The organism is Pseudomonas sp. CFBP13508 (assembly GCF_005233515.1).
Classification (GTDB): Bacteria; Pseudomonadota; Gammaproteobacteria; order Pseudomonadales; family Pseudomonadaceae; genus Aquipseudomonas; species Aquipseudomonas mercuritolerans.
Map to the genome: position 1 here is coordinate 1 of NZ_QFZZ01000010.1, position 57538 is coordinate 57538.

The window sequence follows — 57538 nt, forward strand, 5'->3', positions numbered from 1 at the left end:
CCCTCCCTCGATGATCAGTCGAGAACTATCGCTCCTGACGGAGCGTTAGTCGAGATACAAGGAGCTGCCGAAGGCTGCGATCTTTTAGCGGCTCAGATACATCCGCGTCGTCAGCAGATAAACCGGCAACCCCGAGACCACAATCAACAACGCCGCATAAGGCGCCGCCGCCGCAAACTCGACATTCGCCGTATGCGCCCAGACTTCGGTCGCCAATGTATTGAGTCCGGTTGGGCTGAGCAGCAACGTTGCCGTCAATTCCTTCATCGCATCAAGAAATACCAGCGCAAACGCTGCGCCCAGTGCCGGGAAAATGATCGGTAAGGTCACCCGGCAAAACGCGGTGAACGACGATGCGCCTAATGTCCGCGCCGCTTCTTCCAGCTGCGGTGCAGCCTTGTTCAGCGCAGTGCGGATCGGCGCCTGCGCCAATGGCAGGAACAGCAGCGCATAGGCGATCAGCAGCAAGCCCGACGTCTGATACAGCACTGGCACGTAATGCAGGGCGAAATACACCAGCGTCAACGCAATCACCAGCCCCGGCAGCGCGTGCAACAGATAAGGCAGGCGTTCGGCCCAGATTGCCAATCGGCCTTTATAGCGCACCACCAGCAACCCGACCGGCACCGCCAGCACCAGGCACAGCGCCGCACCGCCCAATGACAATGCCAGCGATGACAACAGCGCCTCGGTGATCGCCGCTACCGGGAGCGCCGCCGACGAACCGACCGCCAGCCAGTAGGCCAACATCCCCAACGGAATGCCGCTGCCGATAATCGCCAGCAACAGGCAATACAACTGACCTGCCGCCGCCCATGGCCCAAGCTTCACTTGCTCAGCCTGTCGCGCCGCGCCTTGGCCGGTGCGCACATGCCGGCCCTTGCCACGCACCCGCAGCTCCAGCCACAACAGCAGCAGACACAGCGCCAGCAACACCGCCGAAAGCATCGCGGCGTTGGCATTGCTGAATTCCAGTTCGAATTGCTGGTAGATCGCCGTGGTGAAGGTTTGCAGGCCGATGATCGACAGCGCGCCGAATTCCACCAGCATGTGCAGGGCAATCAGCAGCGAACCGGCCAGCAGCGATGGCCACAGCAGCGGCAGGGTGACGCGGAAAAATACGCCCCAGCGATTCTGTCCCAACGTGCGGGCGGATTCTTCGAGGGAGGGATCGAGATTGCGCAGGGTCGCCGCTACTGGCAGGAAGATCAGCGGATACTTCGACAGGCTCATCACCAGAATCGCCCCGCCTAGGCCTTCGAATTGCGCGCTGAGCGAGACCCAGGTGAAGCTGCTGACAAACGCCGGCACCGCAAACGGCAGGCACAGGATCACGCCCCACAGGCGCCGCCCTGGCAGATTGCTGCGCTCCAGCAGCCACGCCAGCGACAGACCTATCACGGCGCAGGTAACCGTCACGCCGACCATCAATGCCAAGGTGTTGCGCAGCAGGCCAAACACATACGGGCGCCACAACAGGTGCAGCGCCTCGGCCCATCCGGCCTGCCAGGCTTTCAGTCCGACATAGGCCAGTGGCAGCAGGCTCATGACCACCAGTAGCAACACCGGCAGCACCAGCCAGATCGACGGACGTTTGCGCCTTGGTACATAACCCCCGCGCGCGGCGGGGGCCGATAACGATGCTGCCATCAGTTCAGGCCAACTTCGCGTTCCAGTTCCAGCGCTTCTTCAGCGTTGCCCAGATCCGCCGGGGTGACGTTCGGCGCTTCCAGTTCGCTGAACGGCTTGAGGCCGCGATCCGATTCCATGCCTTTGTGCAGCGGGTATTCAGCGGTGGTCTGAGTGATCACGCGCTGACCTTCTTCGCTGGCCATGAAGGCGAGGAATTGCTGGGCTTCTTTTGGATGTTTGCTGGATTTCAGCACGGCAGCACTGGACACGGTGATCAGGCCGCCAGCGTCGCCGCCGGTGAAGTAATGCAGTTTGGAATCGAGCTTGCCTTTCTCGCGTTGCAGGGCGAACCAGTAGTAGTTGTTCACCAGCACGGTAGCGACTTCGCCGTTTTCCACAGCTTTGAGCGCGACCATGTTGTTGCTGTAGGTCTTGCCGAACGCGCGCAGGCCGGTCAGCCATTCTTCGGCAGCGTCACGCCCGTGCAGTTTGATGATTGCTACAGCTTGTTCCTGGAAGGCGCCACTGGTCGGGACGAAGCCGACCTTGCCCTGCCACTGCGGCTCGGAAAATTCCATTACCGATTTCGGCAGATCTTTTTCATCGATCAGTTTCGGATTGAACGCGACCACGCGGACGCGGGCGGTAACGCCAATCCAGGTACCGTTGGCGGCGACGTATTTTTCCGGCAAAACCGCTAGGGTGGCGTCATCGGCCTTGGCCAGCAGACCCTGTTCGCCGAGGTTGTTCAGCGGCGGCGACTCTTCGGTGTAGATCACATCGGCGGGCGAGCGGTCGCCTTCTTCGATGATCTGGCTCGCGAGCTGGTTGCTGCTGCCTTTGCGCACGTTGACGTGAATGCCGGTCTTGGCTTCAAAAGCCTTGGCAATCGCGTCGCCGACTTCCTTGTGCTGGCCGTTGTAGAGAGTCAGGGAAACCGCATCGGCAGCCTGGGTGAGGGGAGTGGCGAGTGCCAGGCCGAGGAGGGTGAAGGTCAGGCCTCGGCGCAGGGTATTTCGAAACGTCATTCGCAGGGTTCCTCACTGTCGCATTGCAAAAACTTGCAACAATGATAAACGATATTGTTTCTCAAGTGCGCCTTGTGCGGGGCAAGGTGATCGGGTAGGAGCTGCCGAAGGCTCGGGCCGCGTTCGACGATCTTTTGATCTGCCTCCTGCGAGTTACGGGGAAAAGCAAGATCAAGAGATCGCAGCCTCGTTGCACTCGTCAGCTCCTACACGCTCCTGCGGGACCTGCGGAAATTCAGGAAGCCAGAAACGCAAAAACCCGCTTTCGCGGGTTTTTGTGAAATCCAAGGCCTGAACCTTGAATTTGAATTGGTGCCCAGAAGAAGACTCGAACTTCCACGACCGTAAGGTCACCAGCACCTGAAGCTGGCGTGTCTACCAATTTCACCATCTGGGCAATCATCGCAAGCGTTGCCGCTGTTGATGTGGCGCACTATACGGAGGCCTTTTTGATCTGTAAACCCCTGATTTGGTTTTAATAAATCAGTGTGAACAAAAGCTTTCCCGCAAATGCAAAAAACCCGCTTTCGCGGGTTTTGTGTGAGTGTTGAAACTGATCTAGTCTCAAACTCGAAATTGGTGCCCAGGAGAAGACTCGAACTTCCACGACCGTAAGGTCACCAGCACCTGAAGCTGGCGTGTCTACCAATTTCACCACCTGGGCATCATCGAAAGCGCTTGTGCGTCGTCGATGGCGCGCACTATACGGAGCGTCTTTTTAACTGTAAACCCCTGCCGCAGAAAAAACTGAATTTTTTTACCAGCGGCGTTCAAAACGGTGTCGGAGCGTCGATACAAGGCCTTGCACAGCCTTATAGAAGCGGAAATTTCCCGTTTCCCGGCGCCTATGCCAAACTAACCCGTATATAGACAAGGTGAAAACTCTCTAATGGCCGATTGGCAGTCCCTCGATCCCGAGGCCGCTCGTGAAGCGGAAAAATACGAAAACCCTATTCCCAGCCGCGAACTGATCCTGGCGCACCTCGCCGATCGGGGTTCGCCTGCTGCCCGCGAGCAACTGGTCGAAGAGTTTGGTCTGACCACAGAAGACCAGATCGAGGCCCTGCGCCGCCGCTTGCGCGCCATGGAGCGCGACGCTCAACTGATCTACACCCGCCGGGGCACTTATGCGCCGGTGGACAAGCTCGACCTGATTCTCGGCCGCATCAGCGGTCACCGTGACGGTTTCGGCTTCCTGGTGCCGGACGACGGCAGCGACGACCTGTTCATGAGCCCGGCGCAAATGCGTCTGGTGTTCGACGGTGACCGCGCGCTGGCCCGGGTTTCCGGGCTCGACCGCCGTGGTCGCCGCGAAGGCGTGATCGTTGAAGTAGTGTCCCGCGCTCACGAAACCATCGTTGGCCGCTACTTCGAAGAGGGCGGTATCGGTTTCGTGGTTGCCGACAATCCGAAGATCCAGCAGGAAGTGCTGGTGACGCCGGGGCGCAACGCCAACGCGCAGATCGGTCAGTTCGTCGAAGTGAAAATCACCCACTGGCCAACGCCGCGCTTCCAGCCGCAAGGCGATGTGGTCGAAGTGGTCGGCAACTACATGGCGCCGGGCATGGAAATCGATGTTGCCCTGCGCACTTACGATATTCCGCACGTCTGGCCTGAAGCGGTTGTGAAAGAAGCCGCCAAGCTCAAGCCGGAAGTCGAAGAAAAAGACAAAGAGAAGCGCATCGATTTGCGCCATCTGCCGTTCGTCACCATCGACGGCGAAGACGCCCGCGACTTCGATGACGCGGTCTACTGCGAAGCCAAACCGGGCAAGCTGCGCCTGTTCTCCGGTGGCTGGAAGTTGTACGTGGCGATTGCCGACGTTTCCAGCTACGTGAAGATCGGCTCGGCGCTGGACAACGAAGCTCAGGTTCGCGGCAACTCGGTGTACTTCCCCGAGCGCGTGATCCCGATGCTGCCGGAGCAGCTGTCCAACGGCCTGTGCTCGCTGAACCCGCAAGTCGATCGTCTGGCTATGGTTTGCGAGATGACCATCTCCAAGTCCGGCGAAATGACCGACTACTGCTTCTATGAGGCGGTGATCCATTCCCACGCCCGTCTGACCTACAACAAGGTCAGCGCGATGCTGGAAACGCCGAAGGCGACCGAAGCGCGCAAATTGCGCGGCGAGTACACCGACGTCGTGCCGCACCTCAAGCAGCTCTACGCCTTGTACAAAGTATTGCTGGCTGCCCGTCACGTGCGTGGCGCGATCGATTTCGAAACCCAGGAAACCCGGATCATCTTCGGTTCCGAGCGCAAGATTGCCGAAATCCGTCCGACTGTCCGTAACGATGCGCACAAGCTGATCGAGGAATGCATGCTGGCGGCCAACGTGGCCACTGCCGAATTCCTCAAGAAGCACGAAATTCCTGCGCTGTATCGCGTTCACGCCGGTCCGCCGCCAGAGCGTCTGGAAAAACTGCGCGCGTTCCTTGGTGAGCTCGGTCTGTCCCTGCACAAAGGCAAAGACGGTCCGTCGCCGAAGGATTATCAGGCTTTGCTGGCGAGCATCAAGGATCGTCCGGATTTCCACCTGATCCAGACCGTGATGCTGCGCTCATTGAGCCAGGCGGTGTACAGCGCTGAAAACGACGGCCACTTCGGCCTGAATTACGAAGCCTATACCCACTTCACCTCGCCGATCCGTCGTTACCCGGACCTGCTCACGCACCGGGCAATTCGCAGCGTGATCCATTCGAAACAGGATACCCCGCACGTTCGTCGTGCCGGTGCGATGACCATTCCCAAGGCGCGCATCTATCCGTACGACGAAGCAGCGCTGGAGCAGCTCGGCGAGCAGTGCTCGATGAGCGAGCGCCGTGCCGACGAAGCGACCCGCGACGTGGTGAACTGGCTCAAGTGCGAGTTCATGAAGGATCGCGTCGGCGAGTCGTTCCCGGGCGTGATCACCGCCGTGACCGGTTTTGGTCTGTTCGTCGAACTGACCGATATCTATGTTGAAGGCCTGGTACACGTCACCGCGCTGCCGGGTGATTACTACCACTTCGATCCTGTGCATCACCGCCTGGCGGGCGAGCGCACCGGTCGCAGTTTCCGTCTCGGCGACACCGTTGAAGTACGCGTCATGCGCGTTGATCTTGACGAGCGCAAGATCGACTTCGAGATGGCCGAGAAAACCATCAGCGCGCCGATCGGTCGCAAGAAACGTGGCGCCGAAACCGCTGCGCCTGCTGCCAAGGCTGCGGAAGAAAAGGCTCCAGCGAAAACCGCCAGCCGTCGTCCGGCCAAGGAAAAGGTTGCCGAAGCCTATCGCCCGAGCGATGCCGTGGCGAAAAACGCTGAACTGCGCAAAAGCCGTGAATTGAAGAAGGCCTTGCTGGCCGATGCGAAAAACGGTGGTAAAGCGGCGTCCGGGGGAAAGACCGGACGGTCGGCGCCTGACAGGGCGACCGACGGCAAGCCAGCCAAGCCAAGCAAACACCGTAAGGGCCCGCCAAAAGCGGGTTCCGCTCCAGCCAAGAGTGGCGGGGCGCGTAAACCGAAGGCGAAGTCATGAGTCAGTTGGAAAAAATCTACGGCGTTCACGCGGTAGAAGCGTTGCTGCGTCACCATCCCAAGCGCGTCAAGCAGATCTGGCTGGCGGAAAGCCGCAACGATCCGCGCGTGCAGACGCTGGTCGAGCTGGCCAATGAAAACCGTGTTCAGGTCGGCCAGGCCGAGCGCCGCGAAATGGACGCCTGGGTTGAAGGCGTGCACCAGGGCGTGGTCGCGGAAGTCAGCCCGAGTCAGGTCTGGGGCGAGGCGATGCTTGATGAGTTGCTCGATCGCACCGAAGGCGCTCCGCTGCTGCTGGTGCTCGACGGCGTGACCGATCCGCACAACCTCGGCGCCTGCCTGCGTTCGGCCGATGCGGCCGGTGCGCTGGCGGTGATCGTGCCGAAGGACAAGTCGGCCACGCTGACGCCGGTGGTGCGTAAAGTTGCCTGCGGCGCGGCGGAAGTGATTCCGCTGGTGGCCGTGACCAACCTGGCTCGCACTCTGGAAAAACTTCAGCAGCGCGGTTTGTGGGTTGTCGGTACGGCCGGTGAAGCCGAGGTCAGCATTTATGACCAGGACCTCACCGGCCCGACCATTCTGATCATGGGCGCTGAAGGCAAAGGCATGCGCCGCCTGACCCGCGAGCACTGCGACTATCTGGTGAACCTGCCGATGGCCGGCAGTGTCAGCAGCCTCAACGTCTCGGTCGCCACAGGCGTGTGCCTGTTCGAAGCCCAGCGCCAGCGCGGCGCAAAAGCCAAGGCTGCCGCAAAAAAATAAGCTTTACTGCGAGGCCTGTAGGAGCTGTCGAGTGCAACGAGGCTGCGATCTTTTGATCTTGCTTTGAAAAAAATCACAGTCAAAAGATCGCAGCCTTCGGCAGCTCCTACACGGGTCGCCCGGTGGTTGTTCAAATAATCACCAATTGCCTTGCGCCCCCGCAGTCCCTTCTCTACAATTGCGCCCCTTGCTGTGACGGCAGGCACGCATGTGCCCCGTGCCAGCAAGTCCATAAGTGTCATTCACTCCTTGTCTGACCGTTTTTGAGCGGCAGGCTACAACCCGTAAGGAGCATTCATGCGTCATTACGAAATCATCTTTCTGGTCCACCCGGATCAGAGCGAGCAAGTCGGCGGCATGGTTGAGCGTTACACCAAGCTGATCGAAGAAGACGGCGGCAAAATCCACCGTCTGGAAGACTGGGGCCGTCGTCAACTGGCCTACGCAATCAACAATGTTCACAAGGCTCACTACGTGATGCTGAACGTTGAGTGCACTGGCAAGGCCCTGGCCGAGCTGGAAGACAACTTCCGCTACAACGATGCAGTGATCCGTAACCTGGTCATCCGTCGCGACGAAGCCGTTACCGGCCAGTCCGAGATGCTCAAGGCTGAAGAAAACCGCAGTGAGCGCCGTGAGCGTCGCGACCGTCCTGAGCACGAAGGCGCCGAAGGCACCGACAGTGATGACAGCGACAACAGCGATAACGCTGACGAGTAATCCACGGACCTTATTAAGGAGCCTATCAAATGGCACGTTTCTTCCGTCGTCGTAAATTCTGCCGCTTCACCGCTGAAGACGTGAAAGAGATCGACTACAAAGATCTCAACACTCTGAAAGCCTACGTATCCGAGACCGGCAAAATCGTTCCAAGCCGCATCACCGGTACCAAAGCTCGTTATCAGCGTCAGCTGGCCACCGCTATCAAGCGCGCCCGCTTCCTGGCCCTGCTGGCCTACACCGACAGCCACGGCCGCTGAGACCGGGCAGTCGACAAGTAGCAAAGGATTGAATGCATGCGCGCCTTAGCTGAGTTCATCATGCGAGGCCGAATGCAGGCCACTCTCGTGGTGGCCGGATGTGCAACATTGCCGTTGTTGTATTGGTTGGGTGCTGCCGCCGGGAGCCTTGTGCTGCTGCGGCGCGGATTGACGGACGCCCTGGGCGTTCTGTCACTGGGACTGCTGCCGGCCTTGATCTGGTGGCTGTATGCCGACGACCCACGGGCACTTCTCGTGCTGCTGGGGTCTTCGGGGCTTGCGTTGGTTTTGCGCGCAAGCGAATCCTGGGTCCGCACGCTGCTGGTCAGCGTAGTGATCGGAGTGGTGTTTTCAGTGGTGCTCGGGGTCGCGTTTGCGGCCCAGATCGAGATGCTCGCACAGGCCCTTATAAAGGTCATGCCGGCACTTCTCGGTGAGACCTACAAGCAATTGTCGGTCGATGAGCAAGCGCGTTTTGCGTCCCTGATTGCACCGGTCCTGACCGGACTGATTGCGGCCTTGTTGCAGATCGTCAGCGTGCTGAGCCTGATTGTCGGGCGGCATTGGCAGGCGTTGTTGTACAACCCGGGTGGTTTCGGTCGCGAGTTTCGCGCCATCCGCATCCCGCTGGGGCCGGCGATGTTACTGCTGGCGTTGATGCTTCTGGGCCCGAATCTCGGTGCACAGATGGCCATGTTGACGCCGTTGTGCAGTGTACCGCTGGTGTTCGCCGGGCTGGCCCTGATTCACGGGCTGGTCGGGCAGAAGCGACTGGCCGGTTTCTGGCTGGTGGGGTTGTACGTCACGCTGCTGTTGTTCATGCAGCTGATCTATCCGTTGCTCGTGGTTCTGGCCATTGTCGACAGCCTGATTGATTTTCGCGGTCGTCACGTGTCGAAAGACACCGACAGCGCGAACGGTGAAGGTTAAAAGTTAGAGGATTTTCACATGCAACTGATCCTTCTGGAAAAAATCGCCAACCTGGGCAACCTGGGCGACAAAGTAAACGTTAAGGCCGGTTACGGCCGTAACTACCTGCTGCCTTTCGGCAAGGCTACCGCTGCGACCGCTGCCAACCTGGCTGCGTTCGAAGAGCGTCGCGCCGAGCTGGAAAAAGCCGCCGCAGACCGTAAGGCATCGGCTGAAAGCCGTGCTGCCCAACTGGCCGAGCTGGAAGTGACCATCACTGCCACCGCTGGCGACGAAGGCAAGCTGTTCGGTTCGATCGGTACTCACGACATCGCTGACGCACTGACCGCCTCCGGCGTTGAAGTGCAGAAGAGCGAAGTTCGTCTGCCGAACGGCACCATCCGCAACGTGGGTGAATTCGACGTGGCTGTGCACCTGCACGCCGAAGTTGAAGCCACCGTACGCGTTGTCGTGGTAGCAGCTTAAGCAACACGGATCGGCTGGCGGCTTGTCCGTCAGGCGGTTAACATCGGGCACGATCCTGTTTACAGGTCGTGCCCTTTGTCTTTCTGAATTCCCTGCTTTTCACTAATACTCAAGTGGCCATGAACGATATCTCCGCTCCCGAGCAATACGATCTGCAAACCGCTGCCCTGAAGGTGCCGCCGCATTCCATCGAGGCTGAACAGGCTGTACTCGGTGGTCTGATGCTGGACAACAACGCCTGGGAACGCGTGCTCGATCAAGTCTCCGACGGCGATTTCTATCGACATGACCACCGTTTGATTTTCCGCGCGATCGCCAAACTGGCCGATCAGAACTCGCCGATCGACGTCGTGACCCTTGCCGAGCAATTGGACAAGGAAGGCCAGACGTCGCAAGTCGGCGGCCTTGGTTATCTCGGCGAACTGGCGAAAAATACCCCGTCCGTCGCCAACATCAAGGCCTATGCGCAGATCGTCCGCCAGCGCGCGACGTTGCGCCAACTGATCGGTATCAGCACCGAGATTGCCGACAGCGCCTTCAACCCCGAAGGCCGCACCGCGGAAGAAATCCTCGACGAAGCCGAACGGCAGATCTTCCAGATCGCCGAAGCGCGGCCCAAGACCGGCGGCCCGGTCGGCGTCAATGAGCTGCTGACCAAGGCCATCGATCGCATCGACACGTTGTTCAACACCGCCGACGCCATCACTGGCCTGTCCACTGGCTACACCGACCTCGATGAGAAGACCAGCGGCTTGCAGCCGTCCGACCTGATCATCGTTGCCGGCCGTCCGTCGATGGGTAAGACCACCTTCGCGATGAACCTGGTGGAAAACGCCGTGTTGCGCAGCGAAAAAGCGGTGCTCGTTTACTCGCTCGAGATGCCAGGCGAATCGCTGATCATGCGTATGCTCTCTTCGCTCGGCCGAATCGACCAGACCAAGGTGCGTTCCGGCCAACTCGAAGACGACGACTGGCCGCGCCTGACTTCGGCGGTCAATCTGCTCAACGACCGCAAACTGTTCATCGATGACACCGCTGGTATCAGCCCGTCGGAAATGCGCGCGCGGACCCGGCGTCTGGTGCGTGAGCACGGCGAGGTCGGCCTGATCATGATCGACTACCTGCAACTGATGCAGATTCCCGGTTCCAGCGGTGACAACCGCACCAACGAGATTTCCGAGATCTCGCGATCCCTGAAAGCCCTGGCCAAGGAATTCAACTGCCCGGTAGTTGCCCTGTCGCAGCTCAACCGTTCCCTGGAACAGCGCCCGAACAAACGCCCGGTGAACTCCGACTTGCGCGAATCCGGAGCGATCGAGCAGGACGCCGACGTGATCATGTTCGTTTATCGCGACGAGGTGTATCACCCGGAGACCGAGCACAAGGGCATCGCCGAAATCATCATCGGCAAGCAGCGTAACGGCCCGATCGGTTTCATTCGGCTGGCGTTCATCGGCAAATACACGCGCTTCGAAAACCTCGCGCCGGGCAGTTACAACTTCGACGACGACGAATGACAACTGGCCGGGTCATGCCGGCCAGTTGCCCCTCTGTTTCAGCGGTTATTCAGTTTCAACTGCTGCCGTTTCGGAATTTTGCATCGCATATTCGCTGAGTTCCTGCCGGCTCAGGGTTGTGATCAACTCCGCTTCCTTGATTGCCAACTCGGCTTGCAGCGACATCGATTGTGCCTTGTAGTCGACGAATGAAAGCTCACTGGCCGAATGCGCATCATCTAGCGTCGCCTGGCGCGTCTGGAAGGGATCGCGTTGTGTTTCAAACTGCGACCGGTACTTGTGCGTGATGAACTCCTGCCAGAACTCTCTGGCCACCAGTGCCTGAAACTCTTCCGGCGAATTATCCTGCGCGATCACCTTTTCATACGCGGCATTCAGTTGTGCCTCCGACACGTCCGCCAATCGGGCGAAGCCCATCCGTTCCGGCTGTCCCGGCAGTTGCAGACGATCCTTCAGGCGAAAGCGATAGAACAGCCGCACTTCGATTTCTTCGGGTACGCGAGGAGGCCCGAACACTCGTGCCTCCTCAGGTGTTCTGGACGCGGCGATGCGGGCTTCACGCTGGGCGATATCCGCTGAGGCAATCTTGTCGACCTCATGCAGACGGAACAGGGCCTTGGACAATGCCGACAGTTGTTTGCCTTGTGCCTCGTCACGGGCCTGGGAGCGGGCCTTGTGCGCGAGGGTCAGCACTTCCAGATTGGTGAACGTGAACGCCGCCCGGTCACAACATGCCGGGTCGCCCGCGCGGTCCAGTACTTCCCGGCGCAAATGTTCGGATTGAGCAGTGTTTTCCGTGATGCTGTCGATCAGGTTCCAGACCCTGCGTTGCAGGTCAGGGTGGCTGGCGGGCTCGCTCAGCAGGCGGTCAATCGTGTTGAACAGCCCATCGGAACCTTGCTCATCGCGCACGGTTTGCCATTGCTGTCGTCTTGTGGCGACTTCGGTGGCTGGCAACCCGACGGTCCAGCGCGTCATGGTGTCCAGCAGGAGGGCCCTGATGTTCGGCATGTTCATGCTCAGCCCTGTGTCGATCAGATTATTCCTGCCACTCATGAACATGCCGGCGGCTGCGAGGCGCCCGGCATATTCGACCAGACGGGCGCGGGACTGGTTGTTCAACTGGTTGAAGCGGATATTGGTTACATCGTTGACTTGGAACGGCACCGCGTCAAAGACGAAGTCCGGAATTTGCTCAATGCGGTTATTGCTGAGGTTGACGGTGTCCAGGGAGGGCTGTGCGCTGAGGCCGACAGGAAATTCCGAAATGCCTGTGCTAGCCAGATTGACCGAACGCATGTCGGGGATCCGACTGAAGTCCGGGACGATGCCAAGTTGCCGGTTGTTACTCAGCCATAGCGCTCGCAGGGTGGTGCGTTCCGACAGGATCCGTGCCGTATCGACGGTCAGGGATATTTCATTGTGCTGCAGGAACAGTTTGGTCAGCCCGTTCATTTGGCCAATGGCCGGGGGCAGTACGCGCAATTGGTTTTTGGAAAGATCCAGCCAGCGCGCGTGCCTGAAACGGGTAAGGAAGCCTTCGGGCGAAGCACTCAAGTGCATATCGCGGAGCTTGACCGAACCCACATGGCTGAAGTCCGCGTCGATATCCGGGAGGCTTGGCAGGTTCAGACCGCTGAGGTCCAGCTCCAGGCCTATACTGGTCCCGTCAAATGCCGTCTGCTGCGGTGTTTCCTGCCGCCAGCAGTTGATGATCCGGTCTCGCGCCGTGGTCCGGTCAGCTCGGTTTTCGGCATTGAGCATGAGTTGGTTGGCAGGAATATAACCTTGACGGTTACCTCCCCCGGAAAATACCCATGCGTCGAGCTGCTGGTTCAAAACCGCGAACTCGCGTTCGAGCTGACTCAGCCTCGTGCCCACGGTGCCAGGCTCGAGGCCCCACAGGTATTTGCGGCAGTCGTTGATGCTTTTGGCTGGATAGAGGCGGTGGTAGCGTTGCGCCCGCGATTTGTCATGGTCGAAGGCTGAAGGGTGGACCGGGGTCATCAACTCCGGATGTGCTGTGTTCAGGCGACGCCAGTAACCTTCGAATTTCCTCACATAGCTGGAGGGAATGCCGGGATTGCTTGTCAATAACGTGACATTGTTGATCCGCGCAACAGCGGCGAGTTGATCGGCGGGCGGGTTGAGGTGGGCCTCGGGAACGTCGGTTAAAAGGTTGCTGCCCAAATCGACGCCAGTCAAAGCGGTCTTGTTCAGCAGTCCGAGCGGCCAGCGGGAGATCTGCGCATGACTCAGGTTCAGCGTGGTCAAGCCTGACATGGCGCTGACGTCCGGCGTTATCTTCAATGGATTGTGCGACAGGTTCAGATGGGTCAATCGGTTCAGGCCAGCGATTGTCGCGACGGCTTGCGCATCCAGTTCAATCTGGTTGGAACCCAGATTCAACCAGGTGAGCGTTTGCATTTGACTGAGCATCGTCGGTGGCTTGTCGAGCGTTGAATTTCCAATGCTCAGGTGCTGCAGATGGCTAAAGCCGGACAGGAAAGTATTGGCGGCCGGCGACCACTCCACCCCGATCAGTGTCAGTTTGCGCACGTGTCCGAAGTCTGCGCTCAGGTCCGGCAGCATGGATTGTTTGTTGCGTATCCCGACCAGACCGAGGTAATCGAGCGTCAGTGTCGTTTGCGTCTGGTCAAGCCAGCATTGCCTGATCGCCGTCGCAGTCTCGAGTGCCCGTTTGCGTTGGCCGGCGTTGCTCAGCAGTGCACAGGATTGCTTGTAGGCATCAAGGCTCGTGTCCAACTGAGCAAACGCTTCGCTGCGCCGAGTCAGCACCGCGTCTGTATCGTCGCCCAGCCCCATGATGAATTTCTTCGCGCCGGCCACGTCCAGATGCGCATACAGATTTCGCGTCCGGTCAATGACGCCAATGCCTTCCTTGAGCCTGAAAGCGCCTTCCAGAGCGCCAGCGGCCCACTCGGCTTTCCTGGCCTCCGCCTGCAGCCAGAAGCGCTCGAACTTCTGCCAGTAATCGGCGGGGAACGCATTGTTCTCCAGCAGGATGTGACGGTTGATATGGACAATGGCTTCGAACTGGTCGTCCGCTGGGTTCAGATGCTCGGCGGGCACCTCTTGCAGCTTGTTATGGCGCAAGTCGATCTTTTTCAGAGCGGTCAGTCCCTTCAGGCCGGTCGGCCAGCCCTCGATGCCTGTGGCGCAAAGGTCCAGCTCTTGCAAGTTGGACATCGCGCTGAAATCGGGCAACTTGCCCAAAGGGTTTTTCGTCAGGACAAGGACCTCCAGGTTTGCCAGGCTGCCGAGTGCGGCGGCGCTGGCCTCATCAAGCTGGAGCTTGTTGGTGCGCAGATTCAGCTCGGTCAGGTTGTGCATTTGGCTGACGGCTGCCGGCAGTTTTTCCAGGCCCGAGCGGGTAATTTTCAAACTCTGCAGGCCGCTAAAGCCGCTCAAAAAGGTTTCTGCAGCAGGCGACCACGCCACCGAGTCCATTTCCAGAAAACGGACATGGTTGAAATCCGCTCTCAGGGCAGGCAACGGTGCGTGACTGAGGGGAAAACGCAATTGCGTCGTTTCTTGACTCCAGCAGCGTTTGATTCCGTTAGCGACGGTATTTGCCCAATTGGTGACAGGCCCTTGCGCTGAAGGAACGGTCAGATGCTTGTGTGTCGCTGTCCACGCCTGCAGGTCTTTTTCCAGGTTGCTGTACTCGGTCTCCTTCGTGGTCAGTCCGCCGTCGACGTCGTCACCCAGCGTTCGAAGGAAGGCTGCAACCTGTTGATCGTCGAACGATGGATAGAGTTTTCGTACCCGAGCCTCGGGTCGGCTCGAACGGTGGGTGAACGCGAAGAAGCGCTCTGCCAGACTTCGACGAGCGGACGGATTCCGCTCTGCCCGCCGCATCCCGCCGGCGCCCCCGGTGCTGACACCGACCCAGCCCTCGCTTGGGTCCAGCACAATCGCTTGCGAGCGACCCGGTCGTGAGGCGACGTAGTGATTGTCCGCATCGACGGCCACCGGATCTTCGGCTCTGACGATGCGCATCACCTGCGACCAGGGCGTCGAGGCATCGAGATCTTGCAGTACCTGATACGCGTGATTGTCGATCACGGCGTAGAGCTTTCCTTCAAAGCGATGCAGACCGTCGCTGTCGCCTATGGCGCTGCTGAAGTCCAGTGCAGTGCGAAAGTCCTCCAGGCGGGTCGCTGACAGGGCAAACGTGGTTGGCTGCGAGTGCTCGAATGCATGCCACAGCCCGTCGTCGGGGTTTCGCAGCATCGCCGGCCCTGTGGGCGTCAATTCGCTCGCCAGCGTGGCCCGCCAGAGACCGCTCTGCGATTCCTTGCCAACCTGCACTAAGCCGCCATCGGCCAGCTCTACGTACTGGCGGCCCTTGAACAATCTCAAACCCTCGGTATTGGCAGCGGGCAGGCTGGGTGTAAGGGAGAGTCGATAGTGTTCCAGCGATCGGTCGCCGAGATCAACGCTATCCTGTCCTGACCGGGTGGGGTGCACAGTAACGGTCGGAGCCAGACCGATTGCGTCAGCGTCAGCGCTGCCTGTGGTACTGCCCGGCCGTGGTGGTGTAATCAGCGTTTCGGCTTCCAAGCCAGGTCGCAGGGTTATGTCAGGGCGTAGCGCGGGTGGATCCACTGGCGTATCCGGCCGCAAATGGACATCGACGGTGGTGTTGCCTTTGGTGGCTATCTTGATTGGCATGTCTTTACATTCCTTGTAGAGGTTGCCTGGCAGCACTCGGCATCCGGTGCTCCCCGGCTGTTCGGCATCATTGCCTGAGAGGTATCACTGACCGGCTCTTGAGGTGAGCCTTGGCTGCTGCTTCGAGCTGGTTGATGGCCCGGGATTGGCGAGGGGAGTAGCGTTCGCGGCCATGTCGAAAACTCTCTGCGCCGTGCGCCCGTCGAAATGTTCGCGCCAGATGGTGACGTGTTCGCGCCCCGCCCGTTCTTCCCGGCGTTGTGAACTGATGCCCCGCGCGCTTTGCTGGAGGGTTTTCAGATGGGCGCCGCGCACGCTGAAGTTCAGCTCTGGCGTGTCCGGTGCCGGATAATGGAAATGCGCGTGCCAGAGCTCTCTGTCGTCAGTGGCATCTCTGATCGAGTAAAGGTCCAGATACTCGCTGTTCTTGCCCTTGCCTCTGCGTAATCGCTGGTGGGTTTTGCGCACGTTGACCCGCGCGTGATCCATCAGATAAATCAGCCGGTCAACGCACAGAAAGTTTTTGTCCTTGTAGATCCGTATGCGAATGTTTTCGCCCGTGTCGCGCAGGCGTTGACTCTCCTGCCGAAGTCGTTGGATGAGGGCGGGGGCCCGGGCATCGATGGTTTCGAAGCGCTGAAGATCAAAAGCGGTGTCGTCCAGCTCTTTGGCCCGTATTTCGAGCGTTTCTACAATATTGTCGGGATGGTATTTCGACTTTTCCTGATTGACGGCGGTCACCACGCAGGATTCGGATTGCTGCAAATGCCGATTGGCTTCGCTGATCAGCGTGGAAAGCTGTTTGTGCTGCAACGTCTGCGCCGGGCGCCATTCGCCGTCTCTGCGCTCATAGATCTGTCCGGGTTGTTTCGGATCAAGCAGGTTTTTGACGCTTATGACTTCCTCACCCCGCGTGGTCCGTCGTGCCTCGCCGAAATGAATTTTATAAACGCCATGCTTTTTTGCGCGAAAGAGTCGCCAGTGTATGGTTTTTGGACCCGTTGCGGCCTGTGGCGGAATGAAGTCAAAGTCAATCGGCAGTTCATGAGCTGTCAGCGCGGTTCTGTCGGGCTGGGCGTGGTAAATATGGGTCAGGCGGTTTTCCAGAGTTTGCTCAAACGCATGGATTTCTGCATTGATTTCATTGCGTGAAGTGGCCTGCAAATCTCCGTCTGGCAGGTCAAGCCGTTCATACCGGTCGCGGATAGCGGCGCATTGCTGCGACAGGTCACGTAGCACAGCAGGGTGTGAGGGAGGCGCAAAGGTGTCGAGCGCTCCGTAGACGAAAGTCATCTGACCAAACTGGACGGCCAGTTCAGAGGCCTGAGGGGTATCCCCGCTTGATCGAGGATTGTCCAGCAGCAAGCTTTTGGTCAGGACCCAGGAGGCAACTACGTCATGAGTATCCATCGGTGAAAGAACGTCCTGGCCCAGATCATCTGCCGAAACTTTCCATTTTTTCAGCAGTTTGTCGGCAACGAGCTGACGCTTTTTCATGCGCTCCAGCAATCTGCTGAGGAAAGTGACCGTATGTGGCAGCCTTTCCGGGTCGAGATCGAGCAACGGTCCTTCCAGTGCGCGGCGCGACAGGCCACATTCTATGAGTTGCTGGTAGGCGAACATTTGTTCTTTTTGCAGCGCAATCATTTCGTTTCTGTACTGGTCGTCCGTCCTGATGTTCTTGATGACGGACTTTTTGCTCTCATAGTATTCCAGTGCCTTGCCAAGCCGCTTCAGGTCCCTTTCGCTGTGCATTTCGCGATCAACAAGTGCGGTTAATTCACCTGCGGTTTTCCCGGCAGGTTCTGCCTCCAGACCCTTTGCAGTCAGCCATGCGGATATAAGCTTTTGCCGTTTCTTTTGAGCTTTCTGGCTCCCCCGCTTTATTCGCTCCAGTTCAGAAGACACTTCGAAACGCTCCAGGGCGACACTCAGCGGTTCTGTAGTCTTTTTTGGCATGCCCGCTGCACCGTATACGATGGTTCCCTGCCAGCCGTAGCGGGAGTCAAAGGCGATGGGTTCCGATCTGCCGGGGCGCGATGCCACGTATATATTGTTCTCAGCGGTCGCGACCGGATCGTCGGCGCGAACGATGCGCATCACTGCCCTGCGCGGCATTGAAGCTTCGAGATCGTGCAAGACTTGATAGGCGTGATTGTCAATCCGTGCGTACAGCTTGCCGTCAAAACGCAAGAGCCCATCGCTGTCCGGGGCGACCGTGCTGAAATCCAGATCGGTGCGAAACGCTTCCAGTCGCGTGGCGGATAACGGGTAAGTCATTGGCGAAGAGGTTTCGGCCGGTTGCCAGAGGCCGAGGTCGGCGTCGAGCTGCAACAGTGGCCCGGACGGATACAATTCGCTGGGCAGCTTCGCCCGGTAACGGCCGGCCGGGTCCAGACCCACCTGCACGGTGCCGCCCTCCGGCACTTTGACATAGTGACGGCCGCGGAAAGTCGAAATGCCCCGGTGGTCGGCGGCAGGGACAACCATGAGCGGATTGATCCAGTAATCCTTCAAAGGGCGTTCGCGCACGGTCGGGTCCGGCCATGAAGCAACTACCGCCCTGACCGATACCGGCGGTGGCAGGGAAATAATGCGATGAAGTCCGGCATCGGTTGCCGTGGGCGCTGGCGGCGTCGGGCGCGTGGGGATTCTCGGCGTCGGCCCGCCGTCGAAGTGCGGTGTGAAACCGGACCTGATTGGCGAGTCATAAAGGCGCGGTGGATGAACCGAGACGGTCGTCGTGCCTCTGCTTGGCGGTTTGGATGGCATTGCCTGTCTTCCTTCAATTTTCACGCCGCGCTACCCCCGATGGGAGTGCGACAGGCGGGCGGCTTCCTTGCCGTTTCGTGCGTCGTGCGTTCAACAAAAACGCGTAATGTGTGGCGGGTTGGCGGCGCGAGAGCAGCGCACAGAGAAACCGACCACCGTCGTCGGAATTGGTCAAAATTTGTGCTATATTCCGCGCCCGCGATTTTTCACTTCAACACCGGTCGTCGACATGCAAGCAGCCAAGCCGTTATTTGACTATCCAAAATATTGGGCCGAATGTTTCGGGCCAGCGCCATTCCTGCCGATGAGCAGGGAGGAGATGGATCAGCTCGGCTGGGATTCGTGCGACATCATCATTGTTACCGGTGATGCCTACGTCGATCATCCGTCGTTCGGCATGGCGATCATCGGCCGGCTGCTGGAGTCGCAAGGCTTCCGCGTCGGGATCATCGCGCAGCCGAACTGGCAGTCCAAAGACGACTTCATGAAGCTCGGCGAGCCGAACCTGTTCTTCGGCGTCGCGGCGGGCAACATGGACTCGATGATCAACCGCTACACCGCGGACAAGAAAATCCGTTCCGATGACGCGTACACGCCCGGCGGCATGGCCGGCAAGCGTCCGGATCGCGCCAGCCTGGTCTACAGCCAGCGCTGCAAGGAAGCCTACAAGCACGTGCCGATCGTGCTCGGCGGCATCGAAGCCTCGCTGCGCCGCATCGCTCACTACGACTATTGGCAGGATCGCGTGCGCAACTCGATCCTGATCGACGCCAGCGCCGACATTCTCCTGTACGGCAACGCCGAGCGCGCGATTGTCGAAGTTGCCCAGCGCCTGTCGTGGGGCCACAAGATCGAAGACATCACCGATGTGCGCGGCACCGCGTTCATCCGTCGCGATACGCCGCAGGGCTGGTACGAAGTCGACTCTACGCGCATCGATCGTCCGGGCAAGGTCGACAAGATCATCAACCCGTACGTGAATACCCAGGACACCCAGGCCTGCGCCATCGAGCAAGAGAAAGGCCCGGTCGAAGATCCGCAGGAAGCCAAGGTTGTGCAGATCCTGGCCAGCCCGCGCATGACCCGCGACAAGACCGTGATCCGCCTGCCGTCGATGGAGAAGGTGCGTAACGACCCGGTGCTGTACGCCCACGCCAATCGCGTGTTGCACCTGGAAACCAACCCGGGCAACGCCCGTGCGCTGGTGCAGAAGCATGGCGAGCTCGATGTCTGGTTCAACCCGCCGCCGATTCCGATGACCACCGAAGAAATGGACTACGTGTTCGGCATGCCTTACGCCCGTGTGCCGCACCCGGCGTATGGCAAGGAGAAGATCCCGGCCTACGACATGATCCGTTTCTCGGTGAACATCATGCGTGGCTGCTTTGGCGGCTGCACCTTCTGCTCGATCACCGAGCACGAAGGACGGATCATCCAGAACCGTTCCGAAGAGTCGATCATTCGCGAAATCGAAGAGATCCGCGACAAGGTCCCAGGCTTCACCGGGGTCATTTCCGACCTCGGCGGCCCGACTGCGAACATGTACCGCATCGCCTGCAAGAGCCCGGAAATCGAATCCGCGTGCCGCAAGCCGTCCTGCGTGTTTCCCGGTATCTGCCCGAACCTGAACACCGACCACTCGTCGCTGATCCAGCTGTATCGCAGCGCCCGTGCCCTGCCGGGTGTGAAAAAGATCCTTATCGCTTCCGGCCTGCGCTACGACCTCGCCGTCGAGTCGCCGGAGTACGTCAAGGAGCTGGTGACCCACCACGTCGGCGGTTACCTGAAGATCGCCCCGGAGCACACCGAGGAAGGTCCGCTCAACCAGATGATGAAACCGGGCATCGGCAGCTATGACAAGTTCAAGCGCATGTTCGAGAAGTACACCAAGGAAGCGGGCAAGGAGCAGTACCTGATTCCGTACTTCATCGCCGCCCACCCGGGCACCACCGACGAAGACATGATGAACCTCGCCCTGTGGCTCAAGGGCAACGGCTTCCGCGCTGACCAGGTGCAAGCGTTCTACCCGTCGCCGATGGCCACCGCCACGGCGATGTACCACTCGGGCAAGAACCCGCTGCGCAAGGTGACGTACAAGAGCGACGGCGTGACCATCGTCAAGAGCGAAGATCAGCGTCGTCTGCACAAGGCGTTCTTGCGTTATCACGACCCGAAAGGCTGGCCGATGCTGCGTGAAGCGCTGATCCGCATGGGCCGCGCCGATCTGATCGGCCCGGGCAAGGATCAACTGATTCCGGCGCATCAGCCGGCCACCGACAGCTACCAGAGTGCCCGTCGCAAGAACTCGACGCCGGCCGGCAGCCACAAGGTCGCCAAAGAGAAGACCACCAAGATCCTCACCCAGCACACCGGTTTGCCGCCGCGTGCCAGTGATGGCGGTAATCCGTGGGACAAGCGTGAACAGGCCAAGGCTGCGGCATTCGCCCGTAACCAGCAGGCGGCCAAGGAACGCAAGGATGCGGCGAAAGGCAAAGGGCCGAAGCCGACACGCAAGCCGGTCGTGCCGCGCTAAACACTGCTTGAGCTGAACAGAACGCCAACCTTCGGGTTGGCGTTTTGCATTTCAGGCCTCAGGAAATGAGTTGTTGCCGCTGGCCTCTTCGCGAGCAGGCTCGCTCCCACAGGGGAACGCATTGCACATGTGGGAGCGAGCCTGCTCGCGAAAGCGTCCGATCAAACACCGCAAGAATCAGCGTTCGCAACATTTGCGTGCAACTGAGTCCAAGCATTTCCTCGCATCGCCCGGTTTTGGTGCTGTACTGCCTTGAGCATTTCGCGAAAGCGCGCAAGCCTGTGCATGGCATAAGTCTTGCGCGCTTTCCCATACGCCCAAGGCTCGCAGGAGGCACGCCGTGTCGATTCATGTCGCATTGCATCACGTCACGCATTATCGCTACGACCGCGCTGTCGAACTCGGCCCGCAGATCGTCCGCCTGCGCCCGGCGCCCCACAGCCGCACGCGGATTCTTTCCTATGCGCTGAAAGTCTCGCCCGAGCAGCATTTCATCAACTGGCAGCAGGACCCCCAGGGCAATTACCTGGCACGTCTGGTGTTCCCGGAAAAAACCGCAGAGCTGCGCATCGAAGTCGATCTGGTCGCGGAAATGGCGGTGTTCAATCCGTTCGATTTCTTTCTCGAACCGTACGCCGAGCGAATCCCGTTCAGCTACGCCGCCGATGAGCGCAAGGAGCTGGCGCCATACCTCGAAACCCTGCCGTTGACGCCAACGTTCAAGGCTTACCTGGACAGCATCGACCGCACGCCGCTGCCGGCGGTGGATTTTCTGGTGGCGCTCAATCAGCGCCTCAGTGAAGACATCGGCTACCTGATCCGCATGGAGCCCGGCGTGCAGACCCCGGAGCACACACTGCAACACGCCTCCGGTTCCTGCCGTGATTCGGCATGGTTGCTGGTGCAGCTGTTGCGCAATCTCGGTCTGGCGGCGCGGTTTGTTTCCGGCTACCTGATTCAACTGACCGCCGACGTGAAAAGCCTCGACGGCCCGTCGGGCACCGAAGTCGACTTCACCGACCTGCACGCCTGGTGCGAGGTGTATTTGCCAGGTGCCGGCTGGATTGGCCTTGATGCGACGTCCGGGTTGTTCGCCGGGGAAGGGCATATTCCGTTGGCGTGCAGTCCCGATCCGTCCTCGGCGGCACCGATCAGTGGTCTGGTCGAACCTTGCGAGACACAGTTCAGCCACGAAATGTCGGTCGAGCGAATCTGGGAAGCGCCACGAGTCACCAAGCCCTACACCGATGAACAGTGGCGGGCGATCCAGGCACTGGGGCGGCAGATCGATGCCGACCTGCTTGAAGGCGATGTGCGCCTGACCATGGGCGGCGAACCGACCTTCGTCTCCATCGACGACCCGGACGGCGCCGAATGGAACACTGCCGCGCTGGGGCCGGACAAGCGTCGGCTGTCCGCCGAACTGTTCCAACGCATGCGCAAGCAATACGCGCCGCAGGGGCTGGTGCATTTCGGTCAGGGCAAGTGGTATCCCGGCGAGCAGTTGCCGCGCTGGTCGCTCAATTGTTACTGGCGCCGCGACGGTCAGCCGATCTGGCACAACGACGCGTTGATCGCCGACGAGCAGCAGGACTATGGCGCCGACGGCGAACTGGCCGGACGCTTTCTGGCCAGCGTCGCCGAGCGCCTGAAGTTGCCTGCACGCTTCGTCTTCCCGGCCTACGAGGATCTTCTCTATTACCTCTGGCGCGAGGGCGCGTTGCCCGGCAACGTCAGCGCCGAAGATTCGCGTCTGGAAGAGCCATTGGAGCGCGCGCGATTGCGCAAGGTCTTCAGTCAGGGCCTGAACAAGGTGATCGGTCAGGTGCTGCCGCTGGCGCGCACGGCCAAGGGCGATCAATGGCAGAGCGGGCGTTGGTATCTGCGCGATGAGCACTGTCGCTTGGTGCCCGGGGATTCGCCGCTGGGTTACCGCTTGCCGCTGGCGTCGCAGCCGTGGGTGAAAGCGGCGGAATATCCGTTCATCCATCCCAACGATCCGAATCAGGACTTCGCTGAACTGCCGGATGCCGCGCAGCTCGGTGTGCACGGCGAACCTGCTGCGCTGGATGAGCGCGTGCCGGAAATCGATGAGTCCGCTGACTGGCTGACCCGTACCGCATTCTGCGCCGAGGCCCGCGAAGGGCGGCTGTATCTGTTCATGCCGCCGCTGGAGCGGGTCGAGGATTATCTGGAACTGGTCTCGGCCATTGAGGCCACTGCCGAAGAATTGCATTACCCGGTGCTGCTGGAAGGCTATGAACCACCGATTGATCCGCGCCTGAGCAATTTCCGTGTCACTCCGGACCCGGGCGTGATCGAGGTCAACGTGCAGCCATCGGCGAGCTGGGACGAGTTGGTCGAGCGCACCGAGTTTCTCTACGAACAGGCACGGCAAACCCGCCTGACCACCGAGAAGTTCATGATCGACGGGCGCCACACCGGCACCGGTGGCGGCAACCATTTCGTCCTCGGCGGCGCGACACCGGCGGACTCACCGTTTCTGCGGCGGCCGGATCTGCTGCGCAGTCTGATCAGTTACTGGCACAACCATCCTTCGCTGTCGTACCTGTTTTCCGGCCTCTTCATCGGCCCGACGTCCCAAGCGCCACGGGTCGACGAGGCGCGTAATGACGCCTTGTACGAACTGGAAATCGCTTTCGCGCAGATGCCGGAACCGGGCGAGGAATGTGCGCCGTGGCTGGTCGATCGACTGTTGCGCAATCTGCTGATCGACGTCACCGGCAATACCCATCGCGCCGAATTCTGCATCGACAAACTGTATTCACCGGACGGCGCCACCGGGCGTCTTGGCTTGCTGGAGTTGCGCGCTTTTGAAATGCCGCCCCATGCGCGCATGAGTCTGGCTCAGCAGTTGCTGCTGCGGGCGCTGGTCGCGCGCTTTTGGCGCGAGCCTTATACGCCGGCGAAACTGGCACGCTGGGGCACCGAGCTGCACGACCGCTTTCTGTTGCCGCACTTTATCGAAGAGGATTTCGCCGACGTCATCGTCGAACTCAACAACGCCGGCTACCCGTTGCGCGCGGAGTGGTTCGCTGCGCACCTGGAGTTTCGTTTTCCCAAGGTCGGTGACTACGCCGTCAATGGCATCGAGCTGGAGCTGCGTCAGGCGCTCGAACCCTGGCACGTGCTGGGCGAGGAGGGCTCAGCGGGCGGCACGGTGCGCTACGTCGATTCATCGCTGGAGCGCTTGCAGGTCAAACTCAGCGGCTTGCCGCCACAACGTTATTTGCTGACCTGCAACGGCGTCGCGGTGCCGTTGCACCCGACCGGGCGGGTGGGTGAGTTTGTCGCCGGGGTGCGCTTTCGAGCCTGGCAACCAGCCAACTGCCTGCATCCGACCATACCGGTGCACGCGCCGTTGGTGTTCGACCTGCTCGATACCTGGATGGGGCGTTCGCTGGGTGGTTGCCAGTACCACGTCGCCCATCCCGGTGGGCGCAATTACGAGACCTTGCCGGTCAATGCCAATGAAGCGGAGAGCCGGCGCATGGCGCGGTTTTTCCGCCTCGGACACACGCCGGGGAAACTTCCCGTACCCAAGGTTGAAATCAATGACGAGCTACCGATGACCATCGACCTGCGCCGTTACTAGAGCCTACGCAACACGCGGATTTTTCGTATATCCGCGTGTCATGTGCCTGCGTTAGTCTGACCGTTCCCTGCTGTCTGCCGAGCTTTCCATGCCTGACCTGTTAGACCGCTACCCGCTGACTGCGGGCACCTATCACGAACTGCTCGACGGCAGCGGCGCAGTGCGTGCGCATTGGCAGCGCCTGTTCGATCAGTTGCAGCGCAGCAGCCCGGCGCAACTGGTGCAGCGTCAGGCCTTGCTGGCGCGGCAGATTCAGGAAAACGGCGTCACCTACAACGTCTATGCCGATCCCAAGGGCGCTGACCGGCCGTGGGAACTGGATCTGCTGCCCCATGTGATCGCGGCTGATGAATGGCAGCAATTGTCCGCCGGCATCGCTCAGCGTGCGCGCTTGCTCAACGCAGTGCTGGCGGATCTGTACGGTCCGCAACGGTTGATCAGTGAAGGCCTGCTGCCGGCAGAGCTGGTCTTCGGGCACAACAATTTTCTTTGGCCCTGTCAGGGCATTGCCCCGCCCGAGTCAGCCTTTTTGCATTTGTATGCCGTGGATCTGGCGCGCACGCCGGATGGTCGCTGGTGGGTCACTGCCGATCGCACCCAGGCGCCGTCCGGGGCCGGCTATGCGCTGGAAAACCGCACCATCGTCTCCCGCGCCTTTCCAGATTTGTACCGCGATCTGAAGGTCCAGCATCTGGCCGGTTTCTTCCGCATCTTGCAGGAAACTTTGGCGCGGCAGGCTCCTGATGGCGATGACGCACCGCTGGTGGTACTGCTGACGCCGGGGCGGTTCAATGAAAGTTATTTCGAGCACCTGTATCTGGCGCGCCAGCTCGGCTATCCGCTGGTCGAGGGCGGCGACCTGACTGTGCGCAATGCCACGGTGTACCTGAAAACCCTAAGCGGCCTGCGCCGGGTGCACGCGATCATGCGCCGCCTCGACGATGATTTCTGCGACCCGCTGGAACTGCGTACCGACTCGGCGCTCGGCGTCCCAGGTCTACTAGAGGCGGTGCGGCAGGGGAGGGTGCTGGTCGCCAATGCGCTGGGCAGCGGCGTGCTGGAATCGCCGGGTCTGCTGGGGTTTCTGCCGAAGATCAATCAATACCTGTTCGGCGAAGAACTGATCCTGCCGTCGATCGCTACCTGGTGGTGCGGTGAAGCGCCGGTGCTGGCGCAGGCGCTGGAAAAACTCCCGGAGCTGTTGATCAAACCGGCGTTCCCGTCGCAGAGCTTTGCTCCTGTTTTCGGCCGTGACTTGAATGAAAGTCAGCGCTTCGAGCTGGCGCAGCGTATGCAGGCACGGCCTTATGCCTACGTCGCGCAAGAACTCGCGCAACTGTCGCAGGCGCCGGTCTGGCAAGCCGAGGACGGTCATCTGCAACCCCGCGCGATCGGCATGCGCATGTATGCGGTGGCCAGCCATGATGGCTACCGCGTGTTGCCGGGTGGTCTGACCCGAGTGGCGGCCGACGCTGATGCCGAGGTGGTGTCGATGCAGCGCGGCGGGGCGAGCAAGGACACCTGGGTGCTCAGCGATCGTGCGCCAAGTGGCGAGCAGTGGAAGGCGCAACGCAGTGTCGGCGTGCACGATCTGGTCCGCCGCGATCCATATCTGCCGTCGCGGGTGGTGGAAAATCTGTTCTGGTTCGGCCGCTACTGCGAGCGCTGTGACGACAGCGCGCGGCTGCTGCGCATCATGCTCACGCGTTACGTCGATGGCGATGATCCGCAGGCGCTGCAAGCAGCGGTCGATCTCGGCGAGCGGCTGACGCTGTTGCCGGATGAGGGCGCACTGCCGGAGCGCCTGCTCGCTGCGTTGCTGGGCGAGGATTGGTCGTTCAGCCTGCGCTCCAACTTGCAACGCCTGCAATGGGCCGCCTCGCAAGTGCGCGGCAAGCTGTCCCGGGAAAACTGGCAGGCGCTGGTCGAATTGCAGCGCGAGGCGCTGGAGCTGGAAGTCGATGAACCGGACTTCGGCGAACTGCTGGATTTCCTCAACCGTCTGGTGATGTCGCTGGCAGCGCTGTCGGGGTTTGCGCTGGATGACATGACTCGCGACGAAGGCTGGCGTTTTCTGATGATTGGCCGGCGCATCGAACGCCTGCAATTTCTCAGCAGCAGTCTGGCGGCGTTTCTGCGCGGTGCGGGTGCGTTCGATCAGGCCGGGCTGGAGTGGTTGCTGGAGTTGGGTAACAGCAGCATCACCTACCGCTCGCGCTATCTGGCAGTGGCGCAATTGATTCCGGTGCTGGATCTGCTGCTGCTGGATGAGCAGAACCCCCACGCGGTGCTGTTTCAACTGAAACTGGTGACCCGCACGCTGAAACGCCTGAACGACGATTTCGCCGCGCCTCGGGAAACCGCGCTGCCGCAACTGGTCGAGCGCCTGTCGCGGTTTGATCTCGGTTGTCTGGAAAATCCTTTGTTCGGCAAATCCAGCGTACGTGCCGCGCTGGATGGTCTGGCCGATCTGTTGCAGGAAATCGCCGAAGCCAGCGGCCAGGTATCGGATCGTCTGGCGCTGCGCCATTTCGCCCATGTCGATGATGTCAGTCAGCGAACGGTGTCCGTGTAATGAGTGCTCAGTACCAGATCTTCCACGACACCTGTTATCACTACGACAGCCCGGTCTCCCTCGCGCAGCAACTGGCGCACCTGTGGCCGCGCGAATGCAGCTGGCAGCGTTGCACCGAGCAGCAGTTGCTGATCAGCCCCGAGCCGACCATGCGCCGGGATGAGCTGGACGTATTCGGCAATCCGTTGACGCGTCTGGCATTTGAACGGCCCCATGACCAATTGCAGGTCAACGCCCGGCTGACGGTCGAGGTGCTGGCGCGGCCGGCGCTGGATTTCAACCAGTCGCCAGCGTGGGAGCAGACCCGCGATGCGCTGACCTACAGCAGTCAGCCGCTGTCCGTCGACTTGCTCGAAGCCTGTCGCTACCGGTTCCAGTCACCCTATGTGCATTTGAAGCGCAGCTTCGTCGAGTTCTCGCAAAGCTGTTTTCCGCCGGGGCGACCGTTGTTGCTCGGCGTGCAGGCGCTGATGCAGAAGATCTTCAGCGAATTCACCTTCGATGCCGAAGCCACCCAGGTGGCGACGCCGCTGGTGGAAGTGCTGGAGCGTCGACGCGGCGTGTGTCAGGACTTCGCTCATCTGATGCTGGCCTGTGTGCGCTCGCGCGGTCTGGCGGCGCGTTATGTCAGCGGCTACCTGCTCACCCAGCCGCCGCCGGGGCAGCCACGCTTGATCGGCGCCGACGCCTCGCATGCGTGGGTATCGGTGTTTTGTCCGGTATCGGGCTGGGTGGATTTCGATCCGACCAACAATGTGCAGCCGGCGCTGGAACACATCACGCTGGCGTGGGGAAGGGATTTCTCCGATGTGTCGCCGCTGCGTGGGGTGATTCTCGGTGGCGGTAATCACGACCCGGAAGTGCGGGTTACGGTGATGCCGCAGAATTGATGAGTTTTCAAATGTGGGAGCGAGCCTGCTCGCGATAGCGTCAGGTCAGCTAATAGATTTGTAACAGATACACCGCTTTCGCGAGCAGGCTCGCTCCCACAGGGATTTTGGTGTGTCAGGGAAAACAGGGCTGTGAGGGCCGGCAGCAAAATTGCCGGCCCCGTCACAAATCCGCAGGGTCTGATTCGATTATCAAACCCGGTGGGGCTCAGGCGTCGGGCGTCTGGTCTTTCGGTGCATCGGTTGCATCAACATCATCATCGGTCGCCACTTCACCGTCAGGGTTCAGTGCCGCTTCTTCAGCGGTTTGCTTCTTGCGCTGAAGCTTTTCCTCTTTCTTCTGTTCCTTTGCCAGGTCTCGTTGACGTTTGGCGAAGGAGTAATTGGGTTTGGCCATGGGCGATCCTCTGGGGTCGAAGGTGAGGTTGAGCGGCGCGTATTCTGCCCTGTATCGGTGTCCGGGGGTTAGCCGGGTTTTTGGTCGACCCACTTGGGCGTGACGGTCGGCTGCCACTGATCGAGGGCGTCGAGCAGGGAATCTGGCGATTCGCTCACTTGCAGCATGTCACGGTGTGGCGCGCGAACGAAGCCTTCGCCGACGATATGATCGAGAAAAGCGGTGAGCTTGCTGTAGAAACCGTTCACTTCCAGCAGCCCCAAAGGCTTGCCGTGATAGCCGAGCTGGCCCCAGGTCCAGACTTCGAACAGCTCTTCCAGCGTGCCAAGGCCACCGGGCAGGGCGATGAACGCATCGCTCAGCTCAGCCATCCGCGCCTTGCGCGCATGCATGCCGTCGACCACTTCCAGGCGCGTCAGGCTTTTGTGGCCGATCTCCTTGTCCATCAGGCTTTGCGGAATGATGCCGATCACGTCGCCGCCAGCGGCCAGCGCGGCATCAGCGACAATGCCCATCAAACCGACGGCACCACCGCCGTAGACCAGCGTCAGATTACGCTCGGCCAATGCCCGGCCGAGGGCCACGGCAGCTTCGGTGTAAGCCGGCACGGTACCGGCGTTGGCACCGCAGAACACACAAACGGATTTCAGCGACATGCGTTACTCCTGAGTCGATCAGTCGCACAGGGTAACGGCTGGCACGCTGCGCTCCAAGGACTAGACTTCGCGTTCGGGTGATTCAAAAGTACCGCTGGCGCCACAAGCGTAGGCGGCGAGCAAGCTGCACAGCAAACCGTTGAAGAACATGACAGGCACTCCGTTTCAGTAGGTGGGCCGATCATAGGGCTGGCCCAACGAAATGGCCGTTAGATTGTGTCGATGAGTGTCATAGTCTGAAAGTTGTATACAATTTTTGACTCAAGTCATATGAACTTGCGATGATTTCAGGCAGTCTTTCCACCACTAGTGTTTTTGTTAACCCTGCCTTGGAGATTCACCATGTTTTCCAAAGTTGTTGCGGTATCCCTGCTGGCGCTGGCCAGCAGCCAATTGATGGCTGCCGAGTGCAAAACCACCGTTGATTCCACCGATCAGATGTCCTTCAACACCAAGGAAATCGTGATCGACAAGAGCTGCAAGACCTTCACCGTCGAACTGACCCACTCCGGCAGCCTGCCGAAGAACGTCATGGGCCATAACCTGGTGATCAGCAAAACCGAAGACATGCAGCCAATCGCCACCGACGGCCTGGCTGCCGGTATCGACAAGAACTACCTGAAAGATGGCGATGCCCGCATCATCGCCCACACCAAGATCATCGGCGCCAAGGAAACCGATTCGGTGACCTTTGACGTTGCCAAGGTAGCTGACGGTGGCTACGGCTTCTTCTGCTCGTTCCCTGGCCACATCTCGATGATGAAAGGCACCATCGTCGTCAAGTGATTCAGGCACAAAAAAAGCGTCCACCCGGGACGCTTTTTTTGTGTGTAGGAGCTGCCGAAGGCTGCGATCTTTTGATCTTGATCTTTAAAGCAAGATCAAAAGATCGCAGCCTCGTTGCACTCGTCAGCTCCTACAGGCTCCTGCAGGCTCCTGCGAACCCTTACGGCGCAAACGGCATGACGCGCTTGTGATGGGTCTTGTTGTACGTATCGACAATGATCTTCGCCGCCTCGTCCCGCACCGTTTCACCGTGCAGGAACGCATCGATCTCGGCATAGGTCACGCCATGCGCCGCTTCGTCCGGTTTGCCCGGAGACAAGTCTTCGAGGTCAGCCGTCGGCACTTTCTCGACCAACGTTTCCGGCGCGCCAAAGTTGCGGGCAATGGCGCGCACCTGATTTTTCACCAGGCCGCTGAGCGGGGCGAGGTCGCAGGCGCCATCGCCGAATTTGGTGAAGAAACCCATGACCGCTTCCGCCGCGTGGTCGGTGCCAATCACCAGACCGCCCGCCACCCCGGCAATCGTGTACTGCGCCACCATGCGCATCCGCGCCTTGGTATTGCCCAGCACGAAATCCACCGACGCTGCCGGCTTGCCTTCGAACGCCGACACCTGAGCTGCCAGCGCCTTGACCGCCGGGCCGATGTTCACGGTGTGGATCTCGTCAGGGGCGATGCAGTCGAGCGAGGCCTTGGCGTCGTGCTCGTCGAACTGGGTTTCGTACGGCAGGCGCACAGCGATGAATTTGTAGCGATCGTCGCCGGTTTTCTCGCGCAGTTCACGTACCGCGCGCTGGGCCAGGAGGCCTGCGGTCAGTGAGTCAACGCCGCCGCTGATGCCCAGCACCAGGGTCTTGAGCCCGGAATTGACCAGGCAATCCTGGATGAACGTCAGGCGTCGGGCGATTTCCGCCTGCAGGGCCTGATTGTCGGCGAACGGTGGTTGCACCTTGAGCTGCTCAGCAATCTCACGCTGTACGGCTTGCATGAATTCACTCCTTGCTAGATAGACTGGATTCGGCAGGAACCTGAAACACATGTCGCAAATAGGCGACGAAATTCGGATCTTTGCAGTGGGTCTTGCCAGGCTCGTCGGAGATCTTCGCCACCGGCTGGCCGTTGCAGGCGGTCATTTTAAGCACGATGCTCATCGGTTCGACACCCGGGATATCGCAGGTGAGGTTGGTACCGATGCCGAAGCTCACATTGATGCGACCGTGCAGCGCGCGAAAAATCTCCAACGATTTGGGCAGGGTCAGACTGTCGGAGAACACCAGGGTCTTGCTCATCGGGTCGATGCCGAGCTTGTGATAGTGCGCGATGCACTTCTCACCCCACGCCACCGGGTCCCCGGAATCGTGGCGCAGGCCATCGAAGAGCTTGGCGAAGAACAGATCGAAATCGCCAAGAAACGCATCGGTGGTGATGCAATCGGTGAGGGCAATGCCGAGCAGGCCACGGTACTCGCGCACCCAGCAGTCGAGCGCGGCGATCTGGCTGTCGATCAGACGCGGGCCGAGTTGCTGATGGGCCATGATCCACTCGTGAGCCATGGTGCCCAGCGGTTTCATGTCCAGCTCGCGGGACAGATGCACGTTACTGGTGCCGACGAAACGCCCGGGGAAGTCATGCTTGAGGACGTTGACCACTTCGGCCTGGACGCCAAAGGAAAAGCGCCGGCGCGTGCCGAAATCGGCGACCTGCAGTTGCGACAGCTCATCGGCCGAGGCGTTGGCGGTCAGCCAGTCGAACTTGCGATACAGCTGTTCGCGTGCCTGCTCCAGCGAAGTTTCCCGGTAGCGATAGCGATTGCGCACTTCGCTGACGATCGCCAGCAGCGGTACCTCGTAGAGGATCACATGCAGCCATGGCCCGCGCAGGCGGATGAACAACTCGCCGTTTTCGATGCCGGTGTGCAGGTAGCGCAGGTTGAAGCGGAACAGACCGAGGAAGCGCAGGAAGTCCGGTTTCAGGAAGGTGATGCGCTCGAGAAAACTCAACTGATCGGCACTCAGGCTCAGCTCGGCCAATCGCTCGATCTGATGACGAATCTCGGCCAGATACGGACGCAGGTCCTCGGCGTTGCGGCAGCGGAACTCCCATTCGACTTCGACGTTGGGGTAGTTGTGCAGCACCGCCTGCATCATCGTCAGCTTGTAGAAGTCGGTGTCGAGCAGGTTCTGCACGATGCGATCGGCAAACACACTCTCGCTCATAAACGGGTCTCCAGTTGCGCCGCGCCTTGCGCGGTCTATATCGATGGCGCTAGTGGCGCATATCGACGGTGGGGATTGCCAGCGCTTTTTTGCTTTCAGGTGATAGATCTTCAGAGGCCATACATCTCAAGCCGCAAAAATTGTTCATTTTCGGTTGCACCTCAAGCGCGGCGTGAAGCACTTGCTCGATGCACTCCCAGCTTTTCAAATACTCGGCGAGTAACGAGTGCCTTGCTATCAGCTTTGTTTCCACTGCCTTGAACATCGCTGCCCTGATCATCTCATCGGTTGCTATCTTAGGCATGAAGGCCGTCTCCCTTGAAAGAAATCTGTTCCAGCGTATCTACACCGTCCTGAAGCAACAAATAGGCAGGAAGTATGAGGCGGTAAAAGTCAGAGTCGTTAGTGCCTTTGATAGTGACGGATGTGAAAGCTTCAAGAAGACTTGTGGCGGCGCGGATTCTGAAACAGGCGTCCTCGAATAACTGATCGCGTGCGGCATATGAGTCTATGAAGAAGGTTGGAATGTTGGTTGCGTTTGCTTTCAGCGGGTAAAAACGAGTCATGCCATTAACTCCGTCAAGGTGGTCTGCGGGCAAGGGATTGAAGAGTTTATTGCTCTTGATGTAGCAGCTTTGAAAATGTTGATTTTGTATAGCGTGATTATTTGAACTAATCACGCTATCGCACTGAGTTGGCCTGGATGGGCTGCCCACCGACTCTCGAGTGGAGAGTCGGATTGCTACGTTTCGTTATTCGATATGTGTTGGCACCGGTGGCCATGCAATTGGATCGAGGTCTAAATCGAGAAAAAGTTTTGAATCAAAAACGGGTGTCTTGATTCCACTGCGACGTTGAACTTCATAATCATGCAGGACACGCAGGCATATCTTGAACAGGAGAGCCATCGCCATCAGGTTTACCAGCGCCAGTAAGGTCATGGTTATATCGGCAAACGCCAGAACTGTGGAGAGATCTTCGCTGGCACCCCAGAACACCATTACCAAAACCATGAGTCGATAGATGATCAGCGTTTTTGCAGGTTCACCAAACATGAACCGCAAGCTGTTTTCTCCGAGGTAGTAGTTGTAGAGCATTGCCGTAAATACAAATAATGCTAACGCCATGCTTATGAACATTCTTCCCCACTCCCCTACAACCGCTGCCAGCGAGTTTTGTGCCAGGGCAATTGCGTCGCCTTCAAATCCCGGAGTGTAAAAGCCGGATAACAGGATCATCAGTGCGGTGCAGGTGCAGACCACGAACGTATCGATGAAAACGCTCAATGCCTGAACAATACCTTGTGCAACCGGATGGCTGACCTTCGCCACTGAAGCAACACTGGGGGCGCTGCCCAGCCCTGCTTCGTTGGAGAATACTCCACGTCTGACTCCCATGATGATGGCGCTGCCGAGCAGACCGCCGAACGCCTGATCCAGACCGAAGGCGCTTCTGATAATGGTCATCAGCATTATCGGTACTTGTTCAAACTGCAGAACCAGCACGTACGCCGTCACGCCGATGTAGGCAAGAACCTTTAGAGGGACCAGTAGGTCGGCTACTGCGGCAATCCGCGTTATACCGCCGATGAATACGATGCCCAGCATCAATGAAAGCGCGAGTCCCGACCACAGGGGCGGCAAATCAAACGCTTCTTTCAAAGAGTGTGATACCGCATGGGATTCGAGACCATTAATGGCAAATCCGAATGTCACCAGCATCAGTATGGCTACGATCAGCCCGAGCCAGCGCTGGTTCAGGCCATGCTGAATGTACCAGGACGGGCCGCCTCTATAGAGACCATTGCCATCGCTGCGTTTATAGAGCTGGCCCAGCGTACATTCGAAGAAGCTGCTCGACATACCCAGAAGTGCGGTCATCCACATCCAGAACACCGCGCCGGGCCCACCCATACTCACCGCAATTCCGACCCCGACGATATTTCCGGTACCCACGCGCCCGGCGAGGCTGAGCGTCAGCGCCTGGAGCGAACTCAAATGGTTGCCGCCTGCGCGCCAGCTACCGAGTAAAACGCCGAACATATGGGGGAAGTATCGCAGTTGAACAAATCCTGATCGGATCGTGAAATAACCCCCTAGCCCAAGAACAAAAGGTATTAATACCCTGCTCGAAAGAAAATCGTTGATGACATCTAGCATTCAAAGCTCCTTGCTATTAAGAGTGCTGGTAAATCAAGGGTGTATTCAGGCCTGAAGTCATTCAGGCGTCGTAATATCCCGCCATATTTGCTTCGGTGCAATTTCGCAAGTTGCTCAAATGTGATGCGAGTTGCTGCTATGGTTGCGCCTTTCTCACCTGTGTTGGGTTGTGGTATGTGTGATTTTTTTCCTGCTAACTTAAAGCTGCTATGTAGTCATTACAGATCTGTCGCGGAGGTTTGTAGGAAACTTCGCATCAATCGTGGGCAATTCAATAAGTATCTATGTGGGAAAAGTTTCCCTACACCTTTTAATCTCAAGCGCATCTGTGATTTTTTTGGTGTCGATGAGAACGAAATCATTTTGCCTACAGAACAATTCACGATCCTGATAGGCCTGAAGGCTGACAAGGGTCACTCTTTAGTGGGAAGGGCCGCTTCACAAATAATGCACGAACATCTGCGCCGCCAGTCTTCACCGGAATTAAAGGCGCATACCGGTTATTACTACGAGTACTACCATGCGATGACCGAACCCGGCTCCATTCTGTGCTCGCTGGTCCATGTGCGGGCCGAAGGCGATGAAATCGTATATGAGCGAAACGAGCGCTTGCAGATTTCTGAAGCTGCAGAGGACTTTGAACGGTATCAATATCTGGGTATTGCCTATCACCTTCGGGATCGCTTGTTTTTTATCGATTATGAATCGCTGACCTCCAACGAAATCAGCCAGACCATACTTATTCCAAGCTTCAAAAGCTGCATTACGCGGCTCAATGGGTTGAAGATGGGTGTTTCCGCTGCGGATCATCGCGCTCCCGCATGCTCCAGGGTCGTGTGGGAGTATCTGGGACAGGAAATCAATCCCATCGACGCGTATCGCCGCGTTCGGTTATACCTGCCTGATGATTGCGCCATTGATGATGATCTGCGCGCGCGCCTGGCCCAATCCCGGGTTGTCGAGGGCCTGTTCGTTATCGCTGGATGACCTACCTGTAAAACTTTGAATGGAGCGGGGGCTGCGATCTGTTGATGTTGTTTTTCAGGATCAAAAGATCGCAGCCTCGTTGCACTCGACAGCTCCTACAAGAGGTTTTGTCAGGGGCTGTCGATCTGCTCCAGCATCCATTTCACAAAATCTCGCACCTTCGGCACTTCCGCCGCGTGCTCCGGGTAGGCCAGGTAATAGGCATCGCTGCTGGGCATCGCATGCTGCCAGGGTATGACCAGTTTGCCCTCGGCCAATTCCTCTTCAACCAGAAACCGTGGCAGCAGGGCCACGCCACAACCGACCTGGGCGGCGCGGATGCACATGTAAAAGGTTTCGAAACGCGGCCCATGGTAGCTGTGTTCGGTGTGGTAGCCCTGACTGTCGAACCAGTCGTGCCAGGCCTGCGGTCGCGAGGCATTTTGCAGCAGCACCAGATCAGTGAGTTGCGTCGGGTCAGTGAATGGCGCGTCCGGCAGGCTCCCCGGGGCGCAGACCGGCACCAGTTGTTCGCCGAACAATTTCAGGCACTCGGTGCCCGGACGCGAAGCCTGGCCGAAATAGAAAGCCAGATCGCTGCGCCCCTGCAACAGATCGTCGGCCTCCTGCTCGTTGCACAGATCCAGATGAATCGACGGATGGCGCAGGCGCCAGCCTTTCAGGCGCGGCACCAGCCAGCGGGCGCCGAAGGTCGAAGGGGTGGAGACGCGCAGGACTTCGGTCTCGCCGCCGTAGGAACGCAGGTAATGCGTCGACATCTCCACCTGACTGAGGATTTTTCTGACCTCGACCAGATACAAATCCCCGGCCGGCGTCATCTGCAAACGCCGACGCACGCGGCGGAACAGCAAGTGCTGCAACAGCTCTTCAAGCTGTGCGACTTGTTTGCTCACCGCACTCTGGGTCAGGTTCAGCTCTTCGGCAGCGCGGGTGAAACTCAGGTGTCGGGTCACCGCCTCGAAGCATTGCAGCGCGGTGATAGAGGGCAAGTGGCGTTTGTTCAGCATGGCCAGTCCTTTTTCTTGTCTTTCTCTAGGCAGCATGAATAAACGGAATGATATCTGGCGTAAAGGTCGTTTGTTGCATCGCCGCAGTGAGGCTACAAATAAAGGCCTGCCCGGCCATGAAATGAATGGCTGCACACATTCTGTTTTTGCTTGAGGAGAGACCCATGGTTGCCGCATTGCTTGATCGTCTGGGAGTCAACCCGGCCCTGTACCAGAACGGCAAAGTGCCGGTGCATTCGCCCATCGATGGCAGCGAAATTGCCTCGGTGAACTGGGAAGGCGCTGCCGAAGTCGAGCAGCACATCAGTCGTGCAGATCATGCATTCGAGCACTGGCGCAAGGTGCCGGCGCCGCGTCGCGGTGAGCTGGTGCGCCAGTTCGGCGAAGTGTTGCGCGAGTCCAAGGCCGACCTTGGCGAGCTGGTATCGTGGGAGGCCGGCAAGATCACACAGGAAGGTCTGGGTGAAGTGCAGGAGATGATCGACATCTGCGACTTCGCCGTTGGCCTGTCGCGCCAGTTGTACGGTCTGACCATCGCCTCCGAGCGCCCGGGCCACCACATGCGCGAAACCTGGCATCCGCTTGGCGTGGTCGGCGTCATCAGCGCATTCAACTTTCCGGTCGCAGTGTGGGCGTGGAACACCACCCTGGCGCTGGTCTGCGGCAACCCTGTGGTGTGGAAGCCATCAGAGAAAACCCCGCTGACCGCGCTGGCCTGTCAGGCACTGTTCGATCGCGTAGTGAAGAATTTCAGCGATGCTCCGGCGAGTCTGTGCCAGGTTGTGATCGGCGGTCGTGATGCCGGCGAAGCGCTGGTCGATGATCCGCGTGTTGCGCTGATCAGCGCCACCGGCAGCACGCGCATGGGCCGCGAAGTGGCGCCGAAAGTCGCCGCGCGTTTCGCCCGCAGCATTCTCGAGCTCGGCGGCAACAACGCGATGATCCTCGGCCCGAGCGCCGATCTGGACATGGCCGTGCGCGCGATTCTGTTCAGCGCCGTCGGTACCGCCGGGCAACGCTGCACGACTTTGCGCCGTCTGATCGCCCATGAATCGGTGAAGGAAGAAATCGTCACCCGCCTCAAGGCTGCCTATTCGAAAGTACGCATCGGCCATCCGCTGCAAGGCAATCTGGTCGGCCCGCTGATCGACAAACACAGCTTCGAAAACATGCAGGATGCGCTGGAACAGGCACTGAGCGAAGGCGGCCGGGTGTTCGGTGGCAAGCGCCAACTGGAAGAGCAGTTCCCCAACGCCTACTACGTGTCGCCGGCCATCGTGGAAATGCCCGAGCAGAGCGACGTGGTCTGCAGCGAAACCTTTGCGCCGATTCTCTACGTGGTCGGCTACAGCGATTTCGAGGAAGCGCTGCGCCTGAACAATGCCGTGCCGCAAGGCCTGTCATCGTGCATCTTCACCACCGACGTGCGTGAGGCCGAGCGGTTCATGTCGGCGGTCGGCAGCGACTGCGGCATCGCCAACGTCAACATCGGCCCGAGCGGCGCGGAAATCGGCGGTGCCTTTGGTGGCGAGAAAGAGACCGGCGGCGGTCGTGAATCCGGCTCCGATGCCTGGCGCGCGTACATGCGCCGGCAGACCAACACCGTCAACTACTCGCTGGAATTGCCGTTGGCGCAGGGCATTACATTCGATTAAGCAGCTACAAGCTTCAAGCTACAAGCGTCAAGCAGACCGGCTTGCAGCTTGTAGCTTGTGGCTTGCGGCTGCTCCGACAGGAGCTTGGCAATGCCGTTACGCGAAGAATGTCTGTGGGAAACGCTCACGCCACAACGCCCGGATAACGCGGCGCTCAGCGGCGAGGTCAAGGTCGATGTCTGCGTGATCGGCGCCGGGTTCACCGGGTTGTCGGCGGCGCTGCATCTGCTGGAAAAAGGCAAAAGCGTCTGCGTGCTGGAGGCTCATCGCGCAGGGCATGGTGGCTCCGGGCGCAACGTCGGGCTGGTCAACGCCGGCATGTGGATTCCTCCGGACGAGATCGAAGCCGGTTTCGGCGAGGCGGTCGGCAGTCAGCTCAACCGCATGCTCGGTGCGGCGCCGGCGCTGGTGTTCAGCCTTGTGGATAAATACAACATCGATTGCCAGTTGCGCCGCGAAGGCACTTTGCACATGGCGCACAACGCCAAGGGCGAGGCGGACCTGCGCAGTCGCGAACAGCAGTGGAAGCGCCGTGGCGCACCGGTCGAACTGCTCACCGGCAAGGCTTGCGAGCAAGCCACCGGTACGCAGAAAATCGCCGCCGCGTTGCTTGATCGCCGTGCCGGCACGCTCAATCCTATGGCCTATGTCACCGGGCTGGCGAATGCCGTGCGCGGGCTCGGCGGGCAGATGTTCGATCATTCGCCGGTGACCCGCCTCGAGCGCATCGGGCAGAACTGGTCGGTGCAAACCGCCCAGGGCTCGGTACTCGCCGAACAAGTGGTCATCGCCTCCAATGCTTACACCGAAGGCGACTGGACCGAACTCAAGCGCAATTTCTTTCCCGGTTATTACTACCAGGTCGCCTCGGTGCCGCTCAGCGAAGACGCCGCGCAGGAAATTCTTCCCGGCGGGCAGGGCTCGTGGGATACCCGTCAGGTATTGAGCAGCATCCGCCGTGACAAGGACGGACGGCTGTTGCTCGGCAGCCTCGGCAATGGCAACCAGAAACCGACCTGGTTTCTCAAGGCCTGGGCTGATCGGGTGCAGCAGCATTACTTCCCCAACCTGAAGCCGGTCGAATGGGAATGCACCTGGACCGGGCGCATTGCGTTTACCCCTGATCACCTGATGCGTCTGTTCGAACCGGCGCCGGGGCTGGTGGCCGTCACCGGTTATAACGGTCGCGGCGTCACCACCGGCACGGTGGTCGGCAAAGCTTTTGCCGATTACCTGTGCAACGGCGATCCGCAGGCACTGCCGATTCCCTTCGCACCGATGCAGCCCCTGGCCGGTGCGGGCTTGCGCAGTTGCCTGTACGAGGCCGGGTTTTCTCTGTATCACGCGGGCCAGTGCCTGCGCATCGTCATTTGAGTGTTGAAAATTGTTGCCGCAAGCGGCGCTTTTGCATCCAGCGACTAGCCTGTAATGGTGCGGGTTGTAGCAGTCCCGCACCAGCAGTGTGCAGTTCGGTGACGCGGGCTGTTACAGGCTGGTTGCACGTCGTTTGCCGCTGCGGTTGCAATGATGGCGCGTGCGGGTTGCGCCTGAAAAAACAAATGGTTTCACCTTCCGCGGTTTAGACGGTTGCACGCCCAATGAAAATGGGACCGAAACAGTCGAAATAACAACAACGCAGCGACTTTTTGAAGAATAAAAAACCGATGGCACGGGCCTTGCTCTGAGCTTTGAGTGAAGTGAAGTCGCAGTGCCAACTAAAAAAAACCTTGGAGCACCACCTCATGTCCCAGACGTTTTACAAGAAAGGCTTTCTGGCCCTCGCAGTCGCTACTGCGCTGGGTGTTTCTGCGTTTGCTCAAGCTGATATCAAGATCGGTGTAGCGGGTCCTATGACCGGTGCCAACGCGGCATTCGGCGAGCAGTACATGAAGGGTGCACAGGCGGCGGCCGATGCGGTCAACGCGGCGGGCGGCGTGAATGGGGAAAAAATCGTCCTGGTCAAAGGCGATGACGCCTGCGAACCGAAGCAGGCAGTGACGGTCGCCAAGGACCTCACCAACCAGAAAGTCGCCGGCGTGGTCGGGCACTTCTGCTCCTCGTCGACTATTCCAGCCTCGGAAATCTACGACGAAGCCGGGATCATCGCGATCACCCCTGGCTCGACCAACCCGCAAGTTACCGAGCGTGGCCTCAGCGCCATGTTCCGTATGTGCGGACGTGACGACCAGCAAGGCATCGTTGCCGGCGACTACATCGTCGACATGCTCAAGGGCAAGAAAGTCGTCGTGCTGCACGACAAGGACACCTACGGCCAAGGCCTGGCGGACGCCACCAAGGCTCAGCTGGAAAAACGCGGCGTCAAGCCTGTGCTGTACGAAGGCCTGACCCGTGGCGAGAAAGACTTCAGCACCATCGTCACCAAGATCCGTGGCGCCGGTGCCGATGTCGTCTACTTCGGTGGCCTGCATCCGGAAGCCGGTCCACTGGTTCGCCAGCTGCGTGAACAAGGCCTGAAAGACGTCAAGTTCATGTCCGACGACGGCATCGTGACCGACGAGCTGGTGACCACCGCTGGCGGCCCACAATTCACTGACGGCGTGCTGATGACTTTCGGCGCCGACCCGCGCCTGTTGCCTGAAAGCAAGACCGTAGTGGACGCGTTCCGCAAGGCCGGTACCGAGCCTGAGGGCTATACCCTGTACGCCTACGCCTCGGTTCAGACCCTGGCGGCAGCGTTCAACGGCGCGAAGAAAAACGACGGCGAAGCCGCTGCCAAGTGGCTGAAGGCCAACCCGGTGAAAACCGTGATGGGCGAGAAGACCTGGGACGCCAAAGGCGACCTGAAAGTCTCCGACTACGTGGTTTACCAGTGGGACAAGGACGGCAAATACCACCAGCTGGAAAAGCAGAAGTAAGGGCTGAAGCGATCATCTGATCACTACCGATCCCCTGTGGGAGCGAGCCTGCTCGCGAAGACGCACTGACAAACAACCTCTGCGTTGAATGTGCAACCGCTTTCGCGAGCAGGCTCGCTCCCACAAAGGGGTTCCGTGTGGTCAGGGCTGATCACGCTCCGACATTGCTCCGACGTACATCTGTATTTTTCCTAGAAGAACCGCGCGTCATGGGCGCGCAGGTTCTCACTGCGTGAGATTGCGTTATGGATGGTATTTTCCTGCAGCAACTGGTCAATGGCCTGACCCTCGGGTCGGTCTATGGCCTGATCGCCATCGGCTACACAATGGTCTACGGCATCATCGGCATGATCAACTTCGCCCACGGCGAGGTTTACATGATTTCCGCTTACCTGGCGGCAATCAGTCTGGCTCTGCTGGCTTACTTCGGTATCGAATCCTTCCCGCTGCTGATGCTCGGCACGCTGATCTTCACCATCGTCGTCACGGCGGTGTATGGCTGGGTCATCGAGCGTGTTGCCTACAAACCCCTGCGTAACTCGACCCGCCTGGCGCCGCTGATCAGCGCTATCGGTATTTCGCTGATTCTGCAGAACTACGCACAGATCGCTCAGGGTGCCAAACAACAGGGCGTGCCTACGCTGCTGACCGGGGCCTGGCGTGTTGAAGTCGGCACCGGCTTCGTACAACTGACCTACACCAAAGTCTTCATCCTGATCGCCGCGTTCGTCGGCATGGGGCTGCTGACCTACGTCATCAAATACACCAAGCTCGGCCGCATGTGCCGTGCGACCCAGCAAGACCGCAAGATGGCCTCGATCCTGGGAATCAACACCGACCGGGTGATTTCCTATGTGTTCATCATCGGTGCAGCCATGGCCGCACTGGCCGGTGTGCTGATCACCATGAACTACGGCACGTTCGACTTCTATGCCGGCTTCATCATCGGCATCAAGGCGTTCACCGCAGCGGTTCTGGGCGGCATCGGTTCACTGCCCGGCGCTATGCTCGGCGGGATCATCCTCGGCATCTCCGAGTCGCTGTTCTCCGGTCTGGTCAACTCCGACTACAAAGACGTGTTCAGTTTCTCGCTGCTCGTCCTCGTACTGGTCTTCCGGCCGCAGGGCCTGTTGGGCCGTCCTCTTGTGTCGAAGGTGTAAGCGATGTCTGCAACCACTGAAAAATCCATCGATATCAAAAAAAGTCTGGTCGAGGCGATTCTTGCCGGCCTGATTGCGCTGATCGTGTTCGGGCCGATTGTCGGCGTGGTCCTCGACGGCTACAGCTTCAACCTCGAAGCGACCCGCGTGGCGTGGATCATTGCCATCGTCATGGCCGGTCGCTTTGCCCTCAGCCTGTTCCTGCAAACACCCAAGGGCCTGAAGATCCTCGACGGGTTCGAGAGCACCGGTTCCGGCGTGCACGTGCTTCCTGCAGATTACAAATCGCGGCTGCGCTGGATCATTCCGCTGATCATTGTGCTGGCGATCATCGTGCCGTTTGTTTCCAACTCCTACCTGCTCGGCGTGGTCATCCTCGGTTTGATCTACGTGCTGCTGGGGCTGGGGCTGAACATCGTGGTCGGTCTGGCCGGGCTGCTCGACCTTGGTTACGTGGCGTTCTACGCCATCGGTGCCTACGGTCTGGCGCTGGGTTACCAGTATCTCGGTCTGGGCTTCTGGACCGTGCTGCCGCTGGCGGCGATCACCGCAGGCCTGGCCGGTTGCATTCTCGGTTTCCCGGTGCTGCGTCTGCACGGTGACTATCTGGCGATCGTGACCCTGGGCTTCGGCGAAATCATCCGTCTGGTGCTGAACAACTGGCTGTCGCTGACTGGCGGCCCGAACGGCATGCCGGCGCCACTGCCGACGTTCTTCGGCCTGGAGTTCGGCAAGCGGGCGAAGGATGGCGGGGTGCCGTTTCATGAGTTCTTCGGTCTGACCTACAACCCCGACGTGAAGTATTACTTCATCTATGCAGTGCTGTTCCTGGTGGTGCTGGCGGTGCTGTACGTCAAGCATCGGCTGGTGAAGATGCCGGTGGGTCGCGCCTGGGAAGCCCTGCGTGAAGATGAAATCGCCTGCCGCTCGATGGGCCTCAACCATGTGCTGGTCAAACTCTCGGCGTTCACCATCGGTGCGTCGACGGCGGGTCTGGCCGGGGTGTTCTTCGCCACCTATCAAGGCTTCGTCAACCCGACCTCGTTTACCTTCTTCGAATCGGCGCTGATCCTCGCCATCGTCGTGCTCGGCGGCATGGGTTCGACCATCGGCGTGGTCATCGCCGCATTCGTGCTCACCGTTGCTCCGGAACTGCTGCGCGGCTTCGCTGAATACCGCGTGCTGCTGTTCGGCATCCTGATGGTGTTGATGATGATCTGGCGACCACGCGGGCTGATCCGCATCAGCCGCACCGGGGTCAAACCACGCAAAGGTGCCATTCACTACGAGAGGACTGCGCCATGAGTGAAGTCGTACTCTCTGTTGAAAAACTGATGATGCATTTCGGTGGCATCAAGGCGTTGAGCGATGTCAGCCTGAAGGTCAAACGCAATTCGATCTTCGCCCTGATCGGCCCTAACGGCGCCGGCAAGACCACGGTGTTCAACTGCCTGACCGGTTTCTACAAGGCCACGGGCGGCAAGATCGAACTCAATGTGCGCGGCCAGCAGACCAACGTCATCCAGTTGCTGGGCGAGTCGTTCAAACCGACCGATTTCGTTTCGCCGAAATCCTTCCTCAGCCGCATGTACTACAAAATGTTCGGCGGTACTCACCTGGTGAACCGTGCAGGTCTCGCCCGTACGTTCCAGAACATTCGCCTGTTCAAGGAAATGTCGGTGCTGGAAAACCTGCTGGTCGCGCAGCACATGTGGGTCAACCGCAACATGCTCGCCGGCATCCTCAACACCAAGGGCTATCGCAAGGCCGAGAGCGATGCGTTGGATGTCGCGTTCTACTGGCTGGAAGTGGTCGATCTGGTCGACTGCGCCAACCGTCTCGCCGGTGAACTCTCGTACGGCCAGCAACGTCGTCTGGAGATCGCTCGGGCCATGTGCACCCGCCCGCAGATCATCTGCCTCGACGAACCGGCCGCCGGCCTCAACCCTCAGGAAACCGAAGCGCTCAGCGCGATGATCCGGCTGCTGCGCGACGAGCACGATCTGACCGTGGTGCTGATTGAACACGACATGGGCATGGTCATGAGCATTTCCGATCACATCGTGGTTCTCGACCACGGCATCGTCATCGCCGAAGGCGGGCCGGAAGCGATCCGCAACGATCCGAAAGTGATCGCAGCCTACCTGGGCGCCGACGAAGAGGAGCTGGTATGAGCCAACCGATCCTCGAACTGCGCAATCTGGACGTGTTCTACGGCCCGATCCAGGCGCTCAAAGGCGTTTCTTTGCAGATCAACGAAGGCGAGACCGTCAGCCTGATCGGCTCCAACGGCGCCGGCAAGTCGACCTTGCTGATGTCGATCTTCGGCCAGCCGAGAGCGGCGGGTGGGCAGATTCTCTATCAGGGCGTCGACATCACGCAGAAGTCCTCGCACTACATCGCCTCCAACGGCATCGCGCAGTCACCGGAAGGGCGGCGGGTTTTCCCCGACATGACCGTCGAGGAAAACCTGCTGATGGGCACCATCCCGATTGGCGACAAGTACGCCAAAGAGGACATGCAGCGCATGTTCGAGCTGTTCCCACGGCTTGAGGAGCGACGCAATCAGCGGGCGATGACCATGTCCGGCGGTGAACAGCAGATGCTTGCCATCGCCCGTGCGCTGATGAGCCGGCCGAAGCTGTTGCTGCTGGATGAACCGAGCCTGGGTCTGGCGCCGATAGTGGTGAAGCAGATTTTCGCCACGCTGCGCGAGCTGGCGAAAACCGGGATGACGATTTTCCTCGTCGAGCAGAACGCCAACCATGCGCTGAAGCTGTCGGACCGGGCGTATGTGATGGTTAACGGTGAGATTCGCCTCACCGGCACCGGTAAAGAACTGTTGGTGAATGAGGAGGTGCGTAACGCCTATCTGGGCGGGCACTGATTTCTCACGGTTGTACACAGCCCCGGCGACGAGAGTCCCGGGGCTTTTTTATCCTTCAAACTCGCCATATGTCTGTGTAGGAGCTGCCGAAGGCTGCGATCTTTTGATCTTGAAAAACAATCAAAAGATCGCAGCCTTCGGCAGCTCCTACATGGAATCAAGGCATGACATCAAGCGGAATTCAGAATTGTGGAAAACAAATTCCCCAAGCTGCCAAAGCGCGACATATAGACGCTGCAAATGGCTGTTTTTCCACAGTTTTGAGTTGTCCCCGGTTACTGTGGAGCTGGCTGTGAATAACGTGGGTGTATCTGGCTGCAAGTCTTATAAAACGTGGCTTGCAGGGATGTGCTTATTTTTTGATCAGGCATTTTTGCTGAAGCGAGCGGCGTCGTTGTCAACCTTTTTCTGGGGCGTAGAGACTTGGCAATTCCGTGTGCGCAAGCCTGTGGATAAGTCTGTGACTAAACTCTGGAAAGACCTCGCGGAGCGCCGTAGTTGCTGGCCTCGCGCAATCACCCGGTTGTACCGTCCGTCGTGCAAAATGCCCTGTCCCGCACATCCCCCGCCTCACGGTCAAGCGAAAAACTTTCCATTTCGCCCGCAAAGCCTTGTGTGGCGCGGCTTTGCGCGTTTGCACTTGCCCCCGGAAACTGTGGAGCAGACTGTGGATAACATGCGTGCACATGGCTACAGGCCACGCTGGCTATGGTCTTGGCAGGTCTGGTTGATTTTTGTACAGCTGGCAGGTGTTGCCCGTATCAGCGAGGGCGGGCATGCTGCCTGCTGATTTTCTATTCCAAGGGCTGCCGTGGCGGCCGAAGCAAGGAGAACACGATGTCCGACACCCTGTTTATCACCGGCGCTACGTCCGGTTTTGGTGAAGCCTGTGCCCGGCGTTTTGCCGAGGCTGGCTGGAAACTGGTACTGACCGGCCGTCGTGAAGAACGCCTCAATGCCCTCTGCGCCGAACTGTCGAAGCAGACCGAAGTGCACGGTCTGGTTCTCGATGTGCGCGATCGCAAGGCGATGGAGGAGGCGATTGCCAACCTGCCGCCGTCGTTCGCCAAACTTCGTGGCCTGATCAACAACGCCGGCCTGGCGCTCGGCGTCGACCCGGCGCCCAAGTGTGACCTGGATGACTGGGACACCATGGTCGACACCAACGTCAAAGGCCTGATGTACGCCACCCGCCTGCTATTGCCACGGCTGATCGCCCACGGCCGCGGCGCCGGTATCATCAACCTCGGTTCCATCGCCGGCAACTATCCGTACCCCGGCAGCCACGTGTATGGCGCGACCAAAGCCTTCGTCAAACAGTTCTCGCTGAACCTGCGTTGCGACTTGCAAGGCACGGGCGTGCGGGTCAGCAACATCGAACCCGGCCTGTGTGAAAGCGAGTTCTCGCTGGTGCGTTTCGCCGGTGATCAGGAGCGCTACAACGCCACTTACGCTGGCGCCGAGCCGATCCAGCCACAGGACATCGCCGAGACGATTTTCTGGGTCATGAACACCCCGGCGCACATCAACATCAACAGCCTGGAGCTGATGCCGGTGAGCCAGACCTGGGCCGGGTTTGCCATCGAGCGTAACAAGGCTTGATACCGCGCTGAGGCCATTCGCGAGCAGGCTCGCTCCCACAGGAGAATGCATTTCAAACTGTGGGAGCGAGCCTGCTCGCGAAAAGGCCGGCACAGGCAAAACAGGACGATAAGCTAAACTCCGCACTCAACCAGCCCACTGCATTCGGCGGTGTGCAAGGTTTCATGAGGAGTTCAAGTGAGTAACCGAGGTGAGCAGGCACTGCTCAAACAATCGACGCTGTTGATGCTGGCGGTGTCGATTGCCGGGATCGTCACCGGTTTTGTTTCAGGTTCGCAATCCATCCTGTTCGATGGCTTTTTTTCGCTGATCGCGACGTTCATCAAAATCCTGATGCTGATCACTGCCCGGCTGATTGCCAAGCAAAGCAATCAGCGTTTCCAGTTCGGCTTCTGGCATCTGGAGCCGATGGTGTTGCTGATCGAGGGCAGCTTCCTGCTGTTGATCGCCATCTACGCTTTTCTCAACGGCGTGTTCGGCATCATCAATGGTGGCCGCGATATCGAGTTGGGTCTGGTGATCGTCTATGCGGCGGTGTTTACCGTTGTCGAGTTCGCCTACTTCTTCTACGTGCGCCGGCGTAATCGCACGCTCAAATCCAGCCTGATCCAGTTCGACAACATCAGCTGGCTGGTCGACGCGATGCTCTCGGTGGGCCTGTTGATCAGTTTCCTCGCCGCGCTGCTGCTCAAGTCCCAGGGCTATGGCGAGTGGGCGGTGTATGTCGACCCGCTGATCCTCATCGTGCTGGCGCTGACCATGCTGCCCCCGGCATTCAAGATCCTCGGCCCGGCGTTGCGTGATGTGCTGGGTATCGCCCCGGACACGCTGGATGACCAGGTCAGGCAGGTCATGGAGGTGGCGAAGGTCGAGCATGGTTTCGACGATTACGTGTCCTACGTGCAAAAGCACGGTCGGGCGCGGTTCATCGAAATTCATGTGGTGTTGCCGGCGGATTATCCGCTGCGCGATGTCGCGCAACTGGATGCTTTACGCGAGGAGATATCGGCGCAGCTGGGTGAACCGGATGCGGCGAGGTGGCTGACGATCAGCTTCACCGGGGACAAGAAGTGGATTGCCTGATGACCGCGTAACGGCATTCGCGAGCAGGCTCGCTCCCACAGGGGAATGCATTTCAAACTGTGGGAGCGAGCCTGCTCGCGAAAGCAATTGTTCGGTCAGCGAAGATATTCAGCCAAACCGTGATAGCAAGTCGCCAAATGATAAGGCGTGGTCGAAGGCATGTCCTTGCGGCTGACCTCTCCATTCTCATCGCGACACTCATGCCAACCGCCGGCATGCAGAAACCGCTGCTGCAACGCCTGCAACTGGCGCAGCACCACCGCTTCGCTGTCCGCGCGCAAGGTCAGCGCGCGCAGGTATTCGGCTTGAGCCCAGATCCGCTGGGTCGAATCCCTCGGCCGGCCATTGCTTTCCAGATCAAGCATCGCCCGTACCGCGCCGCAGGACTCCAGCACGCCGTACTGCTCGGTGAAGGCAAACGCCCGATCCAGCGCCCGGTGCAGTTTCGAGTCGCGCAACAGCGCCGACGATTCGAGCAGGAAATACCATTCGAACTGGTGCCCCGGCTCGTACCAGTTATCCACAGCACCCAGCGGCTTCTCCATCAACACGCCATATTGCGGATCGACGAATTGCTTGTGCATGGCTGTGCATAACTCAAGCAAGTCTTTCTGCGTTTGCGAGTCTTCGCGCACTCCCAAAGTGGCCAGAAAGGCTTCGGCCAAGTGCATCAGGGGATTTTGCAGTGGGCCGGTTTGCAGAGTGTTCCAGTCCCGCTCAAGGCAGGCTTCGTACAAACCGTCGCCGGTGGCGAATCGGCGGCCGATGATTTCCAGCGCGGCGTTGAGTGTCGACTCGGCCAGCGAATCCCGCGACTTGTCCCAGTAATGCGCGCAGGCGAACAGGATGAAGGCGTGGGTGTAGAGATCCTTGCGCTGGTCCAGCGGCTTGCCCTGGGCGTCGATGCTGTAGAACCAGCCGCCGTGCTCGGCATCATGGAAATGCCGTTGCAGGGAACGGAACAACGCGGCGGCGCGGACTTCGGCGTTATCCACAACCCCGATCAGGCTGGAGAACAGATACAGCTGCCGTGCGCAGGCCATCGCCCGATAGCGTTGCGCTGGCAGCGGTTGATGCGCGCCGTCCAGCGCCTCGTACGGCAGCGCCATGTCGGCATTCCAGCCCGGGCCTTGCCACAGCGGCACGATCACGTCGAGGAAGTGCTGCTGCACCTGGCCAAACAGGGCGGTCAATTCGGGCAGGGCGGTGGAGCGGGAAGCGTGGGGCATGGGCGGGCGTCACGGGCTGGGGCGATTGCGCGACATGGTAGCAGAGAGCACTGCTTGAGAGAGGCGGTGTCTGTCAGGCCGTCTTCGCGAGCAGGCTCACTCCCACAGTGGATTTGCAGCGAACAAAAAACCTGTGGGAGCGAGCCTGCTCGCGAAGAGGCCGGTTCAGGCAATAAAAAATCAGCCTGCGAGCAACCACACCCCAGTCGCCGCCGAAGCCGCACCCGCCAACCGCACCAGCGGTGCCGCTGCCTGCGGAAGAACCCGCACCACGCCATAGCCGAGCGCATGCAACACCGCTGTCGCCGCGACGAACCCGGCCGCATACGCCCACGGGCTGCTCATTTCCGGCAGCTCCAGCCCATGCGCCACGCCATGGAACAGCGCAAACAGCGCCGTCGCTGCCACCGCCATCACCAGCGGCGGACGTACCGCCAGTGCCACGGCCAGGCCCAGCGCCAATACCGAAGCAGCAATCCCGCTTTCCAGCGCCGGCAACTCCAGCCCTTCAAAACCGAACAGGCCGCCCAGCAGCATGGTGCCGACGAATGTGCACGGCAGCGCCCAGCGCGCCGCGCCTTGTTGCTGCGCCGCCCACAAACCGACGGCGAGCATTGCCAGCAAGTGATCGAGGCCGCCGATCGGATGGCTGATGCCGGCGATGAGGCCGCTGTCGCCATGCCCCGGGTGAGCGAAGGCCAGTGCCGGTGTCAGCAGCAACGCCAGAGCGCCAAGAATGCGTTTGAGTGTCATGGATAAGCTTCCTTGTTGATAAGTGAGTCAGGCGGCGGTCAGCAGGCCCTGGCGTTCGATGAAGGCGATGATTTCTTCGAGGCCCTGACCGGTTTTCTGGTTGCTGAACACGAACGGCTTGCCGTTGCGCATGCGTTTGGTGTCGCTGTCCATCATTCCCAGCGAAGCGCCCACCAGTGGCGCGAGGTCGATCTTGTTGATCACCAGCAGGTCGGACTTGCAGATCCCCGGGCCGCCCTTGCGTGGCAACTTGTCGCCGGCGGAAACGTCGATCACGTAGATGGTCAGGTCGGACAGCTCCGGGCTGAAGGTCGCCGAAAGGTTGTCGCCGCCGGACTCCACCAGAATCAGATCCAGCCCGGGAAAGCGCCGGTTCAGTTGATCGACCGCTTCAAGGTTGATCGAGGCGTCTTCGCGGATCGCCGTGTGCGGGCAGCCGCCGGTTTCCACGCCGATGATCCGCTCCGGCGCGAGGGCCTCGTTGCGCACCAGGAAATCAGCGTCTTCGCGGGTGTAGATATCGTTGGTGACCACGGCGAGGTTGTAGCGCTCGCGCAGAGCCAGGCACAGGGCCAGGGTCAACGCGGTCTTGCCGGAACCGACCGGGCCGCCGATGCCGACGCGCAGAGGTTGTGTATCCATTTCATTCTCCAAAAATAACCAGCCCTAAGAGCGGAAGAGGCGGCTGTACTGGCGCTCATGGGCCATGCACGCCAGGGACAGGCCAAACGCGGCGCTGCCGATGTGTTCGGGATCTATGCGGGTCGCATCGTGCTGCGCCTGTTGCAGCAGTGGCAGCAGTTCGCTGGTCAGGCGCTGGGCGGCTTGCTGGCCCAGCGGCAGGGTTTTCATCAATACGGCGAGCTGGTTTTCCAGCCAGCTCCACAGCCACGCGGCAAGAGCATCCTGCGCGCTGATGCCCCAGGCGCGTGCTGCCAGCGCCCAGCACAGGGCCAGATGCGGTTCTGTGGTCTGGTCAAGAAAGTCGCGGGCGGGCGCATCGAGTTCCGGCAAACCGTTCAACAACTGCTGCAAGGAGTAGCCCATCTGCCGGCTCTCCAGATGCAGCTCACGGGTTTCGCGACTGGCGCGGTGGCTCTCGCAGAGCTGCCGTAGCTCGGCCCAGTTTTCATCTGCTGCGGCCTGGCAATGCGCCAACAGCAGCGGCGCTTCGAAGCGGGCGAGATTGAGCAGCAGTTGATCGCTGATCCAGCGGCGGGCGGCGTCAGGGTTGTGGACCCGGCCGTTATCCACCGCCATTTCCAGACCCTGGGAATAGCTGTAGCCGCCAATCGGCAGTTGCGGACTGGCCAGACGCAGCAGCGCCCAGGCCGGATTCACAGGCGCACGCCGAACTGATGGAGTTTCGGCGCGTAGTTGAAGTCTTCATCGCCGTGGCGGGAGTGATGATGGCCGCCGCCGTAAGCGCCGTGTTCCGGCTGGAACGGCGCTTCGATGGCCTCGACCCGGGCGCCGAGTTGTTCGAGCATCGCCTTGAGCACGTAATCGTCGAGCAGGCGCAGCCAGCCATCACCGACTTGCAGGGCGACATGGCGGTTGCCCAGGTGATAGGCCGCGCGCGTCAGTTCGAACGCATTGGCGCAGGTGACATGGAGCAGTTGTTCGGGACGGGCGCAGACGCGCACGACACGGCCGTCTTCGGCCTGCAGGCATTCGCCGTCATACAGCGGTGGCTGGCCGCGCTCCAAAAACAACCCGACGTCTTCGCCTTCGGCACTGAAACAGCGCAAACGGCTTTTGCTGCGCGCTTCGAAGGTCAGGTGCAGCTCGGCGGCCCAGACGGGTTGAGGGTCGATTCTGCGATGAATCACCAGCATCGGAAAGCTTCCAGCAATGAACGTTGATTGGGCTAGAGCAAGCGCCGCGCCAATCGGGCGATCTGTAGGAAATAGCTGTCGGCGCGTGCCTGATCTTTCAACAGGCGCGGCGATTCTGGAAGGTTTTGGTGCATGAAGGATTTGTCATGCACCAAAGCGAGGCCATGGCGGATGTTCGATGTGGGAGCGAGCCTGCTCGCGAATGCGCCGTGTCAGACAAATGTATTCAGCTGATCCAGCGCTTTCGCGAGCAGGCTCGCTCCCACAGGGGGCTTTGCGCTGTGTCAGATAGAGAAGGGGATTACTCGGTACTGCCCAGCCCTTGCCAGTGCTTGAGGCCGATGAAGATGAAGCGCAGTTGCTGGGTGATCTTCGCCTGCGGGGTCAGATGCTCCGGCAAGGCTTCGGCGGGCGGGTCGATGATGTCGGGGAGGGTGGCGAACACCGATTTGACGATCAGGTCAGCCATCACGCTGAGGCCGGCCAGATCCAGATGTTGCAGCTTGGGCATCAGCGCCAGGTCCGCCGCGAGGTCGGCGCTGATGTTCTCCCGCAGGCGTCCGATCGCCTGGCGTACCGGCAGCGAGCCGCCGTATTGTTCGCGGGCGAGAAACAGGAATTGCGAGCGGTTGGCGTTGACCACATCAAGGAAGATGCGCACCGAAGCGTCGATGATGCCGCCCATGACGAATTCATTGTGGCGCACCAGGCGGATGGTCTCGCGGAAGGTCTGGCCGACTTCACTGACCAGCACCAGCCCCAACTCGTCCATATCGGCGAAGTGACGATAGAAACCGGTGGGCACGATGCCGGCGGTCTTGCTCACTTCGCGCAGGCTCAGGCTGCCGAATCCTCGGCCGCTTTCCATCAGGTGGCGGGCAGCGTCCATCAGGGCGTTGCGGGTCTGTTGTTTCTGTTCGGCGCGGGGCAGCATCGCAGGGTGTGTTCTTCGGCAGGACAAGCGCCGCACTCTAGCAAATCGGCTTTGTCGGCGTCGAACGGGTAGTGGTGCAGCGAGGGTTTTACACAAGCTGAAAAGTCAAAAGCCCAATCCGCTGATTGGGCTTTTTTGCCGGGCCGTCATGGGCTCAGCTCAATTTGCTGTTGCGTTCGATCACACGGTCACCACCGCCTTCAGCGAGGGCTTGACCCAGTGGGGTTTTATCGAAGCCGTCATCAGCCAGGGTCTGGCCCTGTGGAGTGCGCTCGGAACCGTCGGATGCCAGGGTCTGGCCTTGTGGCGTGCGGTCCGAACCATCGGAGGCGAGGATCTGGCCTTGTGGTGTGCGATCCGAACCGTCCTGAACCAGGCCTTTCTCTTCCAGGCGATTGCGACCGTTTTCAGCCAGGGCCTGGCCTTGTGGGGTGCGATCCGAGCCGTCCTGAACCAGGCCTTTTTCTTCGAGGCGATTGCGACCGTTTTCAGCCAGGGTCTGACCTTGTGGAGTGCGCTCGGAACCGTCGGAAGCTACGGTCTGGCTGAACACCGAGTGGCTGTCTTTGACTTGCGGAGTGGCCTGATCGGCAGCGGGCAGGGCGAAAGCAGTGCTGGCTAGCATCGACAGGGTAAGGCTGAGCAGTAATTGGCGTTTCATGATAGTGGCTCCTTGGGAGGGCGATAAAGTGGGTACGAGGGCAATGCTACTCTCGATAAGTCGATATAAAAGTTCATAAACGCAATGGTAATAATCAACAGAATTGATTGTTCCGCGCGAAGGCTCTAGATCGGGCCTTTGCGGGCGACGGTTTTGCACTGTCGTGGGTATTTTCGACTCACTCGCGCCTCGTAAAAGTGCGGGTCCCGGTAACACTGCTCGACCGATCGGTCAGTTTTGCCGGGCTTTTTATGGCTTAAACTGCCTTTCAATTAAACCTGCGGGCCTTTCGCCAGTCACAGACTGCATAGGGGCCGCTTCGGTCTGCCGTTTCAGCTGTGCGTCGGGATGTCGGCGTGCGGTCGTGATCAGGAGCTTTGTGCATGACGCGCATTGGAAAAATCTTCAGCTGGACTTTCGCCATCCTCGCGCTGCTGCTGGCAGCCTTGATTCTGATCATCGTGTTTTTCGACTGGAACCGGATCAAACCCACGATCAACGCCAAAGTCTCGGAAGAACTGCACCGGGCGTTTGCCATCAATGGCAACCTCGCGGTGATCTGGCAGCGCGAACCTGAAGAAGGCGGCTGGCGCGCCTGGGTGCCGTGGCCGCACGTGGTCGCCGAGGATCTGAGCCTGGGCAACCCGGACTGGTCGAAGCAGCCGCAGATGGTCACCCTGAAACGCGTCGAGCTGCGCATTTCGCCGCTGGCCCTGCTGGCTCAACGCGTGGTGATTCCGCGCATCGACCTGACCGAGCCGAATGCCGAGCTGCAACGTCTGGCCGATGGCCGCGCCAACTGGACGTTCAAATTCGATCCCAAGGACCCGAACGCCGAGCCTTCGAGCTGGGTGGTCGATATCGGCGCGATCGGTTTCGACAAGGGCCACGTGACCCTCGACGACCAGACCCTGAAGACCAACCTCGATGTGCTGATCGACCCGCTCGGCAAGCCGATTCCCTTCAGCGAGATTGTTGGCGACAAAGCGGCGAAAACCGCTCAGGACAAGGGCGGCGCACCGCAGGACTATGCCTTTGCACTCAAGGTCAAAGGCCAATACCACGCGCAGAACCTCACCGGGCAGGGCAAGATCGGCGGGTTGCTGGCCTTGCAGGACGCGAGCAAGCCGTTCCCGTTGCAGGCCCAGGCGAAGATCGGCGACACCCGTATTGAACTGGCTGGCACCCTGACCGACCCGCTGAATCTCGGCGCCCTCGACCTCCGTCTGAAACTCGCTGGCGACAGCCTTGGCAATCTCTATCCGCTGACCGGCGTGACGCTGCCGGACACCCCACCGTATTCCACCGACGGCCACTTGATCGCCAAGCTGCATGACGAAGCCGGGGCGAGATTCACTTACGAGAAATTCAACGGCAAGATCGGCGACAGCGACATCCACGGCGACCTGACCTACGTTGCCAGCCAGCCACGGCCAAAACTCAGCGGCGCACTGGTTTCCAATCAACTGCTGTTCGCCGACCTTGCGCCGTTGATCGGTGCCGACTCCAACACCGAGCAAAAGGCCCGTGGCGGCGCGAGCAAGCAGCCAGCAGACAAAGTCCTGCCGGTCGAAGAATTCAAAACCGATCGCTGGCGCGCCATGGACGCCGATGTCGAGTTCACCGGCAAGCGCATCGTCCATAGCGAGAAGCTGCCGTTCAATGACCTCTATACCCATCTGAAACTCAACGACGGCGAACTCAGCCTGGAACCGCTGCGTTTTGGCGTTGCCGGCGGCACCCTGGATGCGCTGATCCGCCTCAATGGCCGCACCGAGCCGCTGGAAGGCCGCGCGCGGTTGACCGCACGCAAATTCAAACTGAAAGAGCTGTTCCCGACTTTCGAGCCGATGAAAACCAGTTTCGGTGAGCTCAATGGCGACGCCGACATCAGTGGCCGGGGCAACTCCGTGGCCAAGCTGCTCGGCGGCGCCAACGGCAATCTGAAGATGCTGATCAACGACGGTGCGATCAGCCGCGAGCTGATGGAACTGGCCGGGCTCAACGTCGGCAACTACGTGGTCGGCAAGATCTTTGGCGACAAGGAAGTGAAGATCAATTGCGCGGCGGCGGACTTCGACATCAAGACCGGCCTGGCCACGACACGGTTGTTTGTCTTCGATACCGAGAACGCAATCATCTACATCGATGGCACGGCGAACATGGCCACCGAGCAACTCGATCTGACCGTGACCCCAGAGTCGAAAGGCTGGCGACTGATCTCCCTGCGCTCGCCGCTATATGTGCGCGGCAAGTTCATCAAACCGGATGCCGGCGTCAAAGCCGTACCGTTGATGCTGCGCGGGGCGGGAATGGTTGCGCTGGGCGTGATAGCCGCACCGGCGGCGGGATTGCTGGCGCTGGTGGCGCCCAGCGGTGGCGAGCCGAATCAGTGCGCGCCGTTGTTGGAGCAGATGAAGCAGGGCAAGGCACCGGTGACCGTTAAACCCAGCAAGTAATGCGGCGTCTCTGAGGGCGCCTTCGCGAGCAGGCTCGCTCCCACATTCGAACGCATTCCTTCAATCGAAATACGTTCCAGTGTGGGAGCGAGCCTGCTCGCGAAAGCGGTGTGACGGGATTACAGGTCGTTAAGGATATCCGCCATGTCGTCGGCGTGCTCTTCTTCCTGGGCAAGGATGTCTTCGAAGATGCGCCGGGTGGTCGGATCCTTGTCGCCGATGTACTGGATGATTTCGCGGTAGCTGTCGATGGCAATGCGCTCGGCGACCAGATCTTCGTAAACCATTTCCTTGAGCGAATTGCCCGCCACATATTGCGCGTGCGACATCTTGCTAAGCAGGTCAGGGTTGAACTCAGGCTCGCCGCCCAGTTGCACGATGCGTTCGGCGAGGCGATCGGCGTGCTCGGCTTCCTGGTTGGCGTGCTCGAGGAATTCGTCGGCGGCGACATTGGCTTTCAGGCCGTTCGCCATGAAGTAGTGGCGCTTGTAGCGCAAGGTGCACACCAGCTCGGTGGCCAGCGACTCATTGAGCAAACGCAGTATTTCTTCACGGTTGGCGTTGTAGCCCTCGGTGACCGCGCCGTTTTCCACGTGTTGCCGCGCGCGTTCGCGCAGGGTTTGAACATCAGACAAATGCAGGTCACTCATTTCATTCTCCTGGAGGCTAATCCGATAGGCGCCACGTTCTGAGGACGCGGTCGCTACCCAGGTTGTGAGTCTTGAGCGAAGCGAAAAGTTTTATGCGATTTAGGCTGGGCTCGGCGCAGCAACTGCTGAAGGCTGCGATCTCGGCGTCAGTCCGGACAACCGCGCTTCGTCCTGCAACCAGCGAAAAAACGCCCGCACCGGCGGATGCCGTTCCCGCCCGGGCACGCACAACGCGCTGTAACCGGCGCCATCGACCTGCACCTCGCCCCGGTAGGGCACCAGCAAGCCGCTGGCGACGCTTTCCGACACCAGAATGTTGCTCGCCAGCACCAGGCCCTGGCCGGCGATCGCTGCTTGCAGCGCGTAATGTTCCTCGTCGTATTCGCGATTGACCGAATTGTGCTCCAGCCATTGCTCTCCGGCCCTGGCGCACCACGCTTGCCAGCCATGGGCGTACAGCTTCGAGTTGTGCCAATGCACGCTGATCAACGTTGGCGTGCGCCGCGCGGCCAGCGCCACTTGCTCGGGCGAGCCGTAAACGCCGAAGGATTCGTCGAACAGGCACAGCCCATACAGGTTCGGGTAGTCGTCGAGGCTGTAGCGCAAGACCAGATCGACACTGGCGTCCTGGTGCAGATCGATGACTTCGCAGTGAGTGTCGAGGCGCACATTGATAGTGGGATGTTGCGCATAAAAGCGTCCGAGTCGCGGCACCAGCCACAGCGCGGCAAAGGCTGCCGTGGTCGACAGCGTCAGAGTGCTGGCGTTGCGTTGCGGGCGCAGGGTATCGACGCTTTGCGCCACCTCCAGCAGCGCGCCGTGCACGCTGCGAAACAGACGCTCGCCAGCCTCGGTCAGGCGCACCTGGCGCGGCAGCCGTTCAAACAGGACCACACCGAGACAGTCTTCCAGCGAACGGATCTGATGAGAGATCGCCGTCGGCGTCACTGCCAGTTCTTCGGCCGCAGCCTTGAAGCTCAGCAGGCGAGAAGCGGATTCGAAAGCGCGCAGGGCAGTCAGCGGCAGCGAAGCAAACATTGAACACTCCAAGGATGAAATGGATTCATCCAGACTGATTTTTGCTCATTTGAAGGAAAGCAGTGGCGAGCTGCAAGCTTCGAGCCTCAAGTGGTTTGAGTTTAGCCGGAGGTTTTATAGATGAGCAGGATTCTTGTGGTGCACGGCAGTCCGCGTGGGGATCGGTCGACTTCGCGGCGTTTGGCGGAGGGGTTTTTGGGTGCCTGGCAGGGGCGTCATCCTGAAGGGCAGGTGACCCGTCGTGAGGTTGGGCGGGTGCCGGTTCCTGCGGTCAACGAGGCGTTTGTCGCGGCGGCGTTTTATCCCCAGCCTGAGGCGCGGCCGTTGGTGATGCAGGCTGATCTGGCGCTCAGCGATCAATTGGTTGGTGAGTTGTTCGCGCATGATCTGCTGCTGATTTCCACGCCGATGTACAACTTCAGCGTGCCCAGCGGCCTCAAGGCCTGGGTCGATCAGATCGTGCGGCTGGGGCTGACCTTCGAGCACACGCTGGACAATGGCGTCGCCCAATACACGCCGTTGTTGCAGGGCAAGAAAGCCTTGATCGTCACCAGTCGCGGCGGTTTCGGCTTCGGCCCCGGCGGTGAG

45 protein-coding genes and 2 tRNA genes (1 of these 47 cut by a window edge) are annotated in these 57538 nt (G+C 59.8%); 24 read left to right on the forward strand and 23 right to left on the reverse strand.

The window, feature by feature from the left end; genetic code table 11:
• Positions 1 to 84: 84 nt before the first annotated feature.
• From PspCFBP13508_RS23585 to PspCFBP13508_RS23600, 4 genes are all read right to left on the reverse strand, one after another.
• Entirely contained in the window at positions 85 to 1650 is a 1566-nt protein-coding gene (locus PspCFBP13508_RS23585) for an iron ABC transporter permease (protein WP_137215844.1), read from the reverse strand.
• Positions 1650 to 2660, reverse strand: coding sequence for an extracellular solute-binding protein (locus tag PspCFBP13508_RS23590; protein ID WP_016771941.1), 1011 nt, complete (start codon positions 2658 to 2660; stop codon positions 1650 to 1652). Before PspCFBP13508_RS23590 ends, PspCFBP13508_RS23585 begins: the two co-directional genes overlap by 1 nt.
• Before the next feature lie 310 nt (positions 2661 to 2970).
• Positions 2971 to 3057: transfer RNA gene (locus PspCFBP13508_RS23595), tRNA-Leu, on the reverse strand.
• A gap of 180 nt (positions 3058 to 3237) precedes the next feature.
• Positions 3238 to 3324, reverse strand: a tRNA-Leu gene (locus PspCFBP13508_RS23600).
• 225 nt (positions 3325 to 3549) lie between these two features.
• Between PspCFBP13508_RS23600 and rnr the strand changes: the two genes are divergently transcribed.
• The 7 genes from rnr (at position 3550) to dnaB (ending at position 10833) form a co-directional block, all read left to right on the forward strand.
• Complete coding sequence (gene rnr, locus PspCFBP13508_RS23605; RefSeq protein WP_024011371.1) at positions 3550 to 6180, forward strand: ribonuclease R; 2631 nt, start codon at positions 3550 to 3552, stop codon at positions 6178 to 6180.
• Positions 6177 to 6941, forward strand: a complete 765-nt coding sequence (rlmB, locus tag PspCFBP13508_RS23610) for a 23S rRNA (guanosine(2251)-2'-O)-methyltransferase RlmB (RefSeq protein ID WP_024011372.1) — start codon at positions 6177 to 6179, stop codon at positions 6939 to 6941. Before rnr ends, rlmB begins: the two co-directional genes overlap by 4 nt.
• Before the next feature lie 297 nt (positions 6942 to 7238).
• A complete protein-coding gene (gene rpsF / locus PspCFBP13508_RS23615) occupies positions 7239 to 7661 on the forward strand; it encodes a 30S ribosomal protein S6 (protein ID WP_016771938.1) in 423 nt (140 codons plus the stop codon).
• Positions 7662 to 7690: 29 nt separating this feature from the next.
• On the forward strand, positions 7691 to 7921 hold the full coding sequence (gene rpsR / locus PspCFBP13508_RS23620) for a 30S ribosomal protein S18 (protein ID WP_002551829.1): 231 nt from the start codon (positions 7691 to 7693) through the stop codon (positions 7919 to 7921).
• Between the two features lie 36 nt (positions 7922 to 7957).
• Positions 7958 to 8851: a hypothetical protein gene (locus PspCFBP13508_RS23625; RefSeq protein WP_016771937.1), complete on the forward strand. Its 894-nt coding sequence runs from the start codon at positions 7958 to 7960 to the stop codon at positions 8849 to 8851.
• Positions 8852 to 8869: 18 nt separating this feature from the next.
• Positions 8870 to 9316 (forward strand): 50S ribosomal protein L9, encoded by a 447-nt coding sequence (gene rplI / locus PspCFBP13508_RS23630; RefSeq protein WP_003221136.1) that lies wholly within the window; start codon positions 8870 to 8872, stop codon positions 9314 to 9316.
• Between the two features lie 119 nt (positions 9317 to 9435).
• Positions 9436 to 10833: a replicative DNA helicase gene (dnaB, locus tag PspCFBP13508_RS23635; protein ID WP_039756905.1), complete on the forward strand. Its 1398-nt coding sequence runs from the start codon at positions 9436 to 9438 to the stop codon at positions 10831 to 10833.
• A gap of 45 nt (positions 10834 to 10878) precedes the next feature.
• Here dnaB and PspCFBP13508_RS23640 read toward each other — a convergent pair whose 3' ends face one another.
• Together PspCFBP13508_RS23640 and PspCFBP13508_RS23645 are read right to left on the reverse strand one after the other, a co-directional pair.
• Complete coding sequence (locus tag PspCFBP13508_RS23640; protein ID WP_241669545.1) at positions 10879 to 15531, reverse strand: NEL-type E3 ubiquitin ligase domain-containing protein; 4653 nt, start codon at positions 15529 to 15531, stop codon at positions 10879 to 10881.
• An 84-nt stretch (positions 15532 to 15615) separates the two neighbouring features.
• Positions 15616 to 18303 (reverse strand): hypothetical protein, encoded by a 2688-nt coding sequence (locus PspCFBP13508_RS23645; RefSeq protein ID WP_137215845.1) that lies wholly within the window; start codon positions 18301 to 18303, stop codon positions 15616 to 15618.
• A gap of 229 nt (positions 18304 to 18532) precedes the next feature.
• On the opposite strand from PspCFBP13508_RS23645, the gene PspCFBP13508_RS23650 reads away from it, so the two are divergent.
• The 4 genes from PspCFBP13508_RS23650 (at position 18533) to PspCFBP13508_RS23665 (ending at position 27917) form a co-directional block, all read left to right on the forward strand.
• Positions 18533 to 20836: a YgiQ family radical SAM protein gene (locus PspCFBP13508_RS23650; protein ID WP_016771932.1), complete on the forward strand. Its 2304-nt coding sequence runs from the start codon at positions 18533 to 18535 to the stop codon at positions 20834 to 20836.
• 340 nt (positions 20837 to 21176) lie between these two features.
• The gene (locus tag PspCFBP13508_RS23655; RefSeq protein ID WP_137215846.1) at positions 21177 to 24452 is read left to right on the forward strand and encodes a transglutaminase family protein; all 3276 of its coding nucleotides are present in this window, start codon (positions 21177 to 21179) and stop codon (positions 24450 to 24452) included.
• Between the two features lie 88 nt (positions 24453 to 24540).
• Positions 24541 to 27027 carry a circularly permuted type 2 ATP-grasp protein gene (locus PspCFBP13508_RS23660; RefSeq protein ID WP_137215847.1) on the forward strand — a complete coding sequence of 829 codons (2487 nt, stop codon included), beginning with the start codon at positions 24541 to 24543 and terminating at the stop codon, positions 27025 to 27027.
• Positions 27027 to 27917, forward strand: coding sequence for a transglutaminase family protein (locus PspCFBP13508_RS23665; RefSeq protein ID WP_122508682.1), 891 nt, complete (start codon positions 27027 to 27029; stop codon positions 27915 to 27917). The genes PspCFBP13508_RS23660 and PspCFBP13508_RS23665 overlap by 1 nt, the downstream gene beginning before the upstream one ends.
• Positions 27918 to 28125: 208 nt before the next feature.
• Here the strand turns inward: PspCFBP13508_RS23665 and PspCFBP13508_RS23670 are convergent, their stop codons facing one another.
• Positions 28126 to 28314 carry a hypothetical protein gene (locus PspCFBP13508_RS23670; protein ID WP_130910695.1) on the reverse strand — a complete coding sequence of 63 codons (189 nt, stop codon included), beginning with the start codon at positions 28312 to 28314 and terminating at the stop codon, positions 28126 to 28128.
• A gap of 68 nt (positions 28315 to 28382) precedes the next feature.
• Positions 28383 to 28970 carry a TIGR00730 family Rossman fold protein gene (locus PspCFBP13508_RS23675; RefSeq protein WP_041480720.1) on the reverse strand — a complete coding sequence of 196 codons (588 nt, stop codon included), beginning with the start codon at positions 28968 to 28970 and terminating at the stop codon, positions 28383 to 28385.
• A gap of 342 nt (positions 28971 to 29312) precedes the next feature.
• Between PspCFBP13508_RS23675 and azu the strand changes: the two genes are divergently transcribed.
• Complete coding sequence (gene azu / locus PspCFBP13508_RS23680) at positions 29313 to 29756, forward strand: azurin (RefSeq protein WP_122693295.1); 444 nt, start codon at positions 29313 to 29315, stop codon at positions 29754 to 29756.
• 160 nt (positions 29757 to 29916) lie between these two features.
• Here the strand turns inward: azu and nadE are convergent, their stop codons facing one another.
• The 5 genes from nadE to PspCFBP13508_RS23705 form a co-directional block, all read right to left on the reverse strand.
• Positions 29917 to 30744, reverse strand: a complete 828-nt coding sequence (nadE, locus tag PspCFBP13508_RS23685; RefSeq protein ID WP_137215848.1) for an ammonia-dependent NAD(+) synthetase — start codon at positions 30742 to 30744, stop codon at positions 29917 to 29919.
• A gap of 4 nt (positions 30745 to 30748) precedes the next feature.
• Positions 30749 to 31972 (reverse strand): nicotinate phosphoribosyltransferase, encoded by a 1224-nt coding sequence (gene pncB / locus PspCFBP13508_RS23690; protein WP_042608959.1) that lies wholly within the window; start codon positions 31970 to 31972, stop codon positions 30749 to 30751.
• A gap of 49 nt (positions 31973 to 32021) precedes the next feature.
• Positions 32022 to 32276 carry a hypothetical protein gene (locus PspCFBP13508_RS23695; RefSeq protein ID WP_039756928.1) on the reverse strand — a complete coding sequence of 85 codons (255 nt, stop codon included), beginning with the start codon at positions 32274 to 32276 and terminating at the stop codon, positions 32022 to 32024.
• Positions 32269 to 32538, reverse strand: coding sequence for a hypothetical protein (locus PspCFBP13508_RS23700; RefSeq protein ID WP_039756931.1), 270 nt, complete (start codon positions 32536 to 32538; stop codon positions 32269 to 32271). The genes PspCFBP13508_RS23695 and PspCFBP13508_RS23700 overlap by 8 nt, the downstream gene beginning before the upstream one ends.
• Positions 32539 to 32724: 186 nt before the next feature.
• On the reverse strand, positions 32725 to 34131 hold the full coding sequence (locus PspCFBP13508_RS23705; RefSeq protein ID WP_137215849.1) for an alanine/glycine:cation symporter family protein: 1407 nt from the start codon (positions 34129 to 34131) through the stop codon (positions 32725 to 32727).
• 174 nt (positions 34132 to 34305) lie between these two features.
• On the opposite strand from PspCFBP13508_RS23705, the gene PspCFBP13508_RS23710 reads away from it, so the two are divergent.
• Positions 34306 to 35118, forward strand: coding sequence for a helix-turn-helix transcriptional regulator (locus PspCFBP13508_RS23710; protein WP_137215932.1), 813 nt, complete (start codon positions 34306 to 34308; stop codon positions 35116 to 35118).
• Positions 35119 to 35228: 110 nt separating this feature from the next.
• Here the strand turns inward: PspCFBP13508_RS23710 and PspCFBP13508_RS23715 are convergent, their stop codons facing one another.
• A complete protein-coding gene (locus PspCFBP13508_RS23715) occupies positions 35229 to 36125 on the reverse strand; it encodes a LysR family transcriptional regulator (protein WP_039756939.1) in 897 nt (298 codons plus the stop codon).
• Between the two features lie 164 nt (positions 36126 to 36289).
• Between PspCFBP13508_RS23715 and PspCFBP13508_RS23720 the strand changes: the two genes are divergently transcribed.
• From PspCFBP13508_RS23720 to PspCFBP13508_RS23765, 9 genes are all read left to right on the forward strand, one after another.
• Positions 36290 to 37780: an aldehyde dehydrogenase family protein gene (locus tag PspCFBP13508_RS23720; protein ID WP_137215850.1), complete on the forward strand. Its 1491-nt coding sequence runs from the start codon at positions 36290 to 36292 to the stop codon at positions 37778 to 37780.
• Positions 37781 to 37870: 90 nt separating this feature from the next.
• Complete coding sequence (locus tag PspCFBP13508_RS23725; RefSeq protein WP_130910617.1) at positions 37871 to 39154, forward strand: FAD-binding oxidoreductase; 1284 nt, start codon at positions 37871 to 37873, stop codon at positions 39152 to 39154.
• A 368-nt stretch (positions 39155 to 39522) separates the two neighbouring features.
• Positions 39523 to 40656 carry an ABC transporter substrate-binding protein gene (locus PspCFBP13508_RS23730; RefSeq protein WP_041480713.1) on the forward strand — a complete coding sequence of 378 codons (1134 nt, stop codon included), beginning with the start codon at positions 39523 to 39525 and terminating at the stop codon, positions 40654 to 40656.
• Between the two features lie 245 nt (positions 40657 to 40901).
• Positions 40902 to 41816 carry a branched-chain amino acid ABC transporter permease gene (locus PspCFBP13508_RS23735; RefSeq protein ID WP_016771918.1) on the forward strand — a complete coding sequence of 305 codons (915 nt, stop codon included), beginning with the start codon at positions 40902 to 40904 and terminating at the stop codon, positions 41814 to 41816.
• A gap of 3 nt (positions 41817 to 41819) precedes the next feature.
• The gene (gene livM, locus PspCFBP13508_RS23740; protein ID WP_024011385.1) at positions 41820 to 43121 is read left to right on the forward strand and encodes a high-affinity branched-chain amino acid ABC transporter permease LivM; all 1302 of its coding nucleotides are present in this window, start codon (positions 41820 to 41822) and stop codon (positions 43119 to 43121) included.
• Positions 43118 to 43990, forward strand: a complete 873-nt coding sequence (locus PspCFBP13508_RS23745) for an ATP-binding cassette domain-containing protein (RefSeq protein WP_016771916.1) — start codon at positions 43118 to 43120, stop codon at positions 43988 to 43990. The genes livM and PspCFBP13508_RS23745 overlap by 4 nt, the downstream gene beginning before the upstream one ends.
• On the forward strand, positions 43987 to 44703 hold the full coding sequence (locus PspCFBP13508_RS23750; protein WP_016771915.1) for an ABC transporter ATP-binding protein: 717 nt from the start codon (positions 43987 to 43989) through the stop codon (positions 44701 to 44703). The genes PspCFBP13508_RS23745 and PspCFBP13508_RS23750 overlap by 4 nt, the downstream gene beginning before the upstream one ends.
• Positions 44704 to 45540: 837 nt before the next feature.
• Complete coding sequence (locus PspCFBP13508_RS23760) at positions 45541 to 46305, forward strand: SDR family oxidoreductase (protein WP_137215851.1); 765 nt, start codon at positions 45541 to 45543, stop codon at positions 46303 to 46305.
• Between the two features lie 177 nt (positions 46306 to 46482).
• Positions 46483 to 47388, forward strand: a complete 906-nt coding sequence (locus PspCFBP13508_RS23765; RefSeq protein ID WP_137215852.1) for a cation diffusion facilitator family transporter — start codon at positions 46483 to 46485, stop codon at positions 47386 to 47388.
• Positions 47389 to 47483: 95 nt separating this feature from the next.
• On the opposite strand, the gene PspCFBP13508_RS23770 is transcribed toward PspCFBP13508_RS23765, so the two are convergent.
• The 7 genes from PspCFBP13508_RS23770 to PspCFBP13508_RS23800 all read right to left on the reverse strand — a co-directional run bounded on the left by PspCFBP13508_RS23770 (position 47484) and on the right by PspCFBP13508_RS23800 (position 52803).
• Positions 47484 to 48617, reverse strand: a complete 1134-nt coding sequence (locus tag PspCFBP13508_RS23770; protein WP_137215853.1) for an AGE family epimerase/isomerase — start codon at positions 48615 to 48617, stop codon at positions 47484 to 47486.
• Positions 48618 to 48797: 180 nt separating this feature from the next.
• The gene (locus PspCFBP13508_RS23775; RefSeq protein WP_130910621.1) at positions 48798 to 49370 is read right to left on the reverse strand and encodes a HupE/UreJ family protein; all 573 of its coding nucleotides are present in this window, start codon (positions 49368 to 49370) and stop codon (positions 48798 to 48800) included.
• A 27-nt stretch (positions 49371 to 49397) separates the two neighbouring features.
• Positions 49398 to 50012 (reverse strand): urease accessory protein UreG, encoded by a 615-nt coding sequence (gene ureG / locus PspCFBP13508_RS23780; RefSeq protein ID WP_137215854.1) that lies wholly within the window; start codon positions 50010 to 50012, stop codon positions 49398 to 49400.
• A gap of 24 nt (positions 50013 to 50036) precedes the next feature.
• On the reverse strand, positions 50037 to 50711 hold the full coding sequence (locus PspCFBP13508_RS23785) for an urease accessory protein UreF (RefSeq protein ID WP_137215855.1): 675 nt from the start codon (positions 50709 to 50711) through the stop codon (positions 50037 to 50039).
• Positions 50708 to 51208 (reverse strand): urease accessory protein UreE, encoded by a 501-nt coding sequence (gene ureE / locus PspCFBP13508_RS23790; RefSeq protein WP_016771908.1) that lies wholly within the window; start codon positions 51206 to 51208, stop codon positions 50708 to 50710. The genes PspCFBP13508_RS23785 and ureE overlap by 4 nt, the downstream gene beginning before the upstream one ends.
• A gap of 301 nt (positions 51209 to 51509) precedes the next feature.
• Complete coding sequence (locus PspCFBP13508_RS23795) at positions 51510 to 52142, reverse strand: TetR family transcriptional regulator (RefSeq protein ID WP_016771906.1); 633 nt, start codon at positions 52140 to 52142, stop codon at positions 51510 to 51512.
• A 154-nt stretch (positions 52143 to 52296) separates the two neighbouring features.
• Positions 52297 to 52803 (reverse strand): hypothetical protein, encoded by a 507-nt coding sequence (locus PspCFBP13508_RS23800; RefSeq protein WP_137215856.1) that lies wholly within the window; start codon positions 52801 to 52803, stop codon positions 52297 to 52299.
• Positions 52804 to 53186: 383 nt separating this feature from the next.
• On the opposite strand from PspCFBP13508_RS23800, the gene PspCFBP13508_RS23805 reads away from it, so the two are divergent.
• The gene (locus PspCFBP13508_RS23805) at positions 53187 to 55262 is read left to right on the forward strand and encodes an AsmA family protein (RefSeq protein ID WP_137215857.1); all 2076 of its coding nucleotides are present in this window, start codon (positions 53187 to 53189) and stop codon (positions 55260 to 55262) included.
• Positions 55263 to 55381: 119 nt separating this feature from the next.
• On the opposite strand, the gene PspCFBP13508_RS23810 is transcribed toward PspCFBP13508_RS23805, so the two are convergent.
• Positions 55382 to 55912: a ferritin-like domain-containing protein gene (locus PspCFBP13508_RS23810; protein WP_137215858.1), complete on the reverse strand. Its 531-nt coding sequence runs from the start codon at positions 55910 to 55912 to the stop codon at positions 55382 to 55384.
• Positions 55913 to 56011: 99 nt separating this feature from the next.
• A complete protein-coding gene (locus PspCFBP13508_RS23815) occupies positions 56012 to 56962 on the reverse strand; it encodes a LysR substrate-binding domain-containing protein (protein WP_161984089.1) in 951 nt (316 codons plus the stop codon).
• Positions 56963 to 57070: 108 nt separating this feature from the next.
• Here PspCFBP13508_RS23815 and PspCFBP13508_RS23820 point away from each other — a divergent pair, with 108 nt between their 5' ends.
• Positions 57071 to 57538 carry the 5' portion of an NAD(P)H-dependent oxidoreductase gene (locus tag PspCFBP13508_RS23820; RefSeq protein WP_137215860.1) on the forward strand. Its footprint extends 171 nt past the window's final position, so the window shows 468 of its 639 coding nt (coding positions 1-468); its start codon is at positions 57071 to 57073; the stop codon falls past the right edge of the window.

What these genes read in the sequence shown, in the direction of transcription:
- PspCFBP13508_RS23585 (WP_137215844.1), bottom strand. Translation starts at nt 1,650, where the DNA reads ATGGCAGCATCGTTATCGGCCCCCGCCGCGCGCGGGGGTTATGTACCA.
- PspCFBP13508_RS23590 (WP_016771941.1), bottom strand. Translation starts at nt 2,660, where the DNA reads ATGACGTTTCGAAATACCCTGCGCCGAGGCCTGACCTTCACCCTCCTC.
- rnr (WP_024011371.1), top strand. Translation starts at nt 3,550, where the DNA reads ATGGCCGATTGGCAGTCCCTCGATCCCGAGGCCGCTCGTGAAGCGGAA.
- rlmB (WP_024011372.1), top strand. Translation starts at nt 6,177, where the DNA reads ATGAGTCAGTTGGAAAAAATCTACGGCGTTCACGCGGTAGAAGCGTTG.
- rpsF (WP_016771938.1), top strand. Translation starts at nt 7,239, where the DNA reads ATGCGTCATTACGAAATCATCTTTCTGGTCCACCCGGATCAGAGCGAG.
- rpsR (WP_002551829.1), top strand. Translation starts at nt 7,691, where the DNA reads ATGGCACGTTTCTTCCGTCGTCGTAAATTCTGCCGCTTCACCGCTGAA.
- PspCFBP13508_RS23625 (WP_016771937.1), top strand. Translation starts at nt 7,958, where the DNA reads ATGCGCGCCTTAGCTGAGTTCATCATGCGAGGCCGAATGCAGGCCACT.
- rplI (WP_003221136.1), top strand. Translation starts at nt 8,870, where the DNA reads ATGCAACTGATCCTTCTGGAAAAAATCGCCAACCTGGGCAACCTGGGC.
- dnaB (WP_039756905.1), top strand. Translation starts at nt 9,436, where the DNA reads ATGAACGATATCTCCGCTCCCGAGCAATACGATCTGCAAACCGCTGCC.
- PspCFBP13508_RS23640 (WP_241669545.1), bottom strand. Translation starts at nt 15,531, where the DNA reads ATGCCAATCAAGATAGCCACCAAAGGCAACACCACCGTCGATGTCCAT.
- PspCFBP13508_RS23645 (WP_137215845.1), bottom strand. Translation starts at nt 18,303, where the DNA reads ATGCCATCCAAACCGCCAAGCAGAGGCACGACGACCGTCTCGGTTCAT.
- PspCFBP13508_RS23650 (WP_016771932.1), top strand. Translation starts at nt 18,533, where the DNA reads ATGCAAGCAGCCAAGCCGTTATTTGACTATCCAAAATATTGGGCCGAA.
- PspCFBP13508_RS23660 (WP_137215847.1), top strand. Translation starts at nt 24,541, where the DNA reads ATGCCTGACCTGTTAGACCGCTACCCGCTGACTGCGGGCACCTATCAC.
- PspCFBP13508_RS23665 (WP_122508682.1), top strand. Translation starts at nt 27,027, where the DNA reads ATGAGTGCTCAGTACCAGATCTTCCACGACACCTGTTATCACTACGAC.
- PspCFBP13508_RS23670 (WP_130910695.1), bottom strand. Translation starts at nt 28,314, where the DNA reads ATGGCCAAACCCAATTACTCCTTCGCCAAACGTCAACGAGACCTGGCA.
- PspCFBP13508_RS23675 (WP_041480720.1), bottom strand. Translation starts at nt 28,970, where the DNA reads ATGTCGCTGAAATCCGTTTGTGTGTTCTGCGGTGCCAACGCCGGTACC.
- azu (WP_122693295.1), top strand. Translation starts at nt 29,313, where the DNA reads ATGTTTTCCAAAGTTGTTGCGGTATCCCTGCTGGCGCTGGCCAGCAGC.
- nadE (WP_137215848.1), bottom strand. Translation starts at nt 30,744, where the DNA reads ATGCAAGCCGTACAGCGTGAGATTGCTGAGCAGCTCAAGGTGCAACCA.
- pncB (WP_042608959.1), bottom strand. Translation starts at nt 31,972, where the DNA reads ATGAGCGAGAGTGTGTTTGCCGATCGCATCGTGCAGAACCTGCTCGAC.
- PspCFBP13508_RS23695 (WP_039756928.1), bottom strand. Translation starts at nt 32,276, where the DNA reads ATGCCTAAGATAGCAACCGATGAGATGATCAGGGCAGCGATGTTCAAG.
- PspCFBP13508_RS23700 (WP_039756931.1), bottom strand. Translation starts at nt 32,538, where the DNA reads ATGACTCGTTTTTACCCGCTGAAAGCAAACGCAACCAACATTCCAACC.
- PspCFBP13508_RS23705 (WP_137215849.1), bottom strand. Translation starts at nt 34,131, where the DNA reads ATGCTAGATGTCATCAACGATTTTCTTTCGAGCAGGGTATTAATACCT.
- PspCFBP13508_RS23710 (WP_137215932.1), top strand. Translation starts at nt 34,306, where the DNA reads ATGTGTGATTTTTTTCCTGCTAACTTAAAGCTGCTATGTAGTCATTAC.
- PspCFBP13508_RS23715 (WP_039756939.1), bottom strand. Translation starts at nt 36,125, where the DNA reads ATGCTGAACAAACGCCACTTGCCCTCTATCACCGCGCTGCAATGCTTC.
- PspCFBP13508_RS23720 (WP_137215850.1), top strand. Translation starts at nt 36,290, where the DNA reads ATGGTTGCCGCATTGCTTGATCGTCTGGGAGTCAACCCGGCCCTGTAC.
- PspCFBP13508_RS23725 (WP_130910617.1), top strand. Translation starts at nt 37,871, where the DNA reads ATGCCGTTACGCGAAGAATGTCTGTGGGAAACGCTCACGCCACAACGC.
- PspCFBP13508_RS23730 (WP_041480713.1), top strand. Translation starts at nt 39,523, where the DNA reads ATGTCCCAGACGTTTTACAAGAAAGGCTTTCTGGCCCTCGCAGTCGCT.
- PspCFBP13508_RS23735 (WP_016771918.1), top strand. Translation starts at nt 40,902, where the DNA reads ATGGATGGTATTTTCCTGCAGCAACTGGTCAATGGCCTGACCCTCGGG.
- livM (WP_024011385.1), top strand. Translation starts at nt 41,820, where the DNA reads ATGTCTGCAACCACTGAAAAATCCATCGATATCAAAAAAAGTCTGGTC.
- PspCFBP13508_RS23745 (WP_016771916.1), top strand. Translation starts at nt 43,118, where the DNA reads ATGAGTGAAGTCGTACTCTCTGTTGAAAAACTGATGATGCATTTCGGT.
- PspCFBP13508_RS23750 (WP_016771915.1), top strand. Translation starts at nt 43,987, where the DNA reads ATGAGCCAACCGATCCTCGAACTGCGCAATCTGGACGTGTTCTACGGC.
- PspCFBP13508_RS23760 (WP_137215851.1), top strand. Translation starts at nt 45,541, where the DNA reads ATGTCCGACACCCTGTTTATCACCGGCGCTACGTCCGGTTTTGGTGAA.
- PspCFBP13508_RS23770 (WP_137215853.1), bottom strand. Translation starts at nt 48,617, where the DNA reads ATGCCCCACGCTTCCCGCTCCACCGCCCTGCCCGAATTGACCGCCCTG.
- PspCFBP13508_RS23775 (WP_130910621.1), bottom strand. Translation starts at nt 49,370, where the DNA reads ATGACACTCAAACGCATTCTTGGCGCTCTGGCGTTGCTGCTGACACCG.
- ureG (WP_137215854.1), bottom strand. Translation starts at nt 50,012, where the DNA reads ATGGATACACAACCTCTGCGCGTCGGCATCGGCGGCCCGGTCGGTTCC.
- ureE (WP_016771908.1), bottom strand. Translation starts at nt 51,208, where the DNA reads ATGCTGGTGATTCATCGCAGAATCGACCCTCAACCCGTCTGGGCCGCC.
- PspCFBP13508_RS23795 (WP_016771906.1), bottom strand. Translation starts at nt 52,142, where the DNA reads ATGCTGCCCCGCGCCGAACAGAAACAACAGACCCGCAACGCCCTGATG.
- PspCFBP13508_RS23800 (WP_137215856.1), bottom strand. Translation starts at nt 52,803, where the DNA reads ATGAAACGCCAATTACTGCTCAGCCTTACCCTGTCGATGCTAGCCAGC.
- PspCFBP13508_RS23805 (WP_137215857.1), top strand. Translation starts at nt 53,187, where the DNA reads ATGACGCGCATTGGAAAAATCTTCAGCTGGACTTTCGCCATCCTCGCG.
- PspCFBP13508_RS23810 (WP_137215858.1), bottom strand. Translation starts at nt 55,912, where the DNA reads ATGAGTGACCTGCATTTGTCTGATGTTCAAACCCTGCGCGAACGCGCG.